This window comes from Novosphingobium sp. CF614, assembly GCF_900113255.1.
GTDB lineage: Bacteria > Pseudomonadota > Alphaproteobacteria > Sphingomonadales > Sphingomonadaceae > Novosphingobium.
In genome coordinates, this window is the sequence record NZ_FOOR01000010.1 from 1 (window position 1) to 57,671 (window position 57,671).

49 protein-coding genes and 2 pseudogenes (1 of these 51 running past the window's edge) are annotated in these 57,671 nt (G+C 60.7%); 18 read left to right on the forward strand and 33 right to left on the reverse strand.

Going from position 1 to position 57,671, the window contains the following annotated elements; translation table 11 throughout:
* Positions 1-149: 149 nt before the first annotated feature.
* Positions 150-239: pseudogene (locus tag BM052_RS19490) on the forward strand (IS5/IS1182 family transposase); the annotation flags it as partial.
* 542 nt (positions 240-781) lie between these two features.
* Here the strand turns inward: BM052_RS19490 and rfbA are convergent.
* The 11 genes and pseudogenes from rfbA to BM052_RS12335 all read right to left on the reverse strand — a co-directional run bounded on the left by rfbA (position 782) and on the right by BM052_RS12335 (position 14,913).
* Positions 782-1,651 carry a glucose-1-phosphate thymidylyltransferase RfbA gene (gene rfbA, locus BM052_RS12285; protein WP_091147259.1) on the reverse strand — a complete coding sequence of 290 codons (870 nt, stop codon included), beginning with the start codon at positions 1,649-1,651 and terminating at the stop codon, positions 782-784.
* A gap of 29 nt (positions 1,652-1,680) precedes the next feature.
* Positions 1,681-2,571, reverse strand: coding sequence for a dTDP-4-dehydrorhamnose reductase (gene rfbD / locus BM052_RS12290; protein WP_091147262.1), 891 nt, complete (start codon positions 2,569-2,571; stop codon positions 1,681-1,683).
* Complete coding sequence (gene rfbB / locus BM052_RS12295; RefSeq protein ID WP_091147265.1) at positions 2,568-3,629, reverse strand: dTDP-glucose 4,6-dehydratase; 1,062 nt, start codon at positions 3,627-3,629, stop codon at positions 2,568-2,570. Before rfbB ends, rfbD begins: the two co-directional genes overlap by 4 nt.
* On the reverse strand, positions 3,620-4,198 hold the full coding sequence (rfbC, locus tag BM052_RS12300) for a dTDP-4-dehydrorhamnose 3,5-epimerase (RefSeq protein WP_091147267.1): 579 nt from the start codon (positions 4,196-4,198) through the stop codon (positions 3,620-3,622). Before rfbC ends, rfbB begins: the two co-directional genes overlap by 10 nt.
* Before the next feature lie 72 nt (positions 4,199-4,270).
* Entirely contained in the window at positions 4,271-5,410 is a 1,140-nt protein-coding gene (locus BM052_RS12305; protein WP_091147269.1) for a polysaccharide biosynthesis/export family protein, read from the reverse strand.
* 143 nt (positions 5,411-5,553) lie between these two features.
* Complete coding sequence (locus BM052_RS12310) at positions 5,554-6,432, reverse strand: class I SAM-dependent methyltransferase (protein ID WP_143084821.1); 879 nt, start codon at positions 6,430-6,432, stop codon at positions 5,554-5,556.
* A gap of 60 nt (positions 6,433-6,492) precedes the next feature.
* Positions 6,493-8,028, reverse strand: coding sequence for a hypothetical protein (locus tag BM052_RS12315; RefSeq protein WP_143084822.1), 1,536 nt, complete (start codon positions 8,026-8,028; stop codon positions 6,493-6,495).
* Positions 8,029-8,129: 101 nt separating this feature from the next.
* A pseudogene (locus BM052_RS20435) lies at positions 8,130-8,354 on the reverse strand (DapH/DapD/GlmU-related protein); the annotation flags it as partial.
* A 321-nt stretch (positions 8,355-8,675) separates the two neighbouring features.
* On the reverse strand, positions 8,676-11,009 hold the full coding sequence (locus tag BM052_RS12325) for a glycosyltransferase (RefSeq protein ID WP_177198450.1): 2,334 nt from the start codon (positions 11,007-11,009) through the stop codon (positions 8,676-8,678).
* Between the two features lie 4 nt (positions 11,010-11,013).
* Entirely contained in the window at positions 11,014-14,256 is a 3,243-nt protein-coding gene (locus BM052_RS12330) for a glycosyltransferase (protein WP_177198451.1), read from the reverse strand.
* Positions 14,257-14,430: 174 nt separating this feature from the next.
* The gene (locus BM052_RS12335) at positions 14,431-14,913 is read right to left on the reverse strand and encodes a hypothetical protein (RefSeq protein WP_177198452.1); all 483 of its coding nucleotides are present in this window, start codon (positions 14,911-14,913) and stop codon (positions 14,431-14,433) included.
* Here BM052_RS12335 and BM052_RS19495 point away from each other — a divergent pair.
* A complete protein-coding gene (locus BM052_RS19495) occupies positions 14,902-15,117 on the forward strand; it encodes a hypothetical protein (RefSeq protein WP_177198453.1) in 216 nt (71 codons plus the stop codon). The two genes, BM052_RS12335 and BM052_RS19495, sit on opposite strands and share 12 nt — an antisense overlap.
* An 87-nt stretch (positions 15,118-15,204) precedes the next feature.
* Here the strand turns inward: BM052_RS19495 and BM052_RS12340 are convergent, their stop codons facing one another.
* Genes BM052_RS12340 through BM052_RS12350 form a run of 3 tightly spaced genes read right to left on the reverse strand, consistent with a single transcriptional unit; the run spans position 15,205 to position 17,811 of the window.
* A complete protein-coding gene (locus BM052_RS12340; RefSeq protein ID WP_091147286.1) occupies positions 15,205-15,852 on the reverse strand; it encodes an ABC transporter ATP-binding protein in 648 nt (215 codons plus the stop codon).
* A complete protein-coding gene (locus BM052_RS12345; RefSeq protein ID WP_091147288.1) occupies positions 15,849-16,646 on the reverse strand; it encodes an ABC transporter permease in 798 nt (265 codons plus the stop codon). The genes BM052_RS12340 and BM052_RS12345 overlap by 4 nt, the downstream gene beginning before the upstream one ends.
* Before the next feature lie 4 nt (positions 16,647-16,650).
* Complete coding sequence (locus BM052_RS12350; protein ID WP_091147290.1) at positions 16,651-17,811, reverse strand: KpsE/RkpR family capsule polysaccharide export protein; 1,161 nt, start codon at positions 17,809-17,811, stop codon at positions 16,651-16,653.
* Positions 17,812-18,040: 229 nt separating this feature from the next.
* On the opposite strand from BM052_RS12350, the gene BM052_RS12355 reads away from it, so the two are divergent.
* On the forward strand, positions 18,041-18,997 hold the full coding sequence (locus tag BM052_RS12355) for a phytanoyl-CoA dioxygenase family protein (RefSeq protein WP_091147430.1): 957 nt from the start codon (positions 18,041-18,043) through the stop codon (positions 18,995-18,997).
* An 81-nt stretch (positions 18,998-19,078) separates the two neighbouring features.
* On the opposite strand, the gene BM052_RS12360 is transcribed toward BM052_RS12355, so the two are convergent.
* Both BM052_RS12360 and BM052_RS12365 read right to left on the reverse strand, forming a co-directional pair.
* Complete coding sequence (locus BM052_RS12360) at positions 19,079-19,891, reverse strand: DUF5672 family protein (RefSeq protein WP_255406113.1); 813 nt, start codon at positions 19,889-19,891, stop codon at positions 19,079-19,081.
* A gap of 11 nt (positions 19,892-19,902) precedes the next feature.
* The gene (locus BM052_RS12365; protein WP_255406114.1) at positions 19,903-21,483 is read right to left on the reverse strand and encodes a glycosyltransferase family 2 protein; all 1,581 of its coding nucleotides are present in this window, start codon (positions 21,481-21,483) and stop codon (positions 19,903-19,905) included.
* 314 nt (positions 21,484-21,797) lie between these two features.
* Here BM052_RS12365 and BM052_RS12370 point away from each other — a divergent pair, with 314 nt between their 5' ends.
* Genes BM052_RS12370 through BM052_RS19500 form a run of 5 tightly spaced genes read left to right on the forward strand, consistent with a single transcriptional unit; the run spans position 21,798 to position 28,561 of the window.
* On the forward strand, positions 21,798-24,104 hold the full coding sequence (locus BM052_RS12370; RefSeq protein WP_091147295.1) for an N-acetylneuraminate synthase family protein: 2,307 nt from the start codon (positions 21,798-21,800) through the stop codon (positions 24,102-24,104).
* A 22-nt stretch (positions 24,105-24,126) separates the two neighbouring features.
* On the forward strand, positions 24,127-24,882 hold the full coding sequence (locus tag BM052_RS12375) for an acylneuraminate cytidylyltransferase family protein (protein ID WP_091147297.1): 756 nt from the start codon (positions 24,127-24,129) through the stop codon (positions 24,880-24,882).
* A gap of 37 nt (positions 24,883-24,919) precedes the next feature.
* Positions 24,920-25,897 carry an NAD-dependent epimerase/dehydratase family protein gene (locus BM052_RS12380; protein WP_091147300.1) on the forward strand — a complete coding sequence of 326 codons (978 nt, stop codon included), beginning with the start codon at positions 24,920-24,922 and terminating at the stop codon, positions 25,895-25,897.
* 53 nt (positions 25,898-25,950) lie between these two features.
* A complete protein-coding gene (locus tag BM052_RS12385; protein ID WP_091147302.1) occupies positions 25,951-27,210 on the forward strand; it encodes a polysaccharide pyruvyl transferase family protein in 1,260 nt (419 codons plus the stop codon).
* A 58-nt stretch (positions 27,211-27,268) separates the two neighbouring features.
* Positions 27,269-28,561, forward strand: coding sequence for a hypothetical protein (locus BM052_RS19500; RefSeq protein WP_143084826.1), 1,293 nt, complete (start codon positions 27,269-27,271; stop codon positions 28,559-28,561).
* Between the two features lie 52 nt (positions 28,562-28,613).
* On the opposite strand, the gene BM052_RS19945 is transcribed toward BM052_RS19500, so the two are convergent.
* Positions 28,614-29,369, reverse strand: a complete 756-nt coding sequence (locus tag BM052_RS19945) for a hypothetical protein (RefSeq protein ID WP_177198454.1) — start codon at positions 29,367-29,369, stop codon at positions 28,614-28,616.
* An 832-nt stretch (positions 29,370-30,201) separates the two neighbouring features.
* Between BM052_RS19945 and BM052_RS12390 the strand changes: the two genes are divergently transcribed.
* From BM052_RS12390 to BM052_RS12405, 5 genes are all read left to right on the forward strand, one after another.
* The gene (locus tag BM052_RS12390; protein WP_091147304.1) at positions 30,202-31,353 is read left to right on the forward strand and encodes an acyltransferase family protein; all 1,152 of its coding nucleotides are present in this window, start codon (positions 30,202-30,204) and stop codon (positions 31,351-31,353) included.
* Positions 31,354-31,447: 94 nt separating this feature from the next.
* The gene (locus tag BM052_RS19510) at positions 31,448-31,630 is read left to right on the forward strand and encodes a hypothetical protein (protein WP_143084828.1); all 183 of its coding nucleotides are present in this window, start codon (positions 31,448-31,450) and stop codon (positions 31,628-31,630) included.
* A 63-nt stretch (positions 31,631-31,693) separates the two neighbouring features.
* Entirely contained in the window at positions 31,694-33,157 is a 1,464-nt protein-coding gene (locus BM052_RS12395) for a lipopolysaccharide biosynthesis protein (RefSeq protein WP_177198455.1), read from the forward strand.
* A gap of 65 nt (positions 33,158-33,222) precedes the next feature.
* Positions 33,223-34,239 (forward strand): hypothetical protein, encoded by a 1,017-nt coding sequence (locus tag BM052_RS12400; protein WP_091147310.1) that lies wholly within the window; start codon positions 33,223-33,225, stop codon positions 34,237-34,239.
* Between the two features lie 7 nt (positions 34,240-34,246).
* Entirely contained in the window at positions 34,247-35,032 is a 786-nt protein-coding gene (locus BM052_RS12405; RefSeq protein WP_255406115.1) for an IS66 family transposase, read from the forward strand.
* 978 nt (positions 35,033-36,010) lie between these two features.
* Here BM052_RS12405 and BM052_RS12415 read toward each other — a convergent pair.
* Both BM052_RS12415 and BM052_RS12420 read right to left on the reverse strand, forming a co-directional pair.
* Positions 36,011-37,357, reverse strand: coding sequence for an oligosaccharide flippase family protein (locus tag BM052_RS12415; RefSeq protein ID WP_091147316.1), 1,347 nt, complete (start codon positions 37,355-37,357; stop codon positions 36,011-36,013).
* 116 nt (positions 37,358-37,473) lie between these two features.
* Positions 37,474-38,301, reverse strand: a complete 828-nt coding sequence (locus tag BM052_RS12420) for a hypothetical protein (protein WP_143084830.1) — start codon at positions 38,299-38,301, stop codon at positions 37,474-37,476.
* A 168-nt stretch (positions 38,302-38,469) separates the two neighbouring features.
* Here BM052_RS12420 and BM052_RS12425 point away from each other — a divergent pair, with 168 nt between their 5' ends.
* Complete coding sequence (locus BM052_RS12425) at positions 38,470-39,237, forward strand: metallophosphoesterase (RefSeq protein ID WP_255406116.1); 768 nt, start codon at positions 38,470-38,472, stop codon at positions 39,235-39,237.
* Positions 39,238-39,267: 30 nt separating this feature from the next.
* On the opposite strand, the gene BM052_RS12430 is transcribed toward BM052_RS12425, so the two are convergent.
* The gene (locus BM052_RS12430; protein ID WP_091147321.1) at positions 39,268-40,041 is read right to left on the reverse strand and encodes a methyltransferase domain-containing protein; all 774 of its coding nucleotides are present in this window, start codon (positions 40,039-40,041) and stop codon (positions 39,268-39,270) included.
* Between the two features lie 117 nt (positions 40,042-40,158).
* On the opposite strand from BM052_RS12430, the gene BM052_RS12435 reads away from it, so the two are divergent.
* Genes BM052_RS12435 through BM052_RS12445 form a run of 3 tightly spaced genes read left to right on the forward strand, consistent with a single transcriptional unit; the run spans position 40,159 to position 42,540 of the window.
* Positions 40,159-40,476 carry a hypothetical protein gene (locus BM052_RS12435; RefSeq protein ID WP_091147323.1) on the forward strand — a complete coding sequence of 106 codons (318 nt, stop codon included), beginning with the start codon at positions 40,159-40,161 and terminating at the stop codon, positions 40,474-40,476.
* A complete protein-coding gene (locus tag BM052_RS12440; RefSeq protein WP_091147325.1) occupies positions 40,473-41,363 on the forward strand; it encodes a metallophosphoesterase in 891 nt (296 codons plus the stop codon). The genes BM052_RS12435 and BM052_RS12440 overlap by 4 nt, the downstream gene beginning before the upstream one ends.
* A complete protein-coding gene (locus tag BM052_RS12445) occupies positions 41,335-42,540 on the forward strand; it encodes an acyltransferase family protein (protein ID WP_091147328.1) in 1,206 nt (401 codons plus the stop codon). The genes BM052_RS12440 and BM052_RS12445 overlap by 29 nt, the downstream gene beginning before the upstream one ends.
* 16 nt (positions 42,541-42,556) lie before the next feature.
* Here the strand turns inward: BM052_RS12445 and BM052_RS12450 are convergent, their stop codons facing one another.
* From BM052_RS12450 to BM052_RS12480, 7 genes are all read right to left on the reverse strand, one after another.
* A complete protein-coding gene (locus tag BM052_RS12450) occupies positions 42,557-43,831 on the reverse strand; it encodes a WcaI family glycosyltransferase (protein WP_091147330.1) in 1,275 nt (424 codons plus the stop codon).
* A 10-nt stretch (positions 43,832-43,841) separates the two neighbouring features.
* Complete coding sequence (locus tag BM052_RS12455; RefSeq protein WP_091147332.1) at positions 43,842-44,783, reverse strand: GDP-L-fucose synthase; 942 nt, start codon at positions 44,781-44,783, stop codon at positions 43,842-43,844.
* A 25-nt stretch (positions 44,784-44,808) separates the two neighbouring features.
* On the reverse strand, positions 44,809-45,936 hold the full coding sequence (gene gmd / locus BM052_RS12460) for a GDP-mannose 4,6-dehydratase (protein ID WP_091147334.1): 1,128 nt from the start codon (positions 45,934-45,936) through the stop codon (positions 44,809-44,811).
* A gap of 571 nt (positions 45,937-46,507) precedes the next feature.
* Positions 46,508-47,602 carry a glycosyltransferase gene (locus tag BM052_RS12465; RefSeq protein WP_091147337.1) on the reverse strand — a complete coding sequence of 365 codons (1,095 nt, stop codon included), beginning with the start codon at positions 47,600-47,602 and terminating at the stop codon, positions 46,508-46,510.
* Positions 47,603-47,607: 5 nt separating this feature from the next.
* The gene (locus BM052_RS12470) at positions 47,608-48,969 is read right to left on the reverse strand and encodes an O-antigen ligase family protein (protein ID WP_143084831.1); all 1,362 of its coding nucleotides are present in this window, start codon (positions 48,967-48,969) and stop codon (positions 47,608-47,610) included.
* A 6-nt stretch (positions 48,970-48,975) separates the two neighbouring features.
* Positions 48,976-49,470, reverse strand: a complete 495-nt coding sequence (locus BM052_RS12475) for a glycosyltransferase (protein WP_091147341.1) — start codon at positions 49,468-49,470, stop codon at positions 48,976-48,978.
* Entirely contained in the window at positions 49,467-49,859 is a 393-nt protein-coding gene (locus tag BM052_RS12480) for a UDP-N-acetylglucosamine transferase subunit ALG14 (RefSeq protein WP_255406117.1), read from the reverse strand. Before BM052_RS12480 ends, BM052_RS12475 begins: the two co-directional genes overlap by 4 nt.
* 335 nt (positions 49,860-50,194) lie before the next feature.
* Here BM052_RS12480 and BM052_RS12485 point away from each other — a divergent pair, with 335 nt between their 5' ends.
* Positions 50,195-51,079 carry a glucosamine inositolphosphorylceramide transferase family protein gene (locus BM052_RS12485; RefSeq protein WP_255406118.1) on the forward strand — a complete coding sequence of 295 codons (885 nt, stop codon included), beginning with the start codon at positions 50,195-50,197 and terminating at the stop codon, positions 51,077-51,079.
* Between the two features lie 23 nt (positions 51,080-51,102).
* Here the strand turns inward: BM052_RS12485 and BM052_RS12490 are convergent, their stop codons facing one another.
* The 6 genes from BM052_RS12490 to BM052_RS12515 all read right to left on the reverse strand — a co-directional run.
* Positions 51,103-53,241, reverse strand: coding sequence for a GumC family protein (locus BM052_RS12490; RefSeq protein ID WP_091147346.1), 2,139 nt, complete (start codon positions 53,239-53,241; stop codon positions 51,103-51,105).
* Between the two features lie 52 nt (positions 53,242-53,293).
* Positions 53,294-54,643 (reverse strand): outer membrane beta-barrel protein, encoded by a 1,350-nt coding sequence (locus BM052_RS12495; RefSeq protein WP_091147348.1) that lies wholly within the window; start codon positions 54,641-54,643, stop codon positions 53,294-53,296.
* On the reverse strand, positions 54,624-55,202 hold the full coding sequence (locus BM052_RS12500) for a polysaccharide biosynthesis/export family protein (protein WP_091147351.1): 579 nt from the start codon (positions 55,200-55,202) through the stop codon (positions 54,624-54,626). Before BM052_RS12500 ends, BM052_RS12495 begins: the two co-directional genes overlap by 20 nt.
* Positions 55,203-55,364: 162 nt before the next feature.
* Positions 55,365-56,237, reverse strand: coding sequence for a sulfotransferase (locus BM052_RS12505; RefSeq protein ID WP_177198456.1), 873 nt, complete (start codon positions 56,235-56,237; stop codon positions 55,365-55,367).
* A 263-nt stretch (positions 56,238-56,500) separates the two neighbouring features.
* On the reverse strand, positions 56,501-57,613 hold the full coding sequence (locus tag BM052_RS12510; protein WP_091147355.1) for an acyltransferase family protein: 1,113 nt from the start codon (positions 57,611-57,613) through the stop codon (positions 56,501-56,503).
* Positions 57,610-57,671, reverse strand: the 3' end of a protein-coding gene (locus BM052_RS12515) for a glycosyltransferase family 4 protein (RefSeq protein ID WP_091147357.1). The gene runs 1,060 nt beyond the window's last position; the window shows 62 of its 1,122 coding nt (coding positions 1,061-1,122); its start codon lies off the right edge, out of view; the stop codon is at positions 57,610-57,612. The genes BM052_RS12510 and BM052_RS12515 overlap by 4 nt, the downstream gene beginning before the upstream one ends.

Genomic DNA, 57,671 nt, shown 5'->3' on the forward strand with positions numbered 1-57,671 from the left:
CTCCCATACAACTGGGTCGATACAAACGCCGGGCAAACCGTGTTCGAAATGAGCAACATCGCCAGCGCTGCTTGATCGCCGAAATTACATCGCCACCCCCCACGGCCGCTCCACCGCTACGTGGGGGATTTTTACCGCTTACGATGGCCCGCGAAGCGATCGGCCGGGAGGCGTCACCCTCAGCCGGTGTGATCGACAGCCAGAGCGTCAAAACCACGGAAAGCGGCGGGCCACGGGGTCGCCTTCGCGTCGGCATGCCCTGATGCCGCAACCTTCCGCATCATCGCCGTCGCCCTGAAACCAGCACCGACATAACCAGCGCGGCTGTGCCGCCGAACGCCTCAAACTTCGTCGATCAACCAACCTCGCAAACCATCGATCATCAGCAGCGCAACAGACGCTACGATGGCGCTCGACCCGCTCACGCTGTCAAGGGAACAAGCCGGTGAAATCGGCAAGCAGCCACACCCCCATGAATACGATGGGTTAATCGCCTTGCGTACGACCTTGCGCGACAGCCGCAAATCCCGTGCGACCTTCCTGATCGCCTTGCCGCCCACGTGCTCGCGCCTGATCCGTACAACTGCCTCCACCACCAACATCCCGATCTCGCCACCCCTCCCGCGTCAGCGGGTTCGTTCAATCCCCAGCCGAGTCACGGCGTCTGATGATTGGTATGGGAGCAGTTCAGGCGTGTGTTGCCGCGCCGCAAGGTTTTGACGGCGGATATCGATCGCCCATGGCGACCCAAACAGCCGTCAGTCTGGGCCTGTCGGCGCCTTCAGCCTTCCTCCAGGATCCCGCGCAAGTAGCGTCCGTAGTCGGACTTGCCGAGCCGATCGATGACCTGCTCCAGCTGACCCGCGTCGATAAAATCTTCTCGATAGGCGATTTCCTCGGGGCTGGCGATCTTGAAGCCCTGGCGCTTTTCCAACACGCGCACGAACACGGCCGCGTCGAGTAGGCTGTCGGGGGTGCCGGTGTCGAGCCAGGCGAAGCCGCGGCCCATGATCTCGACCGAAAGCTCACCGCGCTCGAGATAGACGCGGTTGACGTCAGTGATCTCCATCTCTCCGCGCGGGGAAGGCTGAAGGTTCGCGGCGATGTCCACCACCTGCGCGTCGTAGAAATAGAGGCCGGTCACCGCGCAGTTGGACAGCGGCTTCTCCGGCTTCTCCTCGATCGAGATGGCGCGCTTGTCCGCGTCGAAGGCGACCACGCCGTAGCGCTCGGGATCGGTAACGTGATAGGCGAAAACGCTCGCCCCGCTGGTGCGAGCGCGGGCGTTGGCGAACAGTTCGGGCAGACCGTGGCCGTAAAAGATATTGTCGCCCAGGATCAGCGCCGACTGCTCGCCGGCTACGAAGTCCGCGCCGATCACGTAGGCCTGTGCGAGGCCATCGGGGCTCGGCTGCTCGGCATATTCGAAGCTCATGCCCCACTGCGATCCATCGCCCAGCAGCGCCTGGAAGGCGGGCAGGTCGCGCGGGGTGGAGATGATCAGCACTTCGCGGATCTTCGCCAGCATCAGCGTGCTCAGCGGATAGTAGATCATCGGCTTGTCGTAGACCGACATCAGCTGCTTGGAGGTCGCCAGCGTCATCGGATAGAGTCGGGAGCCGCTGCCGCCTGCGAGGATGATGCCTTTCATGTATCTTCGTTCCTCGTCTAGGGAGCTGCTCAGGCCGTGGCGGTCTGCAGGCGGAAGACCACGGTCTCCAGCGAAGCGCGCCAGTCCGGTAGGGCGACGCCGTGGACCTGCATGATGAGGCCGCAGTCTAGCCGCGAGTTCGCGGGCCGGTTGGCGGGAGTGGAATAGTCGGTGGTGGCGATCCGCCGGACCGCGGCGGAAGGCCCGCCATGTGAGGCGGAGGCGGCGAAGATGTTTTCGGCGAAATCGGCCCAACTTGCCTCACCGGCGGCGGTCATGTGGAACACGCCGCGCAAGTTCGGGTCTGCGCTGGAGGCTAAGTTTTTCACCACTTTCAGCACGCCGTCGGCGATATCAAGCGCACTGGTGGGGTTGCCCACTTGGTCGGCCACGACGGAAACCTCGTCGCGGTCGCCGGCAAGCCGCAGCATGGTCTTGACGAAATTGCCGCTGAAGGGGCTGTAGACCCAGGCTACGCGCAGTACCGCGCTGTTCTGCGGATAAGCGGCGAGCACTGCCCGCTCGCCCGCCAGCTTCGACGCGCCGTAGGCGCTGGTCGGGCCGATGGGGTCGCTCTCCAGGTAGGGGCGGTTCAGCTTGCCGTCGAAGACATAGTCGGTGGAGAGGTGCACCAACGCCGCGCCCAGCCTAGCGGCACCCTGCGCCACCGCGCCCGCGCCCGCGCCGTTGACGATATGGGCCAGATCGTTCTCGCTCTCGGCTTTGTCGACCGCAGTATAGGCTGCAGCCGAGACCACCGCGTCGGGCGCGGCGGTCTCCAGCGTGCGCAGGACCGAAGCGGGATCGGCAAGGTCCAGCTCGGGTCGACCGAGCGCGATCATCTCGTGCCCGGCGGCGCGCCCGCGCTCTATGAGGCAGGTTGCGACCTGTCCGGCCTTGCCGGTGACGGCAATCCTCACGCGAGGACCTTGGCGGCCGTTAGCCCGAGCCGCTCACCATCGTAGCGTTCACGCAGCGGCTTCCACCACCATGCGTTGTCGAGGTACCAGCGCACCGTCTTCTCGATGCCGGTGTCAAAGGCTTCCTGCGCCCGCCAGCCCAGCTCGTTCTCGAGCTTGGTGGCGTCGATGGCGTAGCGCGCATCGTGGCCTGGGCGGTCGGTAACGAACTCGATCAGGTTCTCACGAGGCGTTTCGCCGGGCACCAGCTGGTCGAGCACGGTGCAGATGCGGCGCACCACGTCGATATTGCGGCGCTCGTTGCGGCCGCCCACGTTGTAGGTCTCGCCCACCCGGCCCTTCTCGATGATGATGTCGAGCGCCCGGGCATGGTCGTCCACGAACAGCCAGTCGCGCACGTTCTCGCCCTTACCGTAAACCGGGAGGACGCGCCGTTCGAGCGCGTTGAGGATGCTCAGCGGGATCAGCTTCTCGGGGAAGTGGTAGGCCCCATAGTTGTTCGAACAGTTGGAAACCACCACCGGTAGCCCGTATGTGCGCTGCCACGCCTTGGCGAGATGGTCCGAGGCGGCCTTTGAGGCCGAATAGGGTGAACTGGGGTCGTAGGGCGTGGTCTCGGTGAACAGACCCTCGTCGCCGAGCGAGCCGTAGACCTCGTCGGTGGAAACATGGAGGAAGCGGAACGCCTCCTTCGCGGGCGTTTCCAGTCCGCTCCAGTAGTGGTGTGCAGCTTCCAACAGTGTGAAGGTGCCGACCACGTTGGTCTGGATGAAATCCGCCGCGCTGGTGATCGAGCGGTCGACATGGCTTTCGGCCGCCAGGTGCATGATACGGTCGGGGCGGAACCCCACGATCGCCGTGTCCATGGCCGCGCGGTCGCAGATATTTGCCTTGAAGAAGCGGTGATTGGCCTTGCCCTCGACCGCCTTGAGCGAAGCCTCGCATCCCGCATAAGTCAGGGCGTCGATGGTCAGGACCTCATAGCCCCTATCCAGGATGAGGTAGCGCACGAGCGCCGACCCGATGAAGCCAGCCCCGCCGGTGACGATTACGCGCATGAAATGTCTTCGCTCCAGCTGAAAAAGGCAGGAAGATCGGCCAGGAGAGGCTGTCTGCGGTCTTTGGCCGAGAGGGTTTCGGGGGCGGCGACCTCGGGCCACGCCACGCCGATCGCGGGATCGTCCCAGGCTAGGCCCTTGTCGCACTCGCCATTGTAGTATCCGGTGACCTTGTAGCTGATGACGGTGTTCGGCTTGAGGGTGCAGAACCCGTGGGCAAAGCCGGGGGGAACCCACAGCTGCTGGCCGTTTTCGGGCGTCAGCACCTCGCCGACCCACTGCCCGTAGGTCGGCGAACCCTGGCGGATATCCACCGCGACGTCGAACAGCGCACCTGCGGTGCAGCGCACCAGCTTGCCCTGCATGTGCGGCTTGGACTGGAAGTGCAGGCCGCGCACAGTGCCGAGCCGAACGTTGAAGGACTCGTTGTCCTGCACGAAAACATGCTCGCCGCAGGCCTTGGCGAAGGCATCGGCTCGGAAGGTCTCGGCGAAATAGCCGCGCTTGTCGCCGATGTGGCGGGGTGTGAGCAGCTTGACGTCCGGGATGGGGTAGGATCGAATTTCCATGACGTGCCTTTCAAAAGCGCTACCCTCGTAACGGGCTCGCCGTCGTTGGCCGACGCGTGGATGGCAAGCGCGTCAGTTGTTGTTGTTCTGCACCGTCTGTGCCGCGCTGGTAACCGTCAAGATCGGCGAAAACAGCTGGCTGATGAGCTGAACAAGCTTGCCGGGCTGATTGGCTTTCGCATTGCCAAAGTACAGCACGTCCTTGTCCCGCATAGCGAACTTCTGGGCCAGGAAGTACGAGCGCGTTTCCATCATGTTTAGGTGATAAACCACCGGCTCAAGACTACCGTCCTCAGCCGTGATATAGCGGAACACGAAGATCGCTGCGGGATCCCCCAGGTTGGGGTTCGACCCACCAGCGCTTGCAACTGCTTCGGCAAGCGCCATCGAGGACCGGGAGAAGGGCAATTGATCGACCCGCCCGGGCGCACCCAGCACCGAGAAAGTCTGGGGACTTTGCATCAGGGTGATCCGATCTCCCGGATAAACGCCGATGTCGGCCACGGGATTGTCGAACAGGTCGCTCAGACGCATATCGACCAGATTCTGACCGCGCGTAATCCGCAGGATCAAGTCCTTGCTGTTGCCGCGCTGGCCGCCCGCAAGGGCAACTACATCCGAGAGTTTTTCGCGGTTGGTCTGCAGCACCAGGCGGCCGGGCCTGGCGACTTCACCACCGACGATGACCGAGTTGTTAACGACCTGGGCCAGGCTGACGAGCACTTGTGGATCCGCCGAAATCCCCCGGAGGGAAGTTCGGATCTGATCCTGCACCTCGAACGCCGTCTTGCCCATCACGCGCAGCTTGCCGGCATAGGGCACGACAATGTCCCCTGCATCATCGACCCGCGCCGGCGGCAATGCCTGCGCCTTGACTGCCAGGTCGAAGCCGACGGACTTGCCACCCGTCGCACTGGAGCCACCGCCGAATAGGGGAACGCCGGCCTCGTAGATGGTGATAGACAGCACGTCTCCCGGGCCGATCATGTCGGTCGGGGGGGGGGGCAACTCTATCAGTGCGGGCTTCGACACCGAGACATCAACGGGCAGCGTCGAAAGATCGTCCACTTCGACGAGACGGATGGGCTTACCGCCTTGCACCGCCGTCGCACTCTCCCGGATCTGTTTTCCCGTAGGGCCGCTGGAAGGAAGGCTGGCGCAGGCTCCCAGAAGGCTGGACGCTACAAGTGTCAACAATATTTTACGATGCATTACTCATTCGCCAGTGCGACATATCATGAGCAATGCTGGTTAGCCGCGCGCTCCGCCCGGAACAACTGATAACTTCACAAGCCGGCGCGTGGAACGGCCGGCGGCGGCAGGGGCGGTGATCCCCTTTCGCCGCAGCATCCAAATCAACCCTTCAGGTGGACGCTACTCCCGGTCGGTTCTTCCGTGGCATCGGAGGCGATGTACAGGTCATGGGCCTCGGGATAACGCTCGACGACCCCGCTGACCTTGCGCCCGATGACGTTAATCGTGTCGCGACGCAACTCGGGCATGCCGATGGCTGCGAGGATATCATTTATCTGCCCAGTATCGTAGTCCAGGTCGAAGAGAGGGAAGGCGCTGTCCGTCTCCATGATGAAAATCTCGAAGCCGCCCGCGCGCATCATTTCGCCGATGGTGAACGGATTGTATTCACGATTATGCCGTTCATATAGTCGCGACAGCGGGCGGCGGAAGTGCTGCGCCAGCCCCGCCGGCACTAGGCGGCCAAGCTTGAGGATGTTCTGGATGCTGGCGGCATTCGGTGTGGAGACGAAGAAGTAGCCACCCGGTTTGATGATCCGGTTGGCGCCGGCGAACATTGCCATGGGGTCCATCGCTAGATGTTCGACGATCTCGCAGGCCATAACCAGATCGAACGATTCCTCCGGCAATGGCCACGTGTCATGCTCGACATTGAAACCATGCTCGGTAAGTTGGTATCGACGCCCTTCGACGAGGATTTCCACCTCGCGGTGGACCGGAGTGTCCGCATAATTCGCCAGCGTGAGGTTGCAGAAATGCTTCGCCAACCACGCAGACATTCCATAAGGTTCGGCAGCCAGTTCAAGAACGCGCATGTCCAAAGAAAGTGGCAACTTCGCCATTGCCTTGATAGTGATCGCATAGCGTTCGCTATGTATGTCGTGATATCTCCTTGCGCCTTCTTGCTGCTCCAGGGGGAATGTAACTCTTTGTAAGAAATTTTTGATGTCTGTGCTATTTATGTTGATGTCGATATCCACGATACGCCCCCATTACACTCAGTAGATATATAATGGGGATTGAGGTTGCCAACAATAGGTCTATGGAGACCCTCCCTCAGTTGCCTGACCCGCTGAATTGAGCTTGGCGGATATTATCATCCCGGCAGGAAGGGGGCCATTCAGGCGTCGGATGCTGCTGCCACTGGCCTCAGATAGGTCGCCGACGATGCGTACGTTGGTGTAATGCGTGAACCCGTCCGCATCGCTTTCCACTCCGACGCCGTAGCGCGTCTTGCTCGCTTGCAGATCGAGAAGGCAATTCCTGAAGGTGATGCTGGCCCGGAACGTCACGTTGGCCTCCTTGCCAGCACTGTAGGTCTTTGACGCCGGCCGGTCCAGTGTCACGCGTTCACCGGATACCGAAACGACTTTGGTGCCGGGAGCCAGATTACCCCCAATAGCGAACTGGCCCGGAACGACGGTGAAGTCTCCTGCGCTCATGATCGTTACGACGGGAGAACCTGCCTGCATGGAAACCTTGCGGAGTGCGGCTCCCGTCGCGGAAAAGCGGGCGCTTTCATCCGCTCGGTTGCCCTCAACCACAGCCTTGACTTTGATGTTGGACAAAGTGCCTCCAAGATCGAGGCCGAACTGCACGCCTTGCCGCGCCGGGTAGTGAACCTTGATATCAGCGGACATGTCGCTCGAAACGTCAAAGCCGAAGAGGCCAGCGTACCAGATCTCCCCCTGCGCGAAGATGTCTGTGCTTTCCTCATCCGCAAGGAGGCCATCCTCGCCGATACCGAAGCCATCGTATTCGGCGTGCCGGTTGTCGAAAAGGTGAAAGCGGGTCCAGCGCGCATGGCTGGTGCTAAAATGCCCGAAGAGGAACCCCTTTTCCCGGCCACCGAAGCTCCCGGGGCCGTCGTAGACCCGATAGGGCGGCCGGGATTTGTCCACGCTGAATCCGTCGCCTCGCACGTTATGCACGTGACCAACGTATATGCCGTGAAAACCCGTACGGGAAACCTGCAATCCGTCATGAACAAGGCCCTCCACCCCTTCGATGTTCGCGCCGATCCAGCCTACGTTCTCAATCTTAGCGCCAATGTTGATCTTATGATTGCGCCATGCTCCCGCGTTGCGGCTGACGTCGATACCATCGAAAGACAGGTTGCGGAACGTTGCATTCAGAACGGCGCCGCTGACCGACCCTGTATTGCGAGCGCCGGTCAGCCAGAAACCGGCGCGACCGATGCTGTTGCCGTCGAAAACGACACCTTTTCCCAGGTGCAGCCCGTCGACGATCCGGATCATCATTTGGAGGCCGTCCGGCTTACCACGATCATCGAAGGCTGGATCTGCCAGAAACATGCCCTTGCCGGTGATGCGGGTCTCGGGCGCCGGCGACAGGCGGCCCGCGATCCGGTAGGTGAACCCGCCCAGGTCGAAAGCGCCACCGCGCGCGAGGGCGGCGTTGAGGTAAGGAGCTAGGTCCTGTTTATTGCTGCCGGTACGAACCGCCTGGGCAAGGGGGGCAGGAAGAGCTGCTATCAGAGGCTGGACAATCTTCCGACCAACATCGCCGGACGCTTCGGCCTGCAGGGCGGAAGCCGTTGCGGAAGCTGCGAACACACCGGGATACTTCGAAGGCTGGGCCGCCGTCAAAAGCAGTAGGATGGCCCATGCCCACCGTCTGGTGACAGGAGGGCGGGAATGGGCGGCCTTTGGATCGCTCATTGAATGTCGGTGTCAAAATGCGGGAAATACTTGGAGCGGTAACGTAGATCGCGGCTGCGCTCACCGATCGGCCTGGCGGGAATACCCCCGACGATCGTATAGGGCTGCACGTCCCTGGACACCACAGCCCCGGCCGCAACGACTGCCCCCTCCCCCACCGTCACGCCTGGCAGGATCACCGCGCGGGCTCCGATCCATGCATGATCCATGATGGCCACCGGTTGTTCCAGGCAGACGAAATCCGGATTCTGGGGATCGTGCGTTAGTGTCTGGATTAGCGTGTAGTGTGAAATGTTCACGTTGTTGCCGATATAGACCGGAACGCGGCCGTCGATGTAGGTGAAGCGGTTAACGACGGAATTGTCGCCGATGGTGATGGACGAACCCGTCACGAAGCAGTGCATCGCAATGCTACTGTCCCTGCCGATCTTGAGCCCCAGTTTGCGCCAGTACCAATGGCGCAGGCGGTAGGACCACTGCTTCATCATCACATTGTTGCCGATGTAGAACAGCAGGGCGGCGAACCGGGTATCCTGTCTCATTTAGAAACCCGCGACTGGAGTCTTGTGTGCGCTGCGGGTACAGTTAATCACATCCTCGAAGATCGGCAGGTAGGAACGTACGACTTCGACGAAGTCGTAGTTTTCCAGAAGGCGTCGGTGCCCTTTCAGGCCGGCCTCCCGCCAGCGTCCGGGATCTTCGGCGAAGTCGAACATGGCCCGCGCAAGGAAAGGCGAGGTGCGGAATTGGCGTCGGTTGTAGGCGATGTCATCGAGCAGCTCGGAATGCAGGTTACTGACCGGGCCGTACTCGTTGGGTAGCAAGATGCCGATGTCGCCGTCGACGATCACTTCCGAGGAACCGCCGGTGTCGGACAGGATCATCGGCTTGCCGAAGAACATTGCCTCGTTCATCGCGATGCTCCACCCTTCGATCAGCGAGGGGAGCAGGAAGGCGTCCGCGATGGCGTGGAAGGGCGCGACGTCGGGAAAGTAACCAGGCAGGAGCATGTGGTCGGCCACACCCGTTGCTTCCAGGTGATCGCGCAGGGCCTGGATATGGTGTGGGACGATCGTGTTGCCAATGCACACGATCCGGACGCGATCGGTCTTGCGCAACAACATGCGCATCGCATCGGCCATGAGATAATGGTTCTTGTGTAGATTGTAGGACGCCACGTTGAGGAAGACGTAGTCATCCTCGCGAATGCCGAATTGTGCACGAGTGACTGGCTCCGCTGCTCGAGCCCTGGCCACATGCTCGTCGATCAGCAGGCCGTTAGGCATGGTGACGATCTTGCCGCGGTCGATTCCGAGGCGACTGGTAGCGTAATCCGTCGCCTTGGGCGATACGGAAATGTAGCGGTCGACGAAGGCGTCATCCTGTCGGAAGTTCTCCAGCGCCTCGCCGTTCAGGAAGGCATAAACGTTGTGGATAAAAGTCAGGTTGGGAATGCCCAGCTCGCGGAAGACCTTGTAGCCCATGCGGGAGAAGTGCGAAATGGCAAGGCTGACGCCGTGATCCCTCAGTATCTTGCGATAGTGCCCGCGCGGGTCGTCTTGCGACAGCTCGTAGACCGTGAATTCTCTCTCGCGCGCTATCGCGCCCAAGTGGCCGACTTTGCCGCATGAAACGATGATGCTGTCTAACCCCAGGTCACGTAGCACCACAGAGGTGTCAAGCACGACCTTCTCCAGTCCGCCCCGGTCGAAAGCGGTAAGTTCGACCACGATCGGCCCGGTCACGCTCTTGTTCAGGGCCGCATCTTTGTAACTGGAACCGCGCGCCACGTCGTCGAGCAGAGCGTAGAAGTTGGCTAAGCGCCGTTCGGCCGGATTATCGAAAATGTCCTTCGTTGCCGGCGGCGCCTCGACGCCGGCGCGATAGACCGATCGCGCAGGCAGCGGCTCGAAGGCTTCGGCTGATAAGCTACCCTCGACCTGTTTTAGCAGTACGTCGTTGACCTGCGGGTCGTTGATCACCCAGTCGAAAAAGGCAGCCCGGTCACCCCCGAACGCAGTCAATCTGGCGGATAGGAACGACACCAGGTTGCCCAGCCCCTTGTCGGACAGGGCCTTGTCGAACAGCGCAACCGTCCGCGCATCGCATTGGTCCTGCGTGTCCATCAGCAGCCCGCCGTCCAGTGCACAGGCCAGCACGCCGGCGATCTCCACGCGCACCTTGTTGACGTATTCCTTGATCGTGTTCGATGCATGGACGCGGTAGCGGATATGCGGAACATTCGCATCATAGAGCACCTGCCCGTTGCGCAGCGTCGCGAACACAAATTCCAAGTCGTGGCAGTAGCGCAGCGCCTGGAAGGCACCGTTGTGCTCCCAGATCCGTTTGGTAAAAACGAAATTGGACGTCGTCACCGCGAAGTTCTCGTTCGCCAGCGCCAGGTCCAGGCGATTAGTGCGCCGGAGAAAGTCGCGCGCGCGACGCAGCCAATCGATGGTCGGACCCTCATAAACGGGCGCGCCCTCATCGTCGATTAGGTTCACGTCGCCGAAAACGAGATCAAGGTCTGGATCTTCCTCCCACAATCTGGCGCAGCGCTCCAGCTTGCCCGGCTCGAATTGGTCGTCCGAATTGAGCACCGCCACGAAACGCGAACGGGCCATGCCGATGCACCGGTTGATCGTGTTATGCGCGCCGACATTCGCCTGCGCAACGACCGTCGCAGCGGGGAATCCGGCCAGAGCCTGCCGGGCGACCTCGAGGCCCTCATCGTGCGATCCGTCGTCGATAACGATGATTTCGCGCGGCGGGAGTGTTTGGGCCAGGACGCTTTCGATCGCCGGCCTGATGTAGTGCGCATGGTTGTAGAGGGGGATGACGACGCTAACGTCAAAGTCCGTGAGGGATCGGGTCATGGAATCAGCCTGCATCCTTCGTGGGGCGAGTGGCGGCGCGGTCGTCACCAGCGGCCCCGGGCGGCGTCACTCCTACCTGGGCCAGCATTTCGCGCATGATAGTGAAGCCGACATCGATGGAATAATGCTTGCGGATAAAGGCCGCGCCATTGCGGGAGAGCCGCTGCCACAAGGCTTCGTCGTCATAGAGCCGGATGATCTTGTCCGCAAACGGGGCGCCCCCATTGGCGACCATGACGGTTTCGCCGTCGACCAACCCCATCCCTTCCGAGGCGATCGCCGAGACGACAGCGGGAACACCCGCGGCAAGGCTCGACACCAGCTTGCCCTTTGCCCCCGCACCGTAGCGCAGCGGGGCGACGGTCATACGCAAGCGTGCCAGCTCGCCGTCGAGATCCTTCACGAAGCCGACGAAGGTGACGCCCGGCACTTTGCGACGGGTCCACGCTTCGGGCATGTTGGCGCCAACCACTCGCAGGCCGATGTCGGGGCGGTGGCGCTGAACGTGCGGCCAAACGTCCTCGAGGAAATGTTCGATCGCATCGACATTTGGCTGGTGATTAAAGCCGCCGACGAACGCGATGTCACGGCGCTGAGCGAAAGCACTCTCGCGCTGCGCGGCGAACTGGCGGATCAACGGAACCACATGCGTCCGTGCCTCGGGGGCAAGTTCGTCGAGGAGAGCCTTCTCGCTGCTCGACACCACGATGGTGACGTCGGCTGCCCTGGCAAAGTCGAGTTCCATGTCGCGAGTGCGGCGTGCCCGCACGATGAGTCCGGGATCGTCCTTCATGGCGCCCTCACGCTCTTCGCGCACGAAATGCAGATCCACGGTGTTGAAGATGATCCGCGCATCGGGACACAGTCGGCGTAGGGTATCGATTTGCAAACCGCCGAAGTGCACCCGCGACACGAAGCACACTTCGATCCGGTCGCTCGCATCGAAGTAGTACTCCTCGAAATACGCATAGGGCCCGCCGGTTACGCAGTGAACACCCATGGCTTCCATCATCGCGCGATAGTGAGGCGTACGCTCGTCGTGGTCGCGTCCGAATTCTAGCAGGGACAGGTAGTGGACCTCGTATCCCATACGCAGGAAAATTCGTGCGAAGTTAACATGATCGAGCGAGCCCGAATCCAGGTCCGGACGGGGATAGAGCGCCTCGACCATCAACGCGATCCGTCCGGATCGAGCTGGAAGCCCGGGTCGGACGCCGTGCGCCGCTAGACGGGATGGGACGACTGACGGAGCCGTCTCGACCACGAGGGCAGACTTGCCCGATGTCGTGCTGCGTCCCTCCGTCCGGCCATGCTCGATGTAGTGGCGCAGCGGATCGCAGACCTCGGTCAGATCGGGATCGTTGGCAAGGTAGAACGTCGGATCGAACCGAGGACCGGGCCGCAACCGCCTGCGCCAGCCTTCCCGGACGTAATGGATCAGCGGATTGACCCCTTCCTGCGCCACGGCAGGATTGTTCGCGAGGTAATAGCGCGTGTCGAACCAGGGGTTGGGGTCGCGTCCCTCGCGCCAACCGATGTCGAGATAATGTGTCAGCGGGTTACGCCCGGCCTCGGCCACGTCCTGATAGGCGTCAAGGTAGAACTGGGGGTCAAACAGGACGTCGGCGACGTTTCGGAAATGCTCGATCCAATGCAACAGAGGATTGCTGCCAACGTCTGGATAGCGCTGCCGATAGCCTCGGGTACTGAACAGGGGATGGGTGTCGTGGCCCTTGTCCACTCCCCATTTCAGGTAATGGACCGCGGGAGACGAAGCGAGTGGCAAAGCTTCCGGGCATTGCTGGAGGTAGTAGCGGGTGTCGAACAACGGATGCGGATCACGCAACTCGCGCTGTCCGTGCAGAATGAAGTGGACAAGCGGCCTCACGCCGGATGGCCCAACGTCTGGGTGCATTTCGCCGTATTCCAGATCCTGCACGAGCGGGAAGTCTGGCAGGAAATCGGTCACGCCCTGCAGATAGGCAAGAATGCGCCGACGGCGCCCTTCGGGGGGCACGCCCACGCGAGGCCAGGGTAAATCGTCCAGGAAAGTTTCGATGACCGTGATGTTCCGCTCGAGCCGGCGAGCAGCCTTAAAGCCCCAGCCCCGCCGCTTGAGCACACGCGCGAATGGCTTTTCGGCCATCGCGAGATGCCTTTCGCCGCGTGCGATCAGCGCTTTGGCCATGCGGTCGTTGGCTATCGCGCTGCGCCCCAATTTCAGGCGGGTTTCGAGCAATCCAGCCTGTGCCTGCGTGCCGCGGGCGACGGTCTCGTCGCACCAGGCCTGCAATTTCGCCACCTCGCCGCGAGTGCTGGTCAGTTCCGCCTGGCGGTCGCGCTCCTGCGCCTTGAGTGCTTCGAGCTGCGAGGACAAGGTCTGCCAGTCCCGCTCGATGTCCGCATCTGCCTGCTTCTGTTCCTCCTGTCCCCTGACAAGCCGGGCGTTGTGCAGCCGCTGCTGCTCGGCCTCCATCCGGCTCTCGTTCAGCAACGGCATGAACAGGGCAAGCGCCGCGTCGAGGTTTGCCTGGATACGGTCGAGCTCGCGATGGACGGCATCGCTTTCCCCTTGCCGCGCCAGCTGACCGAGGGCGGCCTCGCAGCGGCGCACCCAGCTGTTGAAGCCGGAGGCGAGCGGTTCGCAGGGCGGTGACGGTCGTGTCCGGGCGGTCGTCTGTTCGATGGCTGGATCGGTGCCCGCGCGCCCGGAACCGACCCCGAGCGCCCACGTGGATGTAATCCAATCTGCGACGGCTTCATTCGCTCGATCGCTGTTTGCGGCCTGGACAATGATGCGCCGAAGATGCCGCGTGGAACGCTCGGCGATGAGCATGTAGCGCAACCATGAAAGCAGCTGCGCGGCGCCGATTCCCTCGACGAACGGCGACGAGACGCCCAGCACCGCGCCAACCTGAGCCCCTTGCTGGATGCTTGCGTCTTCCCAGAACGGCACTAGCGAATATAGCTCGGCTTCTTCCAGCACGGCGATCCGCCCTGTCCCGCGCATGTCCCTCAGCAGCGTTAATGCTTGCCCATAGGGCAAGGCGTCGGTCAGATCGGCAAGGTCGTATGCCGAGAAGAAGAGCGGCCCCGCCCCGCCCCCGAGGCAGGAGAGCACCTCCCGATTGATCCGTGCAAGCCGCTCGGAATCCTGACTGCCGCTCGCCTTGCTATGACAGAAAGCCTGCGAGATCGATCTCGCTATCTCGCCAACCTGACGACGGTCCGGCCCAAGGACGAGCACGGCAAGAGCCGGCAAAGACACTGTGGCATTCGGATTTCGAAGCAAACTTGCCTCCAGTCTTCTAAGGATGGTTCCCAGTGCAGATCGGACGCCTTTCGAAGGCTAAGCCGGTCAGCGCGCCGGTCCTGCCGGGGTGCGGGCGCAATACTGCCCCCTCGCTTCGGGATTGGGCGGTCATGTTCGCAAGCGCCCTTCCTCCAACCCGTGTGAGACGTAGTGTTGGAGGGGGTCCGCCTTGGCCCGGGCAACGTCTGGATAGCGCTGGGCATATAACCGGGCATCGAACAGGCCCTTGTTGCGCAGCCGATCGTACTTGATCCGCCGGACTAGAAAGCCCGGGAGCAGCAACAGCCACCATCTTTCCGGCGCGGCAAGCACCTGGAGCATGCCTTGCAGCAATTTGGCCAGTGAGCGATGCAGTGAGACGTCCTCCTCCGTCGTGCGCAGCTGGCGCTGAAGAGCGGCAAGCTGCGCACGGGCCTCGCGATCAGTTTCAGCGGACGGGGTCGGATGCTGGCTCGCGGCCGAAAGCCGAGCCGGTGAGGCCCCGAGCCGAGCTATCATATCGTCGAGCTCGCCCAGGCTCTGCGCCTGGGCCTTGATGGTTGCATCCCGCGCCGCGACGATCTTGCGAAGGCGGTTCAGATGGGAAGCCATGGCCTCCTGCTCGCTCGCGGCCTCGTGCGCGGCCATCCTCAGCTGTGCGGCTTCGTGCTGCAGGATGGCCAAGCGCATTCCCATGCGATCGAGGCGAACGTCGGCCCGAGCCAGATCCTGCCGTGCATGATCAAGTTCGGTCTCCAGCGCACGCACACGCCGCGCGGCCTGCTCCAGCAGCGCCCCGGTATTCCCCAGCTGTGACCGCATGGCTATGACATCTTTCCTTATCACCCGGATTGCCGCTGTCTCACATTCTTGCCGGACCACGCCCGCTGCAGTGCCGAATATCTACAGTTGCTGGTATTCCGCAATGGCCTGCGCGACGTCGTGCGTGTCGGTGGCCTGCCCGTCTTTCAAGACGACCGCCCGGTTGCAGAACTCTTGAATGACGCCCATGTCGTGCGAGGCAAGGATGAAGGCTCGATTCTTGCGTTTTTCAAACAGCTCGCGCTGACATTTTTCGCGAAAGTTGCTGTCTCCTACGAGGATGATCTCGTCGATCAGATAGCAGTCGAACTCGATGGCCAGCGACAGTGCAAAAGCCAACCTGGCGCGCATGCCCGAAGAGTACGTCTTGACCGGCATGCTCAGTTGCCTGCCAAGTTCCGTGAAATCCTCGACGAACTCTTTCATCCAGGCATAGTGTTTGCCATAGATGCGGGAAATAAACCGAGCATTGTCGTAGCCGGTGAGGCTGCCTTGAAATCCACCATTGAAGCCAAGCGGCCAGGATACGGACATCTGGCGCCGGATTTTGCCGGATGTGGGCATCTCCACGCCGCCGATCATCTTTATCAGCGTCGACTTGCCGGCACCGTTGCGCCCGAGAAACGCGATCTTGTCGGCAGGTTCTATGCGCAGGTTAATATCGCGCAGGACGTGCTTGCGCCCATGCCCCATCCGATAGGATTTGCAGATATCCTTGCAGACAATCATTCGACGACCAAGCCCCGGCGGACGCGACGGCACAGTGCCAACCCGACCGCGGCAATCACGATGGAGACGCCCAGGGGATACCAGACGTCATAATGTACCTCCAGCTTGGTGCCCCAGATGCCTCCTCTCATCATCTCCGTGCCATGCACGAAGGGGGACCATAACACGTACTCGCGCAGGCTTGGCGTCAGCCAGGACACCATGTTGAAGGATCCCGAGAAGGGAATCATGACATAGGTGGTAACCGGAACAAACTTCTCCAGCACCTCCGACAGTTCGGAAAGCGGGGCGATCACCAGGCACAGCGAGAATGAGAAAATGCAGTAGATCAGCCAGCCCCCGATCATGAGTCCCGGATCCGCAGGGATCGGGAACGCGTCGAAGCCGATTAGCAGCAGTGCAATGAACACGAAGGCCATCATCGTGCCCAGCATCTCGATGAGGAAGCGGACCAGGACAAAGTCAAGCACCTGTATCTGCCGGTGGTACATCAGGCTGCTGTTGGCCTGGAAGATGGCCACGCTGCGCGAGACGACGTGGCGAAACAGTGTGATGGGAATATAGCCCGTCACGACGAAGGCGACGATGCCAACCCCGTGCTCCTCTGGCCCGCGCATGTAACGCCAGATGATCGCCACCAAGCCGGCGAAGAGCAGCGGCTCCACCATCATCCAGAGAAAGCCGATGTTCTCGCGCCCGAAACGGGTTATGAGCTCACGGATCATCAGTGCGTGGATGACGCGCCGTTGCGTCTGCAGCCCCTTTCGGAACCGTGAAAGTTTCGCGCGCGCCATGATCTCAATCCTCAGGCGCGTGTTCGAGAATTCCGATGACGAGCATCCATCCGATGAAATACAGACACAAGGCGGAGGCCGCGACCACGATCACCGACCACAAGCGTCTGGGCAGCAAGGGCTCGTCGGGCCGGTTCGGATCAACAATGCGCTCCAGGTAGAACTTTTGGTGCACGGCGTCGGCGCGCGCCTGAACCAACGCCGCGCTGGCGATGTTCAGGTTCTCCGTCGCAAACTCCTGCTCCACCGTCAAGGCTTCGTACCCAGAGAGCTTGGAGGCGATGCCATTGCGGTCGCCCACGATGCGACCCTCCTGCTCGGCGATCTCGCTGGACAAGGCCTTCACGCGTGCGCGCAAGGCGGGAATCGCCGGGTTGCGCGGGGTCATGCTCACCATCTGGTCCAGCTGGGCCTGCAGTGTGGCCCGTTCGCTGACCAGCGAATTGGAGATCTCCAAGGCACCGCCAGCCTGCTTCACCGGGTCGATGAGCTCGGACGCGTTGCGGTACTGCGCCAGCGCCACACGGGCATCGCGGACCCGCTTGCGCGCCTCGAACACCCTTACCTCGGCCTCCGAGATACCACGCGTCTGGGCGCGTGCATTGAGCCGATTCACCATGGCTTCGCTCAGATCGAGCAGCCGCGCGTTGATGCGATAGGCTGCTTCCGGACTGAACGCCTGAACCCGGATAATCACGGAACTGGTCTCGGTGTCGAGTTCGGCGCTGACCTTTTTGCCGTAGAACTTGTAAAGGCTCTCGAACGTGTTGTTCTGGAAGACGCCAGGGTAGCGCGAAAGAAAATCCGCCTCGGCCGGCGCAAAGGCCTGCGTCACGTCATAGCCCTTCCCTAGGTCGACCAGGGCATTGCGTGACCGCACGTAATCAAGCACTTCGTTGGCCTGATCCTGACCCGACGACAGGCTCTTGGTCTGAACCAGATTAGCCAATGACGACAGCTGCGAACCTTTTTGATCCGGACTCTTCACCACGAATCTGGATTCCGAAATGTACACGTCGGAAGCGATCAGACCATAATATATGGCTGCCACGACTGTAGGTGCCAATACAAAAATAAGGAACCACTTCCTCCTCATCACCCAATGCAGCCAGGAGGATCGACTTCTTATAGAATTTTCCGCCAGGATATCACTATCAATCTTCATTTGAATTTTCCAAGCCGACTTGATTGCGAAAGCACATGTTACACCTGGCGATGTACCAAACAGCCAACGCCGCTAAGCGATACAACCTATCAGCGCAAGAGTCCGCATCCTTTTGGACATGCCGAGGCCCGAGTCCTGTCGTTTCGTCGCGCGTGGCACCCGATCATCGGAAATGTTTCCGAGGTACGATGCGCTGGCGCGCCAAGATTTTTCTGAGTACGATTTCATCATGTCTGCGATTTTCCCAGGAATTCCCCGGATCGAATCTCCCCTGTTCCGTCCAGACGATCCTGCCTATGGTTTCTCGGCTGAGGACCAAGCCACAGGGGCCGACCTGTCCACCCGGGGCTATGCCGTGATCGATTTCCCCGATCCGGACATCGACGCGCGCATCGAGCGTATCAAGGCGAACCTCGCACCGCGCCTGGGGATCGACCTGATCAATCCCGGGGCAGATAAGACGGCCGCGCATCGGCGTATCCAGGATGCCTGGACCTTCGACCAGGATGTTCGCGCAATCGCGGGCAACACACAGATCCTAGCGCTGCTGGAGCGCTTATACGGCCGACGGGCCTTCCCGTTCCAGACCCTCAACTTCCCGCTCGGCACCCAGCAGGCGGCCCACTCGGATTCCGTACACTTTTCGAGCCTGCCCGAACGCTTCATGTGCGGGGTCTGGCTTGCCATGGAGGACATCCATCCCGACGCTGGGCCCTTATTCTACATCCCGGGATCGCATCGATGGCCGATCGTCTCCAATCTGATGATCGGGCGCCGCGGTCATGGCTCGGCCTTGTCCTCCGCTCAAGATCCCTACGGGCCTGCCTGGCGGGCCCTGCAGGCCGCCTTCGGCGCTGAAGAAGGGCAGTTCCTCGCACGCAAGGGTCAGGCGCTGATTTGGTGCGCGAACCTGCTCCACGGCGGCTCGCCTCAGACCAACCCGAGCCTCACCCGGTGGTCGCAGGTGACACACTACTTCTTCGACGACTGTATCTATTATACGCCCGCCTTCTCGGACGAAGCGGTCGGCCGTCTCGACATGCGTCGCCTCGTCGACATCACTGACGGCGCCCAGCGCGCCAACAGCTTTCTCGGCGAAATCCTGCCTTTACCTCGCCCCCCTCGACTCGGAAGCATCCGGAAACGGGCCCGAACGCTTTGGCGACAGCTTTCCGCCAAGGCCTGAGCGACACCCGCGTCCAAATATCGGCGTGGTTGCGGGTTGGACCGGGCGTAAAGCGGTGCCGGCGCCGTGGTGTTGTCATCTCTACCGGACCCACCTCACGCGGTCGGCGATCATGCGCACGGCGCGCTTGGCGCCGTTGCGCCCGCGGCTCACTGCTCGCAGCAGGCGCCTGAAATCCGGCCGGATCGTGGCGAGATCGTCCAGTTCCTGGTATATTGTCCAGAACGCGTCCACGCCGATGGCACGCGGCATGTTGAAAACGCCGTGATAGCCGAAAGCGGTTTCGATATCTCCCGTCCGCTCGGCCGCGAAAAGGTCGGCGAGATCGCGCGGGGCGAAACGCATGCCCTGCCCTTCGAGCCAGTCGCGGTTGGTGCGGCCGATGGCAACGTCCTCGGGGTGCAGGGGTAGGAACTGCGGCGCGCGGCAGGCTTCCAAGAGGCGCCGACTGCGTAGTGAGAAACCGCCGTTGCCCACGTCGTGCCCGTCACCGAACTGCGGCCAGCTGGCGCCGATGTAGTCGCAGTCGAGGAACTGCGCCTGCCAGCGGTTCGCATCGAGCAGGTGCCCGTCCCACTGCGTTACGAGGCAATGCGAGGTCTTCACGTGATCCACCAACTGCGTCAGGAGGAAGTCAGAATAGGCGGCCGAGGAGGCGAGCCGTCCGATCAGCACGACCTCGATCTCAGGATGATGGGGCCGGACGGGCACGTCGGTCAGAAGCCTGCAGGCGGCGAAGGCGACCTGCTCCAGGCTTGCCTCCAGTGCACGCACGGTGGCCGCCACGTTCACCGAAGTCACCGCGCACAGCGTCACCTGCGGCAGGGCGAGCCGGTCGGAGCGGATCTGGGTGTGCGCCTGAGGATGGTTCTCGGCATGGCAATGCATGGTCATCCCTGGGTCGCCTACAACCGCACCACGAAACGCTCACTGAACCGGTTGAGCTGCGGATGATGGTAAGGGTCCACCACCTCGTCCGTGTTCCAGCGGGCCTTGAGCGCCGCCAATTCGCCAGCAAGCCGCGCCGCGCCCACGGGATCACGGTCCAACCCACGCGAGACGGATTCGTGGTGCACCAGCGTCGCGCGCGGTTCGTAGAGCGACTGCCACCCTCTCGCGTTCAGCCGCATGCACAAGTCCACGTCGTTGAAAGCGACTGCGAAGTTCGCCTCATCGAGACCACCCACCGCCTCGAAACGCGCGCGCTGGACAACCAGGCACGCGGCGGTCACTGCCGAAACGAACTGCGGTAGCGCGTGACGGCGGAAATAGCCTTCCTCGTCCGGATGCAGCAGGCGATGGGCATGAGCGGCCCCTCCCCCCACTCCCAGCACGACGCCGGCATGCTGAATGCGCCCGTCGGGATAGAGTAGCCGCGCGCCCACAGCACCCACTTCTGGGCGCAGCGCGTGAGCCGCCATGATCGCCAGCCAGTCTGGCGAAAGGACCTCGATGTCATTGTTGAGCAGGCACAGCAGCTGCCCGCACGCCTCGTGAGCCGCGCGATTGTTGAGCGTGGAGAAGTTGAACGGCCCGGGCGCGCGCAACACCCGGTGGCAGGCAGGGTCGAGCGCGTCAAGCCAAGCGAGTGTCGCGGGATCGTCGCTGCCGTTGTCAACGATGATCACCTCCATGTCGGGATAGTCCGTGCGCGCCAGTCCCTTGATGCAGGTGCGCAGCAGGTTGAGCCGGTTGCGCGTGGGCACGAGCACGCTGACCAGCGGTAACGCGCCGATCATCGCGGGCGTGGGAACCACCCGGGCGGGCACGCGGGGGGCAGGCCGCGACCGGCGATGGTGCAGGACATGTGGGAGGCGCTGCGGCGTGCCCTTGCCTTCCACCGCAAAGGCGACGAGCCGTACGGCCCAGTCTGCGCCGGACGCGACGGCAAGATCGGTCGCGCCGGCGCGCACGATGCAGGCGCCGGTCAGGTAGTCGAAGTGGCGGTAAAGCTCGGCGTTCCATCCCGGCTTGAAATGTGGGGCATGGCGCTGTCCCCCGGCATCAAGCAGGTCGTCGTCGGCATAGACGACGTGAGTCCGTGTCCCAGCAACGAAGTCGGTGGCGCGGCGATAGGCTGCAGCAGCGCCCGGTGCCAGCACATCCCCGACAGCGACCGGCAGGAGCCAGGCCCCATCGCGCCAGTCGATACGGCGGGCGGCTTCGGCTAGGTCCGGAATGTCTGGTGTGCCCACCGCCAGCGCGACCACGCCCTCTTGCTCGAGGCTACGCAGCGTTTCGTCCAGTGCGCCCCGCCCTGCCCTGACATCCACTAACGCGAAAATTGGTGGCCCGGCCCTGCCATAGTCATAACCCCGAGCGGGCGCTTCGCCGCGCAGCCAGATGCGGTAAGCCAGGGGCGAAACCGCCAACAACGGCGCGAATTGCGCGCGCGCGCGCGCGCGCTTTCCGAACAGACGCCACCACGCTGCGGTCAAGTAGGCGCGCGGAGCATGGCGCAGGGCATGGAGATGGACTCGTAACATGAGCCATGTGTCCTGTGCCGTCTTCGCGTCAGGCGGGGCATGGGACTGGGCCGAGGATCGAGGACGGATCGTGGGCATAGCGGTTGCCGATAATCATTTGCCGTCACGCGGCCAAGTGGAAAGCCAGAAAGGACTGCGGAATGGTAGCCTATCGGGTTGCCGCCAATCCAGACCTCCAGGTGGGCGCCGCTCCCGGCACCATCACCCTCGCAAGCAATTAGGACACTAATTGATGCTCGTCATTGATTTCGGAACAGGGTTGGTTTTGCAGTGCAACATGGTATGGGCGGATTGGGTGTTCCGGAGATGACACTATGTGGATTGAACGTAACGTGCAGCGCTTCATGGTCTTCGATGGCGACAGCATCGTCGCGGCGCTGAACAAGATCAGCGAGAACAAATCCGGCTTTGTCGTTGTGGTCAGCGGCAGCGGGCATGTCGTCGGCATGATGACCGATGGCGACATCCGGCGCTGGCTCATGACTGGCGCATCGATCGATCTCGCCGCCGAATGTGGTCGGGTAGCCAATCCCGGGTGCCTCACGGTATCGGTGGATACGCCGCATGCCGAAATCGGTGCGCTGTTCAGCGATCGTGTCCGTTCGATCCCGCTGGTAGATGGACAGGGACGGCTCGTTGCGGTGGCACTGCCGCGCAACCTTGAGTTGTCAATCAATGGCCGACCCGTCGGTAAGGGTCATCCAGCCTACATCATCGCCGAGATCGGCAACAACCATAATGGCGACGTAGCGCTGGCGAAGGAGCTCGTGCGCCTTGCTCATGATGCGGGAGCCGATTCCGCCAAGTTCCAGTTGCGCGACATGTCGTCGCTCTACGGCGGGGGCAAAAGTGACGATGCATCGCAGGATCTCGGTGCGCAGTACACCCTCGACCTACTCGCTCGCTTCAATCTCGAGCCTGAAGCTCTCTTCGAAGTCTTTGACTATGCCAAGGATCTCGGAGTGGAACCGCTGTGCACGCCGTGGGACCTTCCAAGCCTGGAAGCACTTGAGCGCTACGGGCTCGCTGGTTACAAGGTCGCATCGGCAGACCTGACCAACCACGAATTCCTGCGGCAACTCGCCGCTACCGGCAAGCCGCTGATCCTTTCGACAGGCATGTCGGATGAGGCTGAGATCCGCCAAAGCGCCGAGTTGCTGGCGTCCGAAGGCGCACCGTTCTGTATGCTACACTGCAACTCGACCTATCCCACGCCCTACAAGGACGTGAACATGCGCTACATGTCGCGGCTCGCTGAAGTGGCGCAGTGCCCTGTCGGTTACTCCGGTCACGAGCGCGGGTGGTGGGTGCCGATCTCGGCCGTGGCGCAGGGCGCGGTGCTGGTTGAGAAGCACTTCACAGTCGATCGCGACATGGAAGGCAACGACCACAAGGTCTCGCTTCTGCCCGGTGAATTTGCGCAGATGGTTTCCGCGATTCGCAACGTCGAGGAGGCGATGGGCGTCAGCGGCGAACGCGTGATGACGCAGGGCGAGATGATGAACCGCGAGGTTCTCGCCAAGAGCCTTGTCGCAGTGGAGGACATCGCTGCCGGCACCGTCGTGACCTCTGCCATGGTGATGACCCAAAGCCCTGGGCAAGGCCTCCAACCCAACCAGATTGATAGCTTGGTCGGTCGCACCATCCGCCGCGACGTCAAGGCGCGCACGCCCTTCTTCCCCTCCGACCTCGCCGACGAGGTCATCGGTCCACGCACCTTCCGCTTCGCGCGGCCCTGGGGCCTGCCAGTCCGCTGGCACGATTACAAGGACATGCTCGCCAAGACGAACATGACGCTGCTTGAGTACCACCTGTCTTACAAGGACATGGATGTGACGCTGGCTGACTGGTTTCCCGAGCCGCTCGCCATCGATTTTGTCGTCCATGCGCCCGAACTGTTCGCGGGCGATCACGTCCTCGATCTCGCCAGCCCGGACGAGGCCTATCGTAGTCATTCGATCGCCGAATTGCAGCGCGTGATCGATCTAACGCGCGATTTGCGCCAGTATCACAAGGGTTCGGTCACGCCGCCGCTAATCATCGTCAACATGGGCGGTTTCTCCAAGGCAGCGCCGCTGCCGCTCGACAAACGCCGCGAACTCTACGCGCGGATGGAGGATAGTCTCTCTCGCCTAGACCGCGAGGGCGCCGAGTTAATCCCGCAGACGATGCCGCCGTTCCCTTGGCACTTCGGCGGGCAGAGCTACCACAACCTGTTCATCGATGCCGACGAGATAGTGCAATTCTGCGATCGCAACGCAATGCGCATCTGCTTCGACATCTCGCACTCGCAACTAGCCTGCAACCACAATGGCTGGTCGATGAAGGGCTTCTGCGAGAAGGTCGGGCCTTATTCGGCGCACCTGCATGTGGTTGATGCCAAGGATGTGGATGGAGAAGGGCTGCAGATCGGCGAGGGCATGGTCGATTTCGACATGATCGCCCAAGTCCTCGACGAGAAGTGCCCGAAGGCCAGTTTCATCCCCGAGATCTGGCAGGGTCACAAGGACGGTGGCGCCGGTTTCTGGTTCGCGCTCGATAAGCTAGAAGAGTCGTTCGGTCGCAACGCCGCGAGCGGGCCGGCGGTTGGCACCGACATTCGCCTTGCCGCGAGGACCTGAGGCGGCGAGCGAGAGATAGAATATGACTGGCGTTTGCGCTCTAGTCCTCGCCCGCAGCGGTTCGAAGGGATTGCCGGGCAAGAATATCCGCTCGCTCGGTGGACACCCGCTGATCGCTTGGTCGATCGCGGCGGCCCGGGCCAGCGGCGCGGTCGACTGTGTGGTGTGCTCGACCGATTGCGAGCAGATCGCGGCGATAGCCCGCAGCTATGGTGCCGAGACGCCCTTCTTGCGTCCTGCAGAACTGGCTTCGGACAACGCCACCGACCTCGACGTATTCGAACATGCGCTGAGTTGGCTGGACGATCATGGCAAATCGCCCGATCTCATCGTGCAACTGCGTCCGACGACGCCGTTCCGCGACCCTGCCTGGATCGACGCGGCGGTCGAGCGGATGCGTGCCGATCTGGCGATTACCTGCGTGCGGTCCGTTACTTCGGCAGAACCGACGCCCTACAAGATGTGGTCGCTATCGCACGACGGCGCACGGCTTTCGCCGCTACTCACGGTGGAAGGCATGTCCGAGCCCTATAACATGCCGCGCCAGAAGCTGCCGCTGGCTTACTGGCACACAGGTCAACTCGACGTAATCCGCAGCGATACGATCCGCGCCGGATCGATGACGGGCACGCAGATCGCCCCGCTTCACGTGGATCGCGACCTGGCTATCGACATTGACACGCTGCGTGACTTCCAGCTTGCCGAGTTGGCCTTCGACGAGACGATGCCCGCCATCCTGCGCCATGTCATTGCAGAGCCGGTAGGGGAGGCCTCATGATGACAGGATGGATGTATAAGGTAGGCGGTAGACCCGTATGGTAAGGATTGCCATCACCGGCAGTTCGGGCTTCATCGGCACGAACCTTGTCTCGCGTTACAAGCAGCAGGGGGCCGACGTCCTCGGGCTGGATATCGTTCCGCCGCGCAATCCGCAGAACGGCGACGTCCATCGCCAGGTCGACCTGCTCGACCGCAAGGCGCTGGGCGATACGCTGGAGGCGTTTGACCCCGACTATCTTTTCCATCTTGGCGCTCGTACCGACTTGAGAGGACGCAGCGTGGGAGACTATGCTGCGAACGTGGAGGGGGTTGCCAACCTCATGGCGGTGGTCGATCGGTGCGAGGCGTTGCGGCGGGTCGTCGTCGCGTCCTCACGCTTGGTCTGCGAAATCGGCTACCAGCCCAAAAGCGACACTGACTATCGCCCGACCACGCCATATGGCGAAAGCAAGATCGAGACCGAGAAGCTGGTCCGCGCCGCGCAGACGCGCAAGCCCTGGACAATCGTGCGCCCCACTTCGATTTGGGGGCCCTGGTTCGCCACGCCCTACGACATGTTCTTCCGCCTCGTTGGCAAAGGGCTGTTCGTGCTGCCGCGCGGACGGGTGATCCACAAGTCCTTTGGTTTCGTCGGCAACACCGTGCATGAGCTCGATCGGATCGCCCACACGCAGCAGCCGATTGATGGCAACACCTTTTATCTATGTGATTATCCCCCGCTTGAAGTGGGCGAATGGACCGAGATGATCCGCGCGGCGATGGACGCGCCGAAGGTGCGCAGCGTGCCGTTCGGAGTGCTGAAGCTGGCGGCGGCGGCGGGTGACTTGATGGAGCGCCTGCACATGCCAGCTGCTCCGCTTACCAGCTTCCGGCTGAACAATCTTGTCGCCGAAATGACTTACGACTCTTCCACAGTGGCGGCGGTGGCGGGGGAACTGCCGTTCAGCCTGCGCGAGGGGGTCGAGCAGACTGCGGCCTGGATACGGGGCCACGAGCGGATGAGGCCCGCATAAGCCGCCCTCAAAGGGCGCTTAGCGCCCAGGCAAAAGTAAGGTACGGACGATATATGGCATCACGCGCGATTTCCCTCACGGCACCCAGCGGCAAGCTCAGGGACCGGCCGCTAGCCCGTCTGCGCACGCAGCCGGACGACTTGCTGCCGGCGATGGCGCGTTTTGCCGGATACGCCTTTCGCCGCGGTTCCGATGAGCTTGCCAACCGGATGCGCGCCGGTTCGGATCATCAGTTCCTTCATTATTCCGTACACGATCCGCGCGGCAACGCTGGAGACACCGTGCTTTACCGCGCGGTGCGCGAGGTGTTCGACCATCAGCTGGGGCCGCGAAATTGGGTTCGCCGCCAGCTGCGCAAGGAAACCACCGCCGACGACGTCGAACGATACAACAAGCTCGCCAGCGCCCTGGTCATCGGGGGCGGCGGCCTGATGATGAGCGAGACCTCGAAGCCTACGGCCTCGGGCTGGCAATGGAACGTCACGCGCGAGAACGTCGAGCGGCTGACGATGCCGATCATCGTCTATGCCATCGGCTATAACCAGTTTCGCGGCAGCCGCAGCTTCGCGGGCGAGTTCGACCGCCACATCGAGACGGTCGTGGCGAAGAGCGCCTTCTTCGGCGTGCGCAATCGGGGCAGCCAGCAACGTTTGCTCGAACACTTGCCGGCCGAACTGCGCGAGAAGGTGGTGTTCCAACCCTGCCCGACGACTGTGCTGCGTCGCTTCCATGCTGGAATGCAGCCTGACCATCGCGCACCGTTTCGCAAGGAACTGGCCCTCAACTTGGCGTTCGACCGCGCGGACAAGCGTTATGGCGGCCAGGCGGAACAGCGACTTGGTAAGGTGGCCAACGCAATGCGCTGGGCGGTGCAGCAGGGCTGGAAGATCAAGCTGGCGGTCCACGGCTTCGACGACGATCCGGCGGTGGCTTTCATGCGTAGCACGGACGTGCCGGTCGAGGTGGTACGGCTTAACCTGTTGGACTGGCGCGAGATCGTGGGGTTCTATGCGAACATGCCGCTCACGATCGGCATGCGCGGCCATGCACAGATGATTCCTTTCGGCGTGGGCAATGCCATCATCTCGCTCATCTCGCACGACAAGCTGGGGTTCTTCCTGGAGGACATTGGCCATCCCGAGTGGGGCATCGAGATGGACGATGTCGCACTTGATGACCGGCTGATTGCCGCGATCAAGGCCCATGACGACGATCCGGAGGTTGCGCACGCGAACGTTGATATTGCACAGCAGGGTTTATGGGATACGACGGTGCGAAATCTTGATGAAATTCGGGTGAAAACGTCAATATAGCGTGCAAAAATAGCGACGCAGATGGACGGCTAGCTTAGCCTAGCGCGGAGATAAGAGAATGCGCGCAATTCATATATTGGTTATTAGCGGCATATTTTTAGGCTTGTATCTAAATTTAGGCTTTTGGATCGGTGGGATATATGTTGGAGGTTTGATCCTCACGATTTTTGGTACAATAGCTTTTGTCCTGCATGTCGGAACGGGAAAGGATATTCCCGCAGCGCTGACGATGATTGGCGCTGTGTGTCTATGGGGCTTGACTATACCATTCAGCCCAGCTCCTGATAAATTTGCGTCTGAAGAAATGAAGTCATTAGTACTCCTCGTTTCAAGCGTCGTTTGTTCTTTGGGCGTATTTTTTGAAATTAGGAGAGTTAAAAGAGTAAATCTTTCCATAATGATGACAATTATTACCACTATTTTGATTACTTTTTCTTACGCCGAGATTTATATCTCACCCTTTCGCGAACTGTCTGATAGTGTTCGTAATTGGCTCTACGCTGGAAGATACTCGTACTCGGCAGATGATCGAGACCTGCTGATTTCTGGCGTCATCCGCCCTAAACTTTTCACGCAAGAGCCATCCCATCTTGCCAAGGCAATCAGTATAGCTTTGGCTGGCTCAGTGATTTTAAGTCGTAATAGGTTTAGATACGTCTTCGGATTCATTGGATTTATATTGGCATTTCTAGCCATTCGCAGCCCAACTATGTTGTTGTCACCTGCTGTTGTAATAGCGAGTACGGCGGTGAGGAGGATTAAATTCGGAGAGCGCCAGAAAATCCGATCTACGTCTCTTTTCATACTTGTCGTAGGTGCGGTATGTATGTTGTCATTTTTGCCGCAAATAGCGAGCTTATTACCGTTCGAGCGCGCGCAAATGATCGCAAACAACGAAGACGTGAGTACTGTTACCAGAAGCACCGGACCGATGCTCGTTGCTTACGAAACTGCAAAAAAATATCCGATTGCAGGGGCAGGAATTGGCGGCCGTGAGCTAGTTTCAGATATTCAGTTTGATGTTTATTCAAACTTTAAAAGTTATGATCTAGAACGTCTTAAAGACGGCGCTGGTTATATTGGCTGGGGGAATGCGTTTTTTGAGATGCTCACCTATTGCGGGATCATTATGGGAATTATTATTCTGCCAGCGATGCTAGTTGGGATGAGGATTTTTAATCCATCCATATCGTTCTTGTTTCTGATATTTTTTCTTGTTTTCAATTTTGACGGCGGCTTTCCTACCTCTCGGCCTTGGAGCTACTTTTCCATTCTTCTAGCAATGCTGGCCGTTTCGAGATCGACATCTTCCGTCGTTGTGCCGCGCGCACCTGCACGAGCTAAGACTTGATCTCACCCTCAAAAAGGAGGCTATCCGCCCCTCATTGAGGTGAGATGTTTGATCACTCCAAGGTAATTCTATTTCCTTGTGGCATGGGATAATCAGACAAGTTCCCGCTTTTCAATTGTCGGTTGATTGCTCCAAGTGGACTGATACCTCTAATCTTGAACGTGCTGCGTTGTGGCCTGTTCCCGGATGGAAGTAAAATCGCCGAATGCTGGGTGTTTTCCGAGGACGCAGAAAGAAGCATAGAAATTGCTAGATTACGCGAGCTAATATCTCGCGGTAAAATAGCTAAATCGAGCGCGGCAACCCCTGGGTTGAGGTCAATCAAACTTCGTGGGTTGGCGCACTCCAGTATTATGTCAAATCGTGAGTCTCGAAAAGTTCCGCGGAGCGGGGTGACTCCATTTGTTTTATTTCGTATCGTTATGCCAGTAGCAATCACCCCGGCTGCCGTTCTTCCGTGGATCACCCCAAAATTTTTGGGATCACTTGTTGCACAATCTTGAAATACAATGTCGCTCAGGTGGGCATCCAAGCTTATTCGTTTAGAGCTGGGACTCGCAAGGATATACAAGCCAACGAGATGGCAATGTTGACAAGTAACATTTTTAACGTGAATTCCAGTCGTCGAACCGCCGTCAGCGATTTTGCCTTCAATACTGAAACCGATGTCGCAATCTCGAATTATTATATTCGATATACTAACGTTTTGAGGCCCGTACTGAAGGGTAAATCCTTTGCCTCCCTTCCGTCCAATATCATTTCGGCCTGTTCCGCTACTTCTGGCGCCTACTAGAGTAAGATTACTCACTGTAATATCGCTCGAATGGCCCCCAAAACTCTGTAAGCCGGATATCCCAAAGCAATTATCGTTGCCTTGCCTGTTCGAATCAATTGTTCCACCAGACCATGAGATGTTATTTTTAGATCGTATAAGGACTACGCCACCGATCGCCGATGCTCCAAAAAAACGGATTGTCCCGTTGCAGATAATATCACTATCAGATCCAACCAAGACGAGATCGGAAACGTTATAGATGCCTGAGGGGATTAGCCCAAGGCCCTTCGATCCAGTACTCCGGCCCATTGCCGAGACGGCATTGAAGAATTTTCGCAATGAATGCGTGTCGTCGCCAGTGCCGTCGCCACAGGCCCCATAGTGCTGAGGAATTATTCTTGAGATAGCCTGCGCTGGAACACTTTTGGAGGCGGATAGCGCAGCGAGGCCAGAACCAACGCCAAGTAGAACTTGTCTTCTCGATCGTTTCAGCAAATTGACCTCCTTGGCCGATCGGCAGATCCTGTTCAACATTTTATCATACGGCTACTTTCGTCAAACAGATCTTTCAGATTATTGCAAGCGGGCCGCGACGCTGCGGTGCAGCAAATCGATAGTGGACACTTCAAATGGAAAGGGCTAGTGCGAAATGCCCTGATTAAATGAGAGATTGATATGGCGAATGTGTCATTTACCGAAGACCGGGAGGCTGGTGAGTGGAGGACGGGCTATATCATCTTCTCCGGGTGCCCCGGTCCCGCCGAGGCGTCGCGGCCCGCGAGTGTCTGCTGCGGCAAGTTCGAGTATGATAGATTTTCGGACGATTGAATAAGAGACAGGCTTAGATTAAACTAGGGTCAATGAAATGACTGCCGAAATCTCGGATAAATTTGCAGTCAAGCGCATTTCAGCTCGCGAAAGTGTTGCATTGAATGTGATGCGCGGCGGGGCGGCGCTTTTAGTTTTATTCGAACACTGCAAGAATCGTGTTTTCGGGGAAAACAGTGATTTTGTGGAATTCGGGCAACTAAGTGTCATCCCGCGCCTCATTTTCAACCTCGGCCATGAGGCGGTAATCGTGTTCTTTGTCCTGTCGGGATATTTAGTAGGCCGAAAGCTATTACAAACTCAAAATGCTCAAGAAGCAACTAGGTATTTTATTGATCGCATTTCACGCATTTATCTTGTTGCAATTCCTGCGGTAATTTTCTCGGCATTAGTCGCAGCCGCACTGATGGCGACGCTCGGAATAAGTTTTTCACAACCAGATAGGCCTGAAAATTGTAATCCTGATCTTATTGACATCGTGGGCAACCTTGTACTTCTGAACAAGACGGTGTTGCCCACAATTTGTTCGAACAGCCCCTTCTGGTCGATCCAGAATGAAATGACCTATTACGTATTCTTCGGTGTTGTCTTTATGACGCTCTACGTTTGGAAGAGTGTTCGGGCTAAGATAGCTGGTTTTGGCATTGCTGCACTGATTGTTGGACTTATGGCATTCGAGCCGCTCAACCCTAACAACACTATCCTTTATTCGGGGTTTTGGCTTGCAGGAACTCTCGCGAGCATGGAAAGTAGGAAGTCTTATCTTGGATTGGTCTGCCTCGGCCTAACTTATGCGGCACTCCTAGCCTTCGGAGTGCGACTGAATGGACAGTTTGTGATCGATGTAGTGATAATGATTGTGATAGTTGCGGCAGTACTGCTCGCTGGGAAGGTCAAGTTGCCGAGTCAGATATCGCTGCCTGCAAAAAGACTTTCGGACATCTCGTTTTCCCTATATTTGTTCCACATGCCGGTAGTGAATGCGCTTGTTTCAATTTTTATCTACTTCGGAATTGAGCCTGGTCACTTTTCAATAAAAGTTTTTTCTGGGTGGTTTATTATATTTTGCTACGCCACGGCGGCGATAATTTTTTCGATTCTTATGTATGTTTGCTTCGAATCTCGAACTAACGATGTTCGCAAGTGGCTTCTGGGCCATTTAGGAAAGGTTCGTCTCGCCTATGCCTAAGTCAAACATGGGTATTAAATTAATTTAAGCTTGGAAAACGGTCGGTGTGAACATGGCACAAGATCTACTTTGACTGGGACGGCAGGAGCGAAGCTTGAACTTTACCGATCATCAGACGGCAGGATTGGCGAAGGACGATTATATCATCGTGCCCGCTTTTCTCGGGTCCGACTTAAAAAACAAGGGAGATAAGCTTTCCATTTTCTTCACTTACGCCAAGCCGAATGCGCAGACCGACGAGCATATAGGTGTCATCGTCGATGAACATCGGGCCTGAACGGCACGGATAGCGCGAAACCGCAGCAGTGTAATGTCGCGCACGGCCTTTCCCAGGAGTTCCATGAAGCGATCCTTCGTCGCCAATACCGGCATCTACGTGATCGGCAACACGCTGCAGCGTGCGGTCGCCTACGTCGTCCTGCCGATTTACGCGTGGCTGATGCCGCAGGACCAGTATGGGCGCTATGCGGTGTTCGTATCGGCCATGGCGGTGGTCAATCTCGTGCTCGACATGGGGCTCAGCAAGGCCGCCTCGCGCCACTACATCGACTACGAGGAAAGCCCGGGGCGGCTGCGCTATTTCCTGGAGCAACTGGTCTTCCAGCGCCTGGTGCTGACGCTTGGCGTCGGCGTGGCGATCCTGCTGGCGACCATTCCTTTGTGGCCCGTCCTGACCGCGGGCGCGCTCGACTGGTGGCCCTATGTGCTGCTGCTGCTGTTGATCGCGGCGTCCGATTCCTTCCTGCTGATCGTGGTGCTGCTGCACCGCATGCGCAACGACGCGGTTGGCTTTACCCTTCTCAAGCTGGGGCAGGCCGGTGGGCAATGCCTGTTCGGTATCGCCATCGTGGCGCTGTTCCATGGCGGCGCGATCGGTGCCGCCTGCGGCGTGGCGCTGGGCAGCCTGCTCTCCTTCATGGCGGCAGCCGCGGTCTATCGGTTTCGCCTGCTGCCCCGCGAGCCGGCCGAGCGTGCCGTGGCGCCGGGCGTGCTATGGCGCGAGAACTTGGGATATGGCGCACCGCTGTTGTTCTACGACCTCGCCTTCTGGTTGCGCACACAGGCGGATCCGTTCATCCTCGTACGCTTCGTCAGTCTGGCGACGGTGGGGACGTATCAGCTGGGCTATGTCAGCGGAATTCTGATGGGGCTGATCGTAGTTTCGATCGACCTCGCTTACGCGCCGATGTACTATCGCTGGAAGCGATCCAACCCGATGGCGGACCCGATGCACTACAACGCCACGGCGGTGCAGGCGCTGGGTCTGGGCGCAGTGGCGGTTTGGGCAGTGATGGCTGCGCGGCCGGCGCTGCTGCTGGTGCTGGGCCCCACGCGCGCGCCGGCGGGGGACGTTGCGCCGTTCCTGATCCTGGCGCACTACATTTATGGGCACTACCTGTCCGACACGCGCAAGCTGTTTTTTCTCAAGCGCGTGCGGCCCATTACGCTCTATTCGATCATGGTGAGCGCTGCGTGCATCGCTACGACCTTCGCGCTGGTGCCAGTCTACGGCTACATGGCGGCCGCGTGGATGAATGCGGTGACGTTTACGTTGCTCTGGCTCGGCGGAACCGCAATCGCACGTTACATGGCGCCGCCGCTGACCATACCGCTGATGATGCAGTTGACGGTGAGCGCCATCGTGCTGGCGCTAGTCCTTCTCGAACCCACCGTGCCCGCGCTAGGCTGGGAGGGCCTAGGCATTCGCGTGCTTGCAGCCGCCGGGATTTCCGCGGTTCTGGCTGCCTTTGCAGTGCGGTATGCGCGCCAGCTTGTTACAATAACGAAGCCGGCGACGGCGTGATCGCCGCCCGCTACGGAAGAGGTGTTCTCGCAGGTATGACGATGGGACCGACATGAGGCGTGGGCATGATTGATACGATCCTGTGCGTGAACAACGAAATTTCCTCGGTGATGGCGCAGGGCGCCCTCAAGGAAAAAGGCATCGGCCTCGACCGGGTGGCAGTGATTGTCATGCGCAAGCTTGACGCACCCTGGCTCGACCAATGCACAATGCGCGTCGACTATGGGGTCAAGCCTTCGTTCCGAATATCCGGACAACTGCGCCTGATCGGTTACTTCCGCCGCGCCTCGCGGATGATCCGGCAGCTTCTGGCAACCGGGAACATTCGTCACGTCCTCCTGGTCAATAACGACAATGTTCTGAACAACCACTTTTTCTCAGTGGCAAGCGCGCATCCGGAGATGGAAATTTCGGTCCTTGCCGAAGGGATCATGAACTTCCAGGACATCCAGATGAAGAACCGGGACTGGTGGCGCACAGCTGTTAAGCCGGTTTTTGCGCGTATCTTGGGATTGTCCTGGCGCGAACCGACGCGCCACGTGTCCGGTTCACTCGAGCCTGAGACTCGTCATGTTTATACGTTCGCTGCGCACGGCGTTGTTGCTCCGCCGGAGAAAATCCGGCTGATCAAATTCCCAGAGGCGGACCGCGAAGTAGTTCCCGATCCCGGGGCGGCGGTCATTGCGATGACAGGGCTACATCTATGGATGACAGAGGCGAACTACGCCGAGTTTGCGCAGCGGTTCATCTCCTGGAAGAAGACACTACCATTCACCAAATACTACGTGAAGCGACACCCGCGTGCAACCGACGGTCCGCTCTTCCACGAACTAGCTGATTGCGAAGTAATCGGCGAGGGACAGTCGATCGAGGATATGGCGGGGAGCATGCCGGGTTCAACAGTCATTGGATTTTGCTGCACCGGCCTTGTGACTCTGTCACTCATGCGGCCTGACATTCGTTGTCTAGATTTTGGTTCTGATTTCTACTGCGATGCCGCCTATTTCGGAGATCGCTCTGTGGAGCGCTTGCTCGAGGGAAGTGGTGTCGAGTTGATTTCATCTGCCCCTTTCGCGAATTGACGTTGTGGTGTCAATCGGCGTCCAAAAGGGACCCAGGCTATGGGTTTACCTTCGCGATAACCGACGATGGAGCCACTTGGACAAGCCGGCAGCGTTGTTTCGCTACAGTCCCGATCGGAAGGGTGAGCGACCGCGCGAGCATCTCAAGACCTTTGCGGGTTTCCTGCAGGCCGATGCCTATGCCGGTTTCGAGCGCCTCTACGCGAGTGACCGTAAACCGGCGCCGATCACGCCTGTTGCCTGTTGGGCCCATGCAAGGCGCAAGCTGAACGATATCTACAAGGCAGATCCAAACTCGGCGGCACTCGAAGGGCTGCAGATGATCGGAGAGCTTTACGACGTCGAACGGCAGATCGTGCGCGAGCCTGCGGATTTCCGCCGCAAGGCTCGTAAGCTCTCGAAGCTCAAGGCGCTGGATTTTTTCGCTTGGGCTGATGATGTGCTGTCCAGGGCATCGGCCCGGTCACCGTTGGCGGAAGCGTTGCGCTATGCCGTGAAGCTGAAGCCGCAACTGCTCGCCTACACCGACGACGGCAGGCTGGAGATCGACAACAATCCGGCGGAGAATGCCCTTAGGGGCATAGCCGTAGGGCGCAAGAACTGGATGTTTGCCGGCGCCGACTGCGGCGGCGAACGCGCCGCTGCCATGTATTCACTGCTGGAAACGGCCAAGCTCAATGGCATCAACCCGCAGGAGTGGCTGGCCGATGTGCTCGACCGCATCGGCAAGGGGCATCCGATCAACCGGATCGACGAGCTGCTGCCTTGGAACTGGGCCACCCCGCAGGCGTGAACGCGCATTTTGGGTAGTAAGCTACCGTTAGGGCTCGATAGCGAACAAAGCGACACCCACGAAGACGGAGAGCAGAGACCATGGGACAAGGCAGAAGCCTGTGATGACCCGCCTTCGAGCATCTCGATTAAATGCGTACGAGACAGCGAACGGGACGGCAATCGCCCACAGCAGGTTCCATCGCGACCAGAAGCTAGCCTCATTCACCAGTAGCAGCGCGGCACCAACCAGCATGGTCATTGCCGCCAATTGAGCGAGAAGGCGACCGAGGAACAGAGCGTCGGTTCTGATGATCGATGTGACTTCCATCCAACCATGCTAACTGCAAGGCGAAGCGTCTGCAAAGGGGCGTTTTCTGCCGCCAACGGTCCCGGGCGGACGCTCTGATGTCCGTTGTCAACTTAGTAGGCGCGAGGATTGGGCCACGGGTTGTGGCGGCTGAATGTGGCCGCGTACAGGTGGAGGTGGGATCGTTAGACCGTCGGTGATCAAGCTCTGATGCGCGGATTGGATACCGCAGTTCCGAGTATGCGTCCGGGGCTGATCCGTTCTTACTGCGGGCGTCGGCGATGCCGGCCACAAAACGTCCGTCGGATGTTCCCCTGCCGATGATCCCACCCCCGCCTGTACGCGGGGTTGGTGGCAGATGTCAGGCTGGTTGGGCTTCGCGGGCTGCAGCCCACATGAAGCCAACCAGTTCCCTTGCGCCACAGCTACGGCATTCCGGGCTTTTGCGACATCGATACCGACGAAGACTTCTGTACAATGTTCCACGGCTCGTCCTCCTGTGATGAGGATCGACTCGGCCCGTCCGAGAAACCCTCGGATGCGCAGTGTAGGGCCAGCCACCCAAGGCGCGCAGATGGACATACGGTCTTACGAACGTCTCACGCAATGTGGGCCGAAAACCGCCCTCTATTGCAGTTCCGGCCGATCATTATTGCGAGCCGCAATAGCTACAGGTGATGGCGGCCGTTATCAGGCCGGCCAGGCGTGGGGCATCAACGCCCAGGGCACGCCAAGCCCCAGCGATACGCGTATCGTCACCCAGGCTATCAGCAACGCCAGGAAACCCAGGGTGAAGAGGGCGTCCTGAAGCGCGAAGGTGTTCGGCAGGCCGCGTTGGGCCACCCTGAGGATTCCATAGCGCGCAAGCTCGCTGGCTGGCAGCGCAAGCACCGCGCCCGGCAGACCGAGCAGCGAGAAGCCTGCGACGAGCCCGCCCATCATGACCGCCAGGCGGATTGCATTGGCGACACCGACGCTTCGCGGCATCCCATGGCCGAGCATCTTGGCCTCGCCGAACCAGGCGAGCACGGCGAACCAACTGCTCGCGAGCAGCAGGAAAAGCATCCATCCCGCCTGCTCGTAGCGGACATCGTAGAGCAGGCGCACCGTCCAGTCGGACCAGGCCATCACCGTGGCAATGCCGACCGCAAAAAGCAGCAGGACATAGCGGCGCGTCCGGGCGAGTCCGGTCCGCGCGGCGGCATCCGCACGGGTTTGATCCTTTGCGACCGTGGGGAACACGATCTGCATCGCCAGTCGTGTCGCGAGCATGGACGGAACGTCGGACAGCGCCCGGGCAAGCCCATAGATACCGAGCACGGCCAGGCTCGCGACATGCCCGAGGAACAGCCGGTCGGCATAGACCGCGCCGAACAACATCAGCGACGACAGCATGACCCATTTGCTGAACTCGAAGATCGCCTGCCCGAAGGTTCTGTCCAGAAGCAGGCGATGGCGTTGATGCGGTAATAGATAGCTGGCTGCAGAACGCACTGCGAGCGTGGCGAGGATACCCATAATGGGCGCCCAAACGCTGTGCAGCCACAACGCCAGGGTGACGTTGATAATCAGCCCGGCGGCCTCGCTCGCAAGCTCGAACAGGTTCTTGGTCTTGACTTCCAAATGCCGCGACAGGCTGAAAATCGACGTCGAGGCCAGCGAATTCAGGAACGGCGCGGCGCTCATCGCGACCAGTACGGCAGTATCGACGCGGTAGAAGCGCGAGACGGCGTAGGCAGCGAAGATGGTGACTGCTGCAATCGCGATACCGCGCAGGATCTGCAGCGTCCACACGGTGTTGAGGAAGCGCTCGTCGTCCCCATGGGGGCTGTGGACGACATTCTGCTCCATGCCCATGTCGGTAAGCAACTCCGCCCCGGTGCGGATCGCTTGCGCAATCACTACCACCCCTAGGATTTCGGGTGCCAGCAGCCGTGTCAGGATGATGTTGGTGAGAAAACGGATCGCCGCTGAAGCGGCGTAAACCACGATCGTCCACACGCTTTTCCCACCGATCGAGACGCGCGCTTCATGCACTACAGGACCGGCCTGGCATCGATTTTAAACGAGATCTGGAAACCCAGCATTACCCTGTCCCGGCTGTGGTCGTGTCGCATATGGAAAATGGATCGAAGCAAATGAAACCGACGGGCTTATTTCATGACAACCTGCCACCGGTCGACCTTCAGGCGGCCTGTTCCCTGCACAGGTTCCACTCCAAAAGCCAAGCCGAGGAACATCTCGTCTCCCTTGACCACGCCCTTGACCTGCAGCCACCGCAGCGCATGCAGCATGTCGATCCTGCCCGACTGGATATCGCCATATCCTTCGGGCGCGAACATGCAGAAGGTGCCGCTCATTCGCACCGTCCAGCGCCGGTCTTGCGTGTCGACATATTGGCCGACTGAAGTGGGGGCACTTTCGAAGAAACGCCGGGTGTGATCGGGGGTATGAAGGAAAAAGCCGATCTCGATTTTGTGGGCGGTCACAGGTTTGGTGGGGGGATCAAGGTAGAATTCGGTCAGGACGTTGGCGTCACCGAAGCGATGGGAAAGCGACCATGCAAAAGTCTGGTTCAGCGCTTTCAGGTTTTTTACCTGAACCGGCGCCACTGGCTTTTCCGGGGCGCCGCCATCGTAGTTGCCATAACTCAAGGCATTGTAACCCCATACGCCGACGCCGTTGCGCGGAGGAAAAGGCGGCCACCGCCATGAGATGAGCGTGTTCGACGGAAATCGCTTGTGATCGACCACGGCCGCATCGGCATAGCGGCTCCACCACCGCGTCAGCCAATAGTCCTCACCACCCCATGGCTGGAGGTAGAGGTAATAATGTCCTTTGGTGAACGGTGTCTTTGCAGGCACCCGCGTTAGCCCAGCGCCTGCCGATGGGGTGGTTCCCCACATCAATGCTGTGACAAGGAGCACCGCGGCTGCTGTGATGACCGCCGTAATCCGCAATGCTCGCAATATGTCCTCCATGCTGGCGCCGCTTCATTAGCAACCAATTTTCCGTCGCGATACTGCCTTCAGACACTGGCCGGGCGGTTCGACACCGCTTGCCATCCCTTGTTCATCGACAGGCGCGCAGCTAACAGCAGATGTTTGTGTCTGCTGCCTGCAGCGAGATGGAGCTATGAAAGCTAGGCCGTGAAAGCCTTTCGCACCTTTTTGAACCGCCGCACCGTGCCGGCGACGGCACCAGGCGAGCGGGTCTACGCCGTCGGGGACATCCATGGCCGCACCGATCTGCTCCAGCGGATGCTGGTCGCGATCGGGAAGCACTCGGCCGAGCTCGGCCCGCCCGAGCGACTGCACATCGTCATCATCGGCGACGTGATCGACCGCGGACGGGACTCGCGCGGGTCGCTGGAAGCGCTCGACGAGGCGCGCAACCGAATGCCCGAGCTCGTGATCCTGCTCGGCAACCATGAGGAGATGCTGCTGCGCACGCTCGCGGGCGACGAAGGAACATTGCGTGGGTGGATGCGCGTCGGCGGCGTGGAAACGGTGCAGAGCTTCGGATTGGAACCGTTTGTCGAAGGCGAGGATGCCGTCCCCTGGGTGGCTGCTCTGCGGCGCGCGGTGCCCAAAGCCTGGGTCGACTGGATCGCGACCTGGCCGCTGACCGCGCGCTCGGGCGACTATCTGTTCGCCCACGCTGGGGTGCGGCCCGGCGTGGCGCTGAAGCGCCAGGCGCGTCAGCATTTTCTTTGGGGGCACGAGGCGTTCCTGGAGGATACGCGCGATCATGGCGCCGTGATCGTCCATGGCCACACGATCTTCCCCGAGGTCGATATTCGCGCCAACCGCATCGGCATCGACACCGGCGCCTATAGCTCAAACACGCTGAGCGCGATTTGCCTCGACGGCACCAGCCAGACAGTGCTGGCGGTGAGCGGCGATCCGCCCGCGTAAGCGTGCGTCCAATACCTCACGCCTAGTGTGTTACTTGCGAGGGCTGGCGATGAAGATGGTCTCGCCGCGCTCGAGCCCGTAGCGGCTGACCTCGGGTTCTTCGGCGACATAGCGCGTATAGTCGAACCCGGCGCCCACCAACCGGTCATGGAAGTCGCGGCCGTAGAGCCGCAAGTGATCGTTTTTGTTGAAGTGCAGATCGCGCGCTTCCTCCGTCTCGATCGACGGATCCTCGTAGGTGCGTTCCCACGCCTCTACGAGCGGCACGGTCAGGATCGTGCGACCGCCCGGCCGCAGCACGCGGGCGATCTCGCTCAGCGCCTTGCGATCGTCGGGCACATGTTCGAGCACGTTGTGATGGATGACCGTGTCGAACGCGTTGTCCGCAAATGGAATCGCCTGCATGTCGACCTGTGTCTCACCCTTGCGCGGCACGTAGGCGGCGCGAACGTACTGCCCGCCGGTCGCCTCGATCCGCTGCCGGTAACGCTGGGCGAAGCAGGGTTCCGGCGCGAAGTGGAGAACCCGGGCGCCTTCGATCCAATCAGGGTGACGGTTCACCAGCAGCTCCTGCTGGCGGTGCCGGCCGACCGACCGGCATTGCGGGCATTCGCCATCGAACACCATCGGCTGCCGGCCTTTGGCCCAGAACCGGCCGTGATAGCCGCAGATAGAGCAGTCACGCGGATGCCGCCCCCGCACGTCGCGGAACGCCTGCGCGCCGAGTTCGAGCAGCACGAGCTGGTCGATCAGCTTGCGCGGCAGCAGTGCCTTCAGCCTGCTTCGCACCATTGTCCCGATCATCTTGTTTCTGCCCCTTCTGCCACGTGCTCACCCATGGCTTTATTTCTCTGCCTGGGCCATCGCAACATGCCACTCGCCTGTTGCTGAAAACAGGGAGCGGCCGCTATACCCGCGACGATGAAGACCATCGGCCTGTTCCTGCTGGCGGCGAGTGCCGGACAGACATCGGCCGAGGCGCCTGGCGATATCATCGTGCACGCCAAGCATGGACGCTGCGAGATTGTCTATGCCGGCTCGACATTGGACGGGCGCGGGTTGCGGAAGCTGGCGGATGGTTGGCCGGAAGGCCGTCCGCTGCGGGTCGTGGAGCCGATCGGCGCCGATCGCAAATGCCTGGTTCGCATAACTCTCGATCTCGCAAAGCAGGGCTTCAACAATCTTGAGTTCGTCGATCCGCCCCTTCCCGATGACACCCGTCCAAAGGTCCGGAAATGAGGCGTTTGCGTGTGTTTCTCGCTGCGCTGTCCGTGCTCGCGGGAGTGAGTTTGTGGGGGTATTCGAACGCCCGGCAAGATCCGGTGGTCCGCCGCTCGCGGATTGCCATGCCGGAATGGCCGCGTGGCGCGCCGCCGGTGCACGTGCTGTTGATGAGTGACATTCATCTCGGCAACTGGAGCATGGGCACGGGACGCCTTGAACGAATTGTAGGCGAAGTGAATGCGCTTCAGCCTGATCTGGTGGTGATTGCCGGCGATTTTCTGGACGGCTTCGATAACACGTCGGCGCGGGCGGCCCGGTTGGTTCAGCCGCTCTCGCACCTGAATGCCCCTCTTGGCATCGTGGCGGTGCTTGGAAACCATGATCGCAAGATCGATCCGGCGGTGGTGATACAGGCCCTGGAACGCGCGGGCGTGACGGTGCTGGTGAACCAGAGCGTCCGGCGCGGGCCGCTGGCGATTGGAGGAGCCGGCGATGGTTTCCGGGTGCGGTCGCTTTCCCTTCTGGCAGAACAGTTGCACGGCCTGGGCGGCGTCCCTGTTTTTGTCGCGCACGAGGCTGACAGCGCGCCAAGACGACCCCTCGACATGCCGCTGATGCTGGTCGGCCACACCCATTGCGGACAGATCGTGTTGCCGCTGATCGGGCCGCTCACGCCCGAGATCGTCAAAGACCAGCGCTATCTGTGCGGCCTGGTTCACGATGCCGCGGGTGAAACGGTCGTCACCGGCGGATTGGGCACGAGCAATGCTCCCTTTCGCTTCGGTGCGCCGCCTGACATGTGGCTTCTCACGCTTGGCCCGTTTTCGCCAAGCGGTCCCGGCGATTCTGCGCTGAACACACGGAAAAGGCGCAATGCCGAAGGAAAGGGAAGCGAGCATTGACGGACGGATTTCGGTGATGGCGGCAGGCGAGATCGAAACCCGACCGAGCCTGGATCGTGCGCCATCGTCTAAGGCCATAGCCGTCGACCGGACCACCGAAAAGCACCTGTTCGCGACGCTGGACGGGCTTCGCGGGATCGCCGCTCTGGCAGTGGTGACTTTCCATTACCGACACATGCTGGGGCCGCTAGTGTTTCCCAGCGCCTATCTGGCGGTCGACCTGTTCTTCATGATCAGCGGTATCGTCATCGCCCATGCCTATGAGCACCGACTGGCAAGCGGCATGACCGCCGTCGGCTTCATGGGAAAGCGGATCGTCCGGCTGCTGCCGCTCTATCTCGCGGGGCTGGGCGTGGGAGCTGCGGTGGCGATATTGGGATTGCTGCTCGGAGTGTCGGCCTGGAATTGGGCGGAGCTGCTGCCGGTTGTGCTGTGGGGTGCGCTGATGCTGCCCAACATCTTCCCCGCTCCGCGCGCCGATCTCTATCCGCTCAACATACCGTGCTGGTCGCTGTTCTGGGAAATGGTCGTCAACCTTGCCTATGTGCTAGCACTTCGCCGTTTGCGGGGCCGAGCGCTGATTGTGGTGTTCGTGATGGCCCAGATCACACTTGCCTTCGCGGCGCAGCGCGCTGGGGGGCTGGATTTCGGCTACCGCTGGCAGCATCCAGAGATCGGTCTGCTGCGTGTGATCGCTGGCTTTTCGGGGGGAGTCTTGCTCGCACGGTTCTTCAAGGCAGGCAGATTGTGGCGGTTGCGCCTGCCGCCGCCGATGATCCTGATTGCGGCAGGCGCGCTGCTCGCGCTGCCCGCCTCGCTCGGGTGGGCCAAGGATGTGGCGTGCGTCGCGCTGGCCTTCCCGCTGCTGTGCATCGCCGCGCTCGGCAGCGAGCCACGTTCGGCAGCCCCCTATCTATGGCTCGGCACGATATCCTATCCGCTCTATGTGATCCATGCGACCTTGCCCTGGGACCGGTTGGCGGAGAGGCTGTTGCACCTGGCGCCGGAGCATTTCGCCCCATGGAGCGGACTAGCGGCGACGGTCGGCGCGGTGGCTGCCGCATGGGGGCTGGCCCACCTCTATGACACGCCGGTGCGGCGTTGGGTGACAGGGCGCATCGAAGCGCGCAGGATTGGAAGCGAAACAGTGTCTGCTCGTTTTCTTCCTCCGGTTTGAAGGAAATCGCATGTGCCTACGAACTTTCCTTTTTAGTTCGAGCCGTGCTCTCACCAGAATCGGGCGTATTTTCATGCGAACTGCCTCGACGGAGTGCTCGGTCAAACATCCCGATGATGCTGTCGCGTGCCCAGCGTTCCTGCGCACGAACGCGAGCCGAGGTGGAAAAAACGGCATACCGTTCCTGATCCGCGAACAGGCTTTCGATGGCCGCTGCCATGGCAGCACCGTTCTCCGGCTCGCAGAGCAGGCCACAGCCTTCGATTTCACGTGCGATTCCCGTCCCTGCCTCCACCCCCGCGACAATCGGCCGGCCAGAAGCCAGCATGTTTGCCATCTTCGAAGGCAGGACGAGATCGGCCGCGTCCTTGCGCTGGGGAAGGAGATGAACCGTGGCAAGATTGAGCAGTTCGCCCAGTTCCTCCATCGGCTGCAGGTCGTGCAGCTGGATGTTGCTCAATCCGGCGGCGGATGCCTCCAGCGTCTTGCGCCGAGGCCCGTTGCCGCAGATGACGAACGTAAGGTCATCGCGGTGAGCAAGTGCCCGGGCCGCGTCGATGATGGATTCGATGCCCTGTTTCTGGGCGATAGACCCGGAATAGAGCGCGACATGTGGCGTCCGGATGTTCCATCGCTCCCGGAAAAGCGACGTGGGTTGCGGGCGGATGTGGTCGATTTCCGCCCAGTTCCGCAATTCGAAGGATCGTTCCGGGACAACGCCTTTCTCGAGCAGTTTACGGACCATTTCCGGGGAAATCGTGCTGGCTTTGTCAAAAGCGCGCAGGACGGCCTTCTCAAACCATCGCGCGAGCCGCGCTGCCGCGCCCTGTCCGGATAGGTGTTCGGTTGCGAAGGCGGCCTCGACTTCAAAGTCCTGAATGTGGATCTGCGAAGTCGCACCGGACAACTTGGCTGCAATCAGGCCGGCGGGGGCCGCGATCAACGAAGGCGCAACGCAGAATACCAGGTCAGGCTTAAAACTGAAAGCTGATCTAACCATCGGAAAAATGGAGCTAGCAAAAAAAGTAAAGTAATGGGCGACACGCCTAGCACCAGAAGGATTGGTCGGTACATAGATCGGACAGCGAACCACTTCGACTCCCTGTTCGCGAGTCTTTTTCCAACCTTGTCGAAACCCTTCGAAAACTTTCCATTGCGGAAAATGAGGAACCGCACATACGACTCGGACTTCATGCCCGAGACCGGCGAGTGACTGTGCGAGGCCGCCGCTATACAGCCCTATGCCAGTCGGCTCGGGAACATAGTTGAGGCTGTAGAGCAAGATGCGCATGACGTGCTGCTTAGGCCTTGCTATCGAGGAACCAGTCGTAGGTCTCCTTGATGCCATCAGCCAAGGCTATCCGCGGCTTCCAGCCCATTGCCAAAAGGCGGCCTGAATCCATGAGCTTGCGCATGGTTCCGTCAGGTTTGCTGGCGTCGAATGCGATCTCGCCTTCGAAGCCGATCACTTGAGCAATGAGTTCCGCCAGATCCCGGATCGAGACGTCTTCGCCATAGCCCACGTTGATGTGGCTGAGCATCGGCTCGGTGTTGGCCGCGTACTGTTCCGGCGGCAGATCGAGGACAAAAAGCGAAGCCTCGGCCATGTCGTCGACATGAAGGAACTCCCGCTTCGGCGTTCCCGTGCCCCAGATCACGACCTGCTTAGCCCCGTCGCGGACGGCCTCGTGGAATCGCCGGATCAACGCCGGCATCACATGCGAGTTTTCCGGGTGGAAGTTGTCCCCGGGACCGTAGAGGTTGGTCGGCATCACGCTGCGATAGTCAGTGCCATACTGGCGATTGTAGCTCTCGCATAACTTGATTCCCGCGATCTTTGCGATTGCGTAGGGCTCATTGGTTGGCTCGAGAATGCCGGTCAGCAGCGCATCCTCGCGCATGGGCTGCGCCACCGCGCGAGGATAGATGCACGAGGAGCCGAGAAACAACAGCTTCTGCACCCCCGCAGCATAGGCCTGATGCACGACATTGGCCTCGATCATCAGGTTCTCGTAGATGAATTCGGCCGGATAAGTGTTGTTCGCATGGATCCCGCCGACTTTCGCGGCGGCGAGAACGACCGCGTCGACTTTCTCCGCAGCGAAGAAGTCGCGCACCGCAGTTTGATCGGTCAGATCGAGCTGGGCGTGTGTGCGCGTCACCACTTCGGCGCCGCGCTCGATCAGCTTGCGGCTGATCGCTCCACCCACCATGCCCCGGTGGCCTGCTACATAGACGCGCATCGCGTGTCCTCCTCGCCCGGGACGATCAGGATTCAAGCGAGACCGGCATATTGTAACCGTGTTCCTTCAGCAGTGCATGCCGCTTGGCAACCTTGAGATCCTCGGCCACCATCTCCTCGCACATCGCCTGGACGCTGATCTCGGGGACCCAGCTCAGCACCTCCTTTGCCTTGGTTGGATCACCGAGCAGCGTATCGACCTCGGCCGGACGGAAATAGCGCGGATCGATGCGCACGATCACGTCGCCCACCTCTATGGCAGGGGCGTCTCCGCCGCTGATGGTCTCGACGATGCCCACTTCCTCAAGGCCCTCACCTTCGAAGCGCAGCGTGATACCAAGGTGGCGAGCCGACCATGCGATGAACTCGCGTACCGAGAACTGCACCCCAGTTGCAATGACGAAGTCTTGAGGCTGTTCCTGCTGTAGCATCATCCACTGCATGCGCACGTAATCTTTGGCATGACCCCAGTCGCGCAGGGAATCGATATTCCCCATGTAAAGGCAAGGCTCAAGACCCTGCGCGATGTTCGCAAGGCCACGCGTGATCTTTCGAGTCACGAAGGTTTCGCCGCGGCGAGGACTTTCATGATTGAACAGAATGCCATTGCAGGCATACATGCCGTAAGCTTCACGGTAGTTAACGGTAATCCAGTAGGCGTAAAGCTTGGCTACTGCATACGGAGAACGAGGATAGAAAGGAGTTGTCTCCCGCTGAGGAGTTTCCTGCACGAGGCCATAGAGTTCGGATGTTGAAGCCTGATAGAATCGCGTCTTCTTCTCAAGACCGAGAAAGCGAATCGCCTCCAGCAAGCGCAGCGTGCCGATAGCATCGACGTCGGCAGTATATTCAGGCGCCTCGAAGCTGACCGCAACGTGGCTCTGTGCACCAAGGTTATAAACCTCGTCGGGCTGGATTTCTTGAATGATGCGCGTCAGATTCGAGGTGTCTGACAAATCGCCGTAATGCAGTTTCAGATCCGGCGAAGGAGCGTGGGGATCCTGGTAAATGTGGTCGATGCGTTGGGTGTTGAACAACGAAGCCCGGCGCTTTATGCCATGAACTTCATAACCCTTCTCCAACAGGAATTCGGCAAGATAAGAGCCATCCTGCCCTGTTACGCCCGTAATAAGGGCAACCTTCTTACCGATCAATGCTTTCTTCCTCCGAAAGAAAATGTGTCCGCTCGTGGTGTCAAGTCTTATCTGAATAAATCTTGCGCGAAGACCGTTTACTTCTGCATTCGATCGTCACAGCCAATCGATTTACAAGATTGATGTCGCATTTTCATTCAACGGCCCCACCCTTGCTCCGATTTCATTATACCGCGCCAGGAGGATGACGCTGATAGCCCGACACGGCCGAGGCCGGAAATGGCGATCTTCATATGCAGTCACTCACCCAGCCACAGGCAGCGCATGGAGGAAATCTGTGACATCCGCAATCCGCGCGTTTTGCTGATGCCCTAGCAACCCAGCTACGGGTTCCTACTGTCTCCTTAATCTGCTTTGAAACAGACGCAGTCAACGGGTTTATGCTGCGACTGCACAGTGGTGCGGAATGGCAAAGCCGATGAAATATTGCAGATGAAGCACCCTACGCAGCCTTTATCGATAGAGACCTGACAAGATAAAGCGCAAGGCATGGCGCTGTGGCGCCCCATCCTGCCGCCAACGGTGAGCCTGCCTAGCCGCCGATAACACTAATGTGGTGATAGGCGCGATGTCAAAGTACACGTGGCTTTCGGCTCGCGAGCGCAGCCTCGGCTGCGCCCATCACGCGCGCGACGCCGCTCTCCCATGCCTGCTCGCGGCGGACCCGCTCGACGAGCTCGGCTGCGTGATGCCGCAGGTCGGAAAGATTCCGTGCAGCGAGCCAATCGGCCGCCACCGCGACGCCGCCATCCGTCCCGCTAGCGACCAGTCCGTCATACTGCTCCACCATGGTGCGAGCGCCGGTCATGTCGGCGACAATCGGTATCGTGCCCACTGCCAGCGCCTCGAGCACGATCAGCGGGAAGCTGTCGAGCTCAGACAAGTGGACGAGTACGTCCGCTTCATCAAGCGCAGCGATCAGCGCGGTCTCGTCCATCCAGTCGGCCAGTGTGAGTGATCCACCCAGTTCCGCGGTCGCGATCGCCTGACCCAGTTCCGCCATTGTCTGTGCATCGGCGCGGCCGACGATACGTGCACTGAACGGCACGCCTTGCGCGCGCAGCGCAGCGCAGAGCGCAACCATACGAAACGTGCCCTTGCCGTGGCCAAGTCGGCCCGCATGGATCAGCCTGAGTGGTCCCGGAGCCGCTGCTGCGGAACGCTGGGACAGCGCAATCTCTGGGAGAAAAGTACCAACCACTGTGCCGGGCACGTGAAGGGGAAGAGCGATCTCCTTCTCTTGCCCAGGAAACAGCAGTGCCAAGCAGTTGGCGCGTTCAAGCAGGCGGATGCAGAGTGCTCGCAGCGCCGGGATTCGCTGCAGGCGGGCATTCGCCCCGAGGTGCGGCGTCACCATCACCGGCAGGCCGAGCGCCACGGCACGCTGCAGGAATAGGAGGTCAGCGAACGTGCTCCATTGCAACCAGACAAGGTCGGGCGCATGGTCCTGGGGCCCGCCCAGTCGTCGCCACGCGTTCATTGCCGCGCCGAGCCGGCCAGGGGTGAGATAGGCGGTGTCGGTCGTCCACCAGGTGGCACGCCAGCCCTGGGCATGGCGGTTGACCGCAGTCGTCGCGCGTTCGCAGAACGCCTCCAGACCGCCACGGTGGTGCAGTGACCCGCCTAATACGAGCATATGCCGGTGCGGCGACAACTCTGCGGCCATTTTGGTCAGAGGCGAAGCGGCGCGCGTGGCCTGATCGGCTTGGCAGGGCGTGCGGGGATGGCCGTGGTCGATCCACCGACAGGTGCCGCAGTCACCGCCCAGAGGAGTGCGATCGCAACCATCAGGAATACTTGCACCAGCGCGTCGCGGTCGAACAGTGTCGATTCGGTGAAATTGTGACCGAAAGAGAAGACCACCAACGCCGCGGCCAGCGTGCGTGCCGGATGGTCGCCGCCGTAGAGCAATCGCCGCGCCGGCCAGACCAACGTCGCGTAGAGCGCCAGCAGCGTGCCGATACCGCCGATCTGCACGAGCAGATCGAGATAACCATCATGCCCTTCGCTCATGTTGGTGACCCAGCCTGTCGCATATTTAAAGATCGGCCCCGCCGGCCCGAGATCCCAGAAGGATCCGTAACCGACCCCCAGCCAGGGACGGTCTGCATATGCCTTGATGAGCGCTGCCCAAATCTGCGTGCGGCCGGTGAAGGCCGCAGGGTCGCTTACCAAGGCGAGATAGGGCACGTTGTCGATCGCCATGCTGACGAAGATCAGAACAGGCCCGACAAGTAACAGCCAGGAGAGCGCAGGCAGCGCCAGTTGTCGCTGCCCCAAGCGCTTCGCGAGCAGTCCAAAGACAACGCCCGCCACTACGCTCGCCGCACAGATGCCCATCGATGTCTTCGACTCGCTCATCACCAGGAAGATCACAGCGCCAGCGCACACAGCGATCCTGACAATCCAATGCACGCGGCCAGTGTCGAACAGGAAAAACAGGATCGCCATCGCGCAGGGAACGCCAGCGAAGTTCTTTTGGCCCATTAACCCGCGCCAGGTGCCCGTCAGGCCTTCGCCACCACCGGAATCCCGGCCAATCTCCGGGTAGAAGACGGCGAAAACGAAGTTCACCATCAGCATGATTGCAAGCATCGTCCGCAGGATCGACACTGTCCGTTCGGGACCAAGCTGGCGGACGAGTGCGAACAGCGACCAGGCGATGATTGTCGTCAGCACCAGCCGCCGGATCCCCACCGAGGGATCGATCATCCACAGGGTGGACAGCCAGCACCAGGCCAGCACCATCAGGATGGGCCAGGGAACCACCAGCAGCCGCTCAGGGTGCTGCCAGGGGCGCGTGGCGATCAGTGCGAGGACCAAGATCGCGCCGTAACCCGCCTGGCGGATCGCGTTCTGCGTGTTCTCGTTGTTGACGGTCATCCATGGGCCGAGCAGCGCAAGCGTGATCAGCGCCACGAAGGCCGACATTGCGAGATGCTGGCTCCAGCTTGGATTGGTCTCGCGCAATCGGGTGTTGACCCGCGACAGATAGGGCAGGCTAAACGAAGGGGCGCGTGAAGTTTCGCTCACGACTGATCAGAACCTCAACAGGCGGCGGCGTTCGGTGTCGATAAGCTTGGCGATGGCGCCACGCAAGCGATCGCGGTCGGGAAGCGGATCGACGGGATTGGGTGCCGGATGCCGTTCGGCGGTCAGCCGGACGAGATCATCCTCGTCATGGGCAATGTAGACGCCGGGCCGTCCTTCCAGGACACGCACGGTCGCCAATTGATGGTCGTTGCGATGCTCGTTGAGTACGGCCAGGCGCGGAAACAGGATCATCGGTTTGCAATGCTTCTGCGCCATCACGAACGTGCCGATGCCGGCATGCGAGATCAGATAGCTGCAGTCCTCGATGCGCTGCTCGAATTCGATCGGGCCGACGAAGGGCTGCCACTCCATATTGATGGGGCGGTACTGGCAATGCCCGACTTGTGCGAAAATCGGCTCAGGCAACGTCGGCGCCAGGCGGTCGACGATCTCGACAAGGCGATCGAACGGCAGCTGTGTTCCAACCGTCAGCAGGATCACAGCAACGCGCCATCATAGCGCCGCCCTGCCCCCGCCAGATGCGCCCACTGCGTAAACCATTCGTGCGCGAAAAGGCGAGCCACCCGACCGCTCAGCGAGGGCTGGTCCGAATTGGCGATGCTGTCGACCCACACCGTACGCGCGCCCATAAACCGTGCCGCGATGAGGCAGAACAGGCCCGGCAGAGCGCCCGTGGTGATCAGCATTTTAGGCTGCACGCGCAACACCAGTCGGAGCGAGGCAGCGAAACAGACTGCCGCTCGTCGCGGCTCGTCGCGGTTGGCGTCGGGCAGAACGTGGAAGCGCTTGATGCCGTCGCGCTCGGCAAGCTCCGGGTCGGTGGTCGCGAACACGGGGTCGACATCGGCAAACGCGGGGCAGAGCAGCATTAGTTCTTCCCAATGCCCGCCACCTGACGAAACCGCCAACACCGTAAAATCGCGCTTTCGTCTTCTCGGCACTCGTCCGCTCATCTTCCCCAACGCGGTGACGACTTGCCTGTCGCAGCCGATCAAAGTTCCCCGACCAACTATTTCAGAAGTCCATGCGTTTTGGCTAGTCGATGCAGGGCATTTCCGCAAGCGCGCGTATGTGCCAAGCAGCGAAGAATGAAATGTAACTCGTCCCCTCCTTTCGCAGCCGAGCATGCGGGCAGCGTCCTCGGTGGATTGCCCGCACGGTCTAGCACATGCAGTTGAGGAAGGACTTCTGGCGGTGCGCAATCGTGCCCGCGCCAGCGGATCGCATCCTAGCGCGCGGATCGCTCGGCGACTGGCCGCTGACCTGGATACCTGGATCGGGCGGCATGCGCTATCTCGCTGATCCATTCGGCCTGTGGCGTGAAGGCAGGCTATATGTCTTCGCCGAGCACTTCGATTACCGCGACGCGGTCGGATGCATCGCGGTGACAGTGTTCGACGAAAGGCTTGTTCCGGTTAAGCAGGCGATCGTTCTGCGCGAGCCGTGGCACCTGTCTTATCCGTTCGTGTTCGAAGCCGAGGGTGAGACTTGGCTCCTGCCTGAAGCGTTCGAGTCCGGCGGACTGTGGCTCTACCGCGCGGCGGCCTTTCCGTATCGGTGGGAGCGGGCCCACCGAATCGCGCTCGACCATGTTCCTCTCGACACGACGCCGGTCCACGATGGGGAGCGCTGGTGGCTGTTCTATGCGCCTGCCTGGCCCGAAACGGCGCGGCTTACCCGGCTATGTGCGGCTTACTCCGATCGACTGGAAGGACCGTGGACCGCCCATCCTGGCAATCCGATCCTGGTCGATCCACACGGCGCGCGGCCGGGCGGCACACCGGTGTGGCACGCGGGCGTGCTGCATCTGCCGCTGCAGGATTGTCGCGGCACTTACGGCGCGGCGCTCCGCCTGCTGCGTGTCGACAGGCTGACGCCCGACGAGATCGCGGCAACTGTGAGCATGACGCTGCGGGCGCCGCCTACCGCCGCGCCGTTCGTCGATGGTTGCCACACTTTGTCGGCTGCAGGGCCGGTTACGCTAATCGATGTCAAGCAGACGCGCATTTCACCGCGCGGACTGCTGATGCGGCCGTTACGCGACTTACGCCGCATCTTGGGCAAGGCCGGACAGCAGCCGCGGGGATAAGGCCGAAGGACTGCCAGGCCGCGTCAAGCCGCCTGGTAATAGTCCGAATATTGTTTTGAATAGTAATAGAGACTGCCGACCGAGTGCGCGGAAGGATCGATTTGGGTATAAATCACGCCCACAGGGTTACTGCCATCCTTGCGCAGCCAACCGAGCGCCGCGGTGACGGCTGAAACCGGCGTGCTTTTCCATTTGACTATCAGCATCGTCACGTCAGCATACGCGGCCAGGAAGCGGCCATCGGCAAGACCCATCAGCGGCGGGAGGTCGAGCACGATATAGTCGTAGCGCGCACGCAGCGCGCCGAGCAGCTGCTCAATCCGGCCTTCGCCGAACAGGTTTTCTGCCGAGAAATAGGGCGCCGTAACCAGAATCTGGTCAAGGTTCGGCACATCGCCCGGCTGAATCGCCTCATCGAGCGAGATTTCGCCATGCAGCAGCTCGACAAGGCCTGCCTTAGCCACGCCGCCGCGGATGATCCCCCTCACCGCCGCGCGGCGCACGTCGCATTCCAGCAGCAGCACGCGTGCGTTGGCAATCGCCAGCGTACGCGCGAAAGCAACCGCCGAAGTGGTCTTGCCCTCGGCCGGCAAAGAGGAGGTGACTGCAATCACCTTCATATTCGCTTCGTCGCGCGCACCCAGGACCGCTGTACGCGCGATGCGGAAGGCTTCGGCGAACATCGAGGTCGGGCGTTCCAGCATGAGTTCGGCGGGTGCCTGCCCCTTGGTCACCTTGGGCACGACCGCCAGCACCGGGATCCCGAGTTGCGCCTCCAGATCCTCTATGGAACGGAACCCGCCGCTCAGCATCTCCTGCCCGGCGACAGTGGCGGTGCCGGCCATGAGTGCAATCATCAGCGTGAGCGCGTAGAGCAGCGGCTTGTTGGGGAAGCTCGGCTTTGCGGGCACGTCAGCCTTGTTGACGATGACCGCGAGCGCGATATCGGCAGTCGCCGTCTGCATACTATCGAGCGACATCGCCGACATCTTGTCGTACAATGCCCGTTTCGCCTCCGCTTCACGCGCCAGCCCGTCGGCGGCGGAAGATGCCACCACGCTTCGTTCGCGCTGGGCTTCGAGGTGGCTCAGGGACTGGCGCAGGCTGTCGACGCGTTCCTGGGTCGCGTTCACATTGGCGCGAAGCGAGGCAATGATTCGATTCGATTCGCGGTTTAGCTGTGCATCGATGGCCGCAAGCTGCTGCTGCACCTTGATGCTCTCAGGATGGCGCGGGCCGTAATGCGCTTCGATTTCTTGTTCGCTGCTAAGAATCGCTGCCCGCTGAGTGCTGAGCTCTTGGATGAGAGGTGAGCCCAGCACTTCCGTGACGGCGTCGAGGCGGCCCCGCGCGATCTGCGCTTCCGCCGCGGAGAGGCTCGCCTTGGCGCTGGCTGCGTCCGAGAGGGCCTGCGCCAACGAACCGGAGAGCGGCGCTACCTGCTGGTCGACGATGGTCCCCCCGCCGCCGCCCTCGGCGCTGCTCTCGAGGATGCCGGCGTGGGCGCGGAATTGGGCCGCGCGCCCCTCAGCCTCGGTTGCGTCGCGGTTGAGGTTAGCCAGCTGCTGTTGATACCATGCATTCTGCTCGCGTGCGGTGTCGGCACGGTTTTTGGTTCGAGTCTCGATGTAAGCGGAGGCGAATGCGTTCGCGAGGTTCGCTGCCTTGATCGGATCGATTGATTCGACCGTCACGCCCAGCACGTAAGTGGTCTGCTCGCGCGCAATGGTGACATGCTGGAGGAGTTCGTTGGCAACTACTGTCTCGCGCGCTTCGGTGGTATGGAGCGGCGTGTTGGTGGTGGCGGCGAGCACCTTGGTGAACTCAGGGTCGTCCATCAGTCTTTGCGACTTCACAATTGCGCGCGCGACATCGAGCGAGCCGGCGGCTTTTACCTCGGTTTCGATTGCCTCGTCCGAAAGCTCGGCGCGCGCCTGCTGCCCGTTGCTGCTTGCGAGAGGGTTGCGATTGGGATCAAGCCGCACCTTGGCTGTAGCACTGTAATGCGGCGTCATCAGCGAGATAAGCACCACGCCGAGCAGGAAGACACCAACAGTGACCGCGAGTAGCACCAGCCAGCGCCGCCGGATGGTGTCACTGACGACGTTGACGACGTCGGCAAGCCGGGCCTCATACTCGTCGGCTTCGTGTCTAACTTCCATGTTCTCGACTTTCCCTGTTCGGCCCCGCGCGGCTGTTGATGTCCCGATTGCGCTACAGCTGATATGCTATGCCCGCCTCGATGCGAGCCTCATTTGCCGATCCTAAGTCCGCGTTGTTGCTGGACGAACGCTGACTATAACTAATCGCCCCCCTTAGGCTCATCCGCCGGGATACAGAATAGCGCGCGGCAGTGCCCATTCTGTATATGTTGTTTTTCCGTGAGCTATCCAGATAGCTTTGCCTCGAATATTCACCCGTGGCGGTAATGATGCAATTGCGAAGCAACTCATAGTCGACGCGCAGCCCGAACTCCGAATTCCAGTAGGGCGCCCGTGAACCGACCGTCGAATCCTCGATCGTGCGTTCGCTTGACAGGCCGATAGTAAGGCGGTCCGTGGGAAAAGCCTCAAGCTGGGCCTCTACGGAAAGTCCACGCACCGGTCGGTAGACGCTCGCGTCGTAATCGCGGATACTGTAGCCTAGGCCGATCGTGCCTCGGACACGCCCGGCGATATCGACATTGGTGCCAACGAGCAAGCGTGCCTCCTTCGAATTGGTTCTCGGGAGGCCAGATAGCGGATCGTGGTCATAGACCGTGCGGGCTCCGCCCAGCTGAGCGAACAGCGAGACGGAAGGAGACCGCGCATATTCCAGCTGGCCAGTCAGCCGGACGACGTGTCGGTTCCGGCTGCTTGCGTCAAATATGTCGCCCGTCAGCAGTGGTGCGTTGGAGTAGCTGAGGTTGGTGTAATCGAGTAACGCGAACGTGCGCAAGCGGCCCTGCGTGTAGGTGGTCTTAAGCGACGCGAAATTCCTCCGGTAATGGGACAGCGCCGCCACCGTCGAGGTGACCGCTCCCGAGAAGAGGTTTTCGGTCTGCCGGGAGGCCTTCGCGTCGGCCTCGATCGTGAGCGAATGGTACACGTCCAGCCGTCCGAACGCATCGAGGGACCACTGGTTCTCGTTGCGTCTGGACTCGCCAATGTAGTCGCGCTGCGTCGCCGTGGCCGTGATTCGCAGCAAGTGCCGCGACCATGAGGAAGCCAGTCTTGCAGAGCCTTGCACATACAGGAAGGGCGAGGCGATTTTGTCCTGCAATGTGTAGTAGGTGTTGCTCGTGCCGCCCGCCCCGGTTTCGATGCGCGGATAGAGCTTGAACCCGCCAAGGGGCACGCCAAGAGGGCTGTAGTCAGGTTGAGGCCGCTCGGTTACGCTGACGTTGCGGTCACGATTGAAGTCTTGGGGGATGGCGGGCTGAACGATCAGATCGCCATCGACCTGCGCCGAGGCCGGTACCACCACCACTACTATCCCGATCGGCGCGGCCAGTATCGTCCATAGCCGTGTCATGGCGCTCTCCTGCGACCCGTCGCCGTTGCGATCAGAAGTATCGCTCGCCAACGCGAATGGTATCGCCAGGATATACGAGCAATTCGGGGGTGAGGCGGTATCGAACTTCTTCCGTCTCGCCCTGTCGGCGGATCAGCACCACGTCGTGATCGGCTCGCGGGGTGAAGCCCTTGGCAGTGGCGATGGCATTCATCGCGGATAGCCCGACAGCATAGGGATAACTGCCCGGCGCCTCTACTTCTCCGAGAATGAAGAATGGGCGCAGGACGCTGACTTCTCCGCTTAGCTTAGGGTTGCGCAGCAAGCCATCGGCGTAACGGGCTTGCGCATCAGCGATAACCTCGCTCACCGTGCGTCCCGATGCCGGAACGGGTCCGATCAGCGGCAACGACACCGAGCCGTCCGCTGCCACTCCAAAATCGCCGGATAGCGTCGGTTCATTAAATACAATTACCTTAATCCGGTCACCTGTGGCCAGCCGGTATTCAGACACATCGGCGTTATTGGCAACGTAGCGGCTCCCGGAGGAGACGATCGGGCCCCTGCCCGTTTCGGCGCAAGCCGTAAGCAGCAGCAGCAGAGCAAACGAGAGCTTCAGTCGGTTATGCATAGACGAGAGTATGCCCCAGGTTGCAATCGGTAATGGCCATCTCGCATAATGGTAGGCTGGAAGCAATCTGTGATCGTGTCCCGGTATGATATCCTTCGATTTCACTCAGAAGGAACGAGCGCCCGCCAGCCTGGCATTGCCGACACGCCGCATTGGCGGCATCTAGCAAGCGCTGCGCTCCCGCCAGGCGACACCGTGCGTCCCGAACAAGGCCGCACAGCGATCGAGTTCGTCAGAGAACCAGCCACGAACAGCGTCACGCACCCCTGGCGAAGGGGTGAACGCCACACGAGCCTGCTTGCGGTTGCGGTCGGGTGCCAGTCCAGGAAGGCGCTTGCTCCAATCCGCCCCGATCATGTGGACGATTTGGCGCAGCGTCCTCTCGGGGTGGGTGACAATGTCGTCGAAATACAGGATGCCGAGCTTGTTCGCGCCGATAGCATCCCGCCATCGCTCGACGATACCGCTGAGAAAATGCTGCTTCTGCCGCTCGGGGTCATCGAAGAAGGCTCGTGCGACTTCGTAGGTGCCATAGTCGATGGTTCCGAACGTCTGCTTGCGTGCATGCATCGATAGTTCGGACCAGAAACGATCTATCGGATTTCGCGCCAGCAAAAAGACGCGGGCTTCCGCCAGCGCCGGCAGTGCTTGGGCGATCTCGGCCGCAGTCATCGACGCGTACATAGGGGAGATGTCGCCTGTCACTCGCGATCCGGCAGGGCCGAAAAGCGCGCGATAGCCATCGAGGTCGAACGCGGGATCGGCGGCCAGCTGTCGCGCGGTACGCAGGAAGGCGCGGTCGGCGGCGATGCCCGGGCCCTTGTTGCGGATGATCCGCTTCGTGATCTCCCAGCGCGTCCAGCGCATCGTCATATAAGGCTTGTCGGCATGTGCAGGAAAACCGCCGCTCAGGTAGCTGAGCTCCTGGATCGGCGGCAGCCAGATGTCGCGGTGGAACTTCAACTGATCGGCCAGCCAGGTGGTGGCAGACCGCTTGGGGCCGATACAGATAAAGTTCGGGCGATGCGCGTTCATGCTGGAGCTTGCTCGCGGCCGGCAAGCCCTAGCAGGCTGAAATGCCGCGCCAGCACGACCGTGCCACAGCGGCCGCGTGTCCCAGCACCACCAGCTTCGCCGCGCCGAGATCTGGCAGCTGCGTCTGTGAAGGTACATGGCCAAAAACGAGATCGACGTCGTGTCCCCCGCGCGGCAAGCGCGCGCGCAAAGCGGATCTGGGTCAGGGGCACCCCCGTGAACGAGAAGCGTGCAACGACGACGCAGATTTTCATTCCTGATCTCTACAAAATGTGGCGGCGTGCAAACCATGCACGGATTGTCTCCGTCCGCCGCTCAGTAAACTCGGCGAAGAAATAGGCAACAATATAGGCTGCCAAGATAAGAAGCGCTATGGCGAGATAGGCTGTCCCTCCTGCAGTTAGTCTTTGCCTGATCCATCCAAGTTTCTGTTCACATGCGACTACGAGAAGCATTACCGGCCAGTGCGTGGCATAAAGCGAATAAGAGAAGGCGGAGAGCCTGGCGCCCATTTCCGGGGCGATGCGCCAATCCTGAAAAGACCTGTCTGCGAGCAGGATCGCCGTCGCGATCGCCACGGCGGCATCCTTGCCCGCCATCTCGCCGCCGAAGCGCGAGAGCAGCAGCACAATGAGAAACAGCGCACCGGACAGTAGCGGGTGCCTCCATTTCGTTACCCGGGAGGCAGCTGCCCCAGCGAACCAGAATGCCATCATCCAGATCAGTTGGGGCTGCCGCCACGCACTGAGCCCAAGGAGCAAGAGCGCATAGACGATGATGCCCAAACTCAAAGCGGAACGGTCCCTGGCGGCGATGAAGACCAGGGCCGCCGCGATCACATAATAGGTCCACTCATAGGCCAGGGACCAGAGCGGGCCATTAAACGGAATGGTCGGAACCGCCATTTCGTTGAGCAGCAGTCCAGTCGCCGCCCACTCGATGGGCCGGGAAGCCTCGATGATGTTGGGCAGATCCGCGCTCCAACCGGCCGTCGAAAGAACGGGCGAGGCAGGAGCGACCATTGCGACGACCGCACTCAATGCCACCGCCGGCCAGAGAACCGCCCCGATGCGGGTCAGCCGATCGACAACGAAACGCGTTCGGCGCGCGCGCTCCGATCCTTCAAGGATCATCCGCAAGGCGCTTCCGCCAACCAAATGTCCGCTCAGCACGAAAAATATGATGACCGCCTGATGGCTGAAACCGGTCGCGAAGAATACCGCCTTGGCGAACAGGTCCGCGCGAGGATCATAATCCACCATCACCATGCCGCGAGCATGCTGGACAACGACGGCAAGCGCCGCGATCCATCGTAGATGATCGAGGCCTGGGCGCGTGGCTTTGCCCGAGATGGAGGCCTGCGTCGCTTGTATCATCTGCGTGCGCCTATCGCGGCAGTGACGCGCTCAAGATAGATGTCGATCACCCGCTGCT

Excerpts from the sequence above, each read along its gene's own strand:
- rfbC (WP_091147267.1), bottom strand. The coding sequence starts at position 4,198 with ATGGAAATTCGATCCTACCCCATCCCGGACGTCAAGCTGCTCACACCC.
- BM052_RS12435 (WP_091147323.1), top strand. The coding sequence starts at position 40,159 with ATGAAGACCATCGGCCTGTTCCTGCTGGCGGCGAGTGCCGGACAGACA.
- BM052_RS12365 (WP_255406114.1), bottom strand. The coding sequence starts at position 21,483 with ATGTTACGAGTCCATCTCCATGCCCTGCGCCATGCTCCGCGCGCCTAC.
- BM052_RS12430 (WP_091147321.1), bottom strand. The coding sequence starts at position 40,041 with ATGATCGGGACAATGGTGCGAAGCAGGCTGAAGGCACTGCTGCCGCGC.
- BM052_RS12340 (WP_091147286.1), bottom strand. The coding sequence starts at position 15,852 with ATGATTGTCTGCAAGGATATCTGCAAATCCTATCGGATGGGGCATGGG.
- BM052_RS19495 (WP_177198453.1), top strand. The coding sequence starts at position 14,902 with ATGGGAAGCCATGGCCTCCTGCTCGCTCGCGGCCTCGTGCGCGGCCAT.
- rfbA (WP_091147259.1), bottom strand. The coding sequence starts at position 1,651 with ATGAAAGGCATCATCCTCGCAGGCGGCAGCGGCTCCCGACTCTATCCG.
- BM052_RS12370 (WP_091147295.1), top strand. The coding sequence starts at position 21,798 with ATGTGGATTGAACGTAACGTGCAGCGCTTCATGGTCTTCGATGGCGAC.
- BM052_RS12345 (WP_091147288.1), bottom strand. The coding sequence starts at position 16,646 with ATGGCGCGCGCGAAACTTTCACGGTTCCGAAAGGGGCTGCAGACGCAA.
- rfbB (WP_091147265.1), bottom strand. The coding sequence starts at position 3,629 with ATGCGCGTAATCGTCACCGGCGGGGCTGGCTTCATCGGGTCGGCGCTC.
- BM052_RS12355 (WP_091147430.1), top strand. The coding sequence starts at position 18,041 with ATGTCTGCGATTTTCCCAGGAATTCCCCGGATCGAATCTCCCCTGTTC.
- BM052_RS12335 (WP_177198452.1), bottom strand. The coding sequence starts at position 14,913 with ATGGCTTCCCATCTGAACCGCCTTCGCAAGATCGTCGCGGCGCGGGAT.
- BM052_RS12380 (WP_091147300.1), top strand. The coding sequence starts at position 24,920 with ATGGTAAGGATTGCCATCACCGGCAGTTCGGGCTTCATCGGCACGAAC.
- BM052_RS12395 (WP_177198455.1), top strand. The coding sequence starts at position 31,694 with ATGAAGCGATCCTTCGTCGCCAATACCGGCATCTACGTGATCGGCAAC.
- BM052_RS12500 (WP_091147351.1), bottom strand. The coding sequence starts at position 55,202 with ATGCATAACCGACTGAAGCTCTCGTTTGCTCTGCTGCTGCTGCTTACG.
- BM052_RS12420 (WP_143084830.1), bottom strand. The coding sequence starts at position 38,301 with ATGGAGGACATATTGCGAGCATTGCGGATTACGGCGGTCATCACAGCA.
- BM052_RS12480 (WP_255406117.1), bottom strand. The coding sequence starts at position 49,859 with ATGCTGCTCTGCCCCGCGTTTGCCGATGTCGACCCCGTGTTCGCGACC.
- BM052_RS12400 (WP_091147310.1), top strand. The coding sequence starts at position 33,223 with ATGATTGATACGATCCTGTGCGTGAACAACGAAATTTCCTCGGTGATG.
- BM052_RS19500 (WP_143084826.1), top strand. The coding sequence starts at position 27,269 with ATGCGCGCAATTCATATATTGGTTATTAGCGGCATATTTTTAGGCTTG.
- BM052_RS12505 (WP_177198456.1), bottom strand. The coding sequence starts at position 56,237 with ATGAACGCGCATCGCCCGAACTTTATCTGTATCGGCCCCAAGCGGTCT.
- BM052_RS12445 (WP_091147328.1), top strand. The coding sequence starts at position 41,335 with ATGCCGAAGGAAAGGGAAGCGAGCATTGACGGACGGATTTCGGTGATG.
- BM052_RS12325 (WP_177198450.1), bottom strand. The coding sequence starts at position 11,009 with ATGACCCGATCCCTCACGGACTTTGACGTTAGCGTCGTCATCCCCCTC.
- BM052_RS12490 (WP_091147346.1), bottom strand. The coding sequence starts at position 53,241 with ATGGAAGTTAGACACGAAGCCGACGAGTATGAGGCCCGGCTTGCCGAC.
- BM052_RS12360 (WP_255406113.1), bottom strand. The coding sequence starts at position 19,891 with ATGACCATGCATTGCCATGCCGAGAACCATCCTCAGGCGCACACCCAG.
- BM052_RS12375 (WP_091147297.1), top strand. The coding sequence starts at position 24,127 with ATGACTGGCGTTTGCGCTCTAGTCCTCGCCCGCAGCGGTTCGAAGGGA.
- BM052_RS12510 (WP_091147355.1), bottom strand. The coding sequence starts at position 57,613 with ATGATACAAGCGACGCAGGCCTCCATCTCGGGCAAAGCCACGCGCCCA.
- BM052_RS12305 (WP_091147269.1), bottom strand. The coding sequence starts at position 5,410 with ATGCATCGTAAAATATTGTTGACACTTGTAGCGTCCAGCCTTCTGGGA.
- BM052_RS12465 (WP_091147337.1), bottom strand. The coding sequence starts at position 47,602 with ATGGCCGCAGAGTTGTCGCCGCACCGGCATATGCTCGTATTAGGCGGG.
- BM052_RS12450 (WP_091147330.1), bottom strand. The coding sequence starts at position 43,831 with ATGCGCATCTTGCTCTACAGCCTCAACTATGTTCCCGAGCCGACTGGC.
- BM052_RS12440 (WP_091147325.1), top strand. The coding sequence starts at position 40,473 with ATGAGGCGTTTGCGTGTGTTTCTCGCTGCGCTGTCCGTGCTCGCGGGA.
- BM052_RS12350 (WP_091147290.1), bottom strand. The coding sequence starts at position 17,811 with ATGAAGATTGATAGTGATATCCTGGCGGAAAATTCTATAAGAAGTCGA.
- BM052_RS12390 (WP_091147304.1), top strand. The coding sequence starts at position 30,202 with ATGACTGCCGAAATCTCGGATAAATTTGCAGTCAAGCGCATTTCAGCT.
- BM052_RS12455 (WP_091147332.1), bottom strand. The coding sequence starts at position 44,783 with ATGCGCGTCTATGTAGCAGGCCACCGGGGCATGGTGGGTGGAGCGATC.
- BM052_RS12385 (WP_091147302.1), top strand. The coding sequence starts at position 25,951 with ATGGCATCACGCGCGATTTCCCTCACGGCACCCAGCGGCAAGCTCAGG.